Origin of the sequence: Pseudomonas sp. 58(2021) (genome assembly GCF_017491585.1) — a bacterium.
Classification (GTDB): Bacteria; Pseudomonadota; Gammaproteobacteria; order Pseudomonadales; family Pseudomonadaceae; genus Aquipseudomonas; species Aquipseudomonas fluorescens_BT.
This window is the reverse complement of record NZ_JAFGYZ010000005.1, coordinates 55,583-106,480: the sequence shown is the minus strand read 5'-3', so window position 1 is coordinate 106,480 and position 50,898 is coordinate 55,583. Positions and strand designations below refer to the sequence as shown.

The window sequence follows — 50,898 nt, the reverse complement described above, 5'->3', positions numbered from 1 at the left end:
GACTAACGCCCAGCAGCGCACCGCTGGCTTCAAGGATGCGATGGAGGCCGCACAGATCAAGGTGGTTTCCCTGCAGTCCGGTGATTGGGAAATCGACAAGGGCAACAAGGTCGCCGCGTCGATCCTCAGCGAATATCCGGACGTCAAGGCGCTGCTGGCCGGTAACGACAGCATGGCTGTAGGCGCTGTTTCCGCTGTGCGTGCTGCGGGCAAGGCCGGGCAGGTGCAAGTGGTCGGCTACGACAACATCAATGCGATCAAGCCAATGCTCAAGGACGGTCGCGTTCTGGCGACCGCCGACCAGTTCGCTGCCAAACAGGCCGTATTCGGTATCGAGACTGCGTTGAAGATTCTCAAGGGCGAGAAAGTCGACAGCGGTGCCAATGGTGTGATCGAAACGCCGGTCGAACTGGTTACCAAGTAGTCCTTCGGCGACACAATGGCGCTCGCCCGTCCGGGCGAGCGCACGGAGAGTTTTTATGTCAGTTTCCGCCCCGAACGCTGTCCTCTCGGTCAGCGGTATCGGCAAGACCTATGCGCAACCGGTACTCACCGGTATCGACCTGACGCTGATGCGCGGTGAAGTGCTGGCGCTGACCGGCGAGAACGGTGCCGGTAAAAGTACCCTGTCGAAGATCATTGGTGGCCTGGTAACACCGACCGCCGGGCAGATGCAGTTCCAGGGCAAGGAGTATCGCCCCGGCAGTCGTACCCAGGCAGAAGAGCTTGGCGTTCGTATGGTCATGCAAGAACTCAATCTGCTGCCGACCTTGTCGGTGGCGGAGAACCTGTTTCTCGACAACTTGCCAAGCAACGGCGGCTGGATCAGTCGCAAGCAACTGCGTAAGGCTGCCATCGAGGCCATGGCTCAAGTCGGTCTGGATGCCATCGATCCGGACACCCTGGTCGGCGAGCTGGGCATCGGTCACCAGCAAATGGTCGAAATCGCGCGTAACCTGATCGGCGATTGCCATGTGTTGATCCTCGACGAGCCGACCGCGATGCTCACCGCTCGCGAAGTCGAAATGCTCTTTGAGCAGATCACTCGGCTGCAGGCGCGCGGCGTTGCGATCATCTATATCTCTCATCGTCTCGAAGAGCTGGCCCGAGTCGCACAACGCATTGCCGTGTTGCGTGACGGTAATCTGGTGTGTGTCGAGCCGATGGCCAACTACAACAGCGAGCAACTGGTCACGCTGATGGTCGGTCGCGAGCTGGGCGAACACATGGACATGGGCCCGCGCAATATCGGTGCCCCTGCGCTGACGGTCAAAGGCCTCACTCGTTCCGACAAGGTCCGTGACGTGTCCTTCGAAGTGCGTGCCGGTGAGATTTTTGGTATTTCCGGTTTGATCGGGGCAGGGCGCACGGAACTGCTGCGCCTGATTTTCGGCGCCGATCTCGCCGACAGCGGCAGCGTTGCTCTCGGCTCGCCGGCGCAGGTGGTGAGTATTCGCTCGCCGGTCGACGCAGTGCGCAACGGTATCGCCCTGATCACGGAAGATCGAAAAGGTGAAGGCCTGCTGCTGAGTCAGTCGATCAGCGCCAATATTGCTCTGGGCAATATGCCGGAGATTTCCAGCGGTGGTTTCGTCAACAATGGCGATGAGATCTCTCTGGCCAAGCGGCAGATCGATGCCATGCGAATCCGCAGTTCCAGCCCGACTCAACTCGTATCCGAATTGTCCGGCGGCAACCAGCAAAAAGTCGTGATCGGCCGCTGGCTGGAGCGCGACTGTTCGGTGTTGCTGTTCGATGAGCCAACTCGCGGTATCGATGTCGGTGCCAAGTTTGACATTTATAACCTGCTCGGCGAACTGACCCGGCAGGGCAAGGCGCTGGTGGTGGTGTCCAGCGACCTGCGTGAGTTGATGTTGATTTGCGACCGTATCGGTGTGCTGTCGGCGGGGCGCCTGATCGATACCTTCGAGCGTGACAGCTGGACCCAGGATGACTTGCTTGCCGCGGCGTTCGCCGGCTACCAAAAACGTGATGCGTTGCTCAACGAAGCAGCGCCTAGGGATCTCCCATGAAAACTGCATCTTCTGCCGGCAAACGTAGTGGCAACTTCTATGGACTGGGTACCTATCTGGGCCTGGCCGGTGCCTTGCTGGCGATGGTCGCGCTGTTCTCGGTCATGAGCAGCCACTTTCTGTCGTACAACACCTTCAGTACTTTGGCCAATCAGATTCCCGACCTGATGGTGTTGGCGGTGGGCATGACCTTTGTCCTGATCATCGGTGGCATCGATCTTTCGGTGGGTTCTGTACTGGCGCTCGCGGCCTCCACCGTCAGCGTGGCAATCCTTGGCTGGGGCTGGAGTGTTTTGCCATCTGCACTGCTCGGCATGGCAGTGGCGGCTTTGGCAGGGACGGTTACCGGTTCGATCACGGTTGCCTGGAGAATTCCGTCATTTATCGTCTCGCTCGGCGTGCTCGAGATGGCCCGGGGGCTGGCCTATCAGATGACCGGTTCCCGCACGGCCTACATCGGCGATTCCTTCGCCTGGTTGTCGAACCCTATCGCTTTCGGTATCTCGCCCTCGTTCATCATTGCCTTGCTGGTGATTTTCATCGCTCAGGCAGTGTTGACCCGAACCGTGTTCGGTCGTTACCTGATCGGCATCGGTACCAATGAGGAAGCGGTGCGACTCGCGGGCATCAATCCCAAGCCCTATAAGGTCCTGGTGTTCAGTCTGATGGGTTTGCTGGCCGGCATCGCCGCGCTGTTCCAGATTTCCCGTCTGGAAGCGGCCGATCCAAACGCCGGTTCAGGCCTTGAGCTGCAGGTGATCGCTGCCGTGGTGATCGGTGGTACCAGCCTGATGGGCGGCCGGGGTTCGGTCATCAGCACTTTCTTCGGCGTGTTGATCATTTCGGTGCTGGCAGCCGGCCTTGCGCAGATTGGTGCAACGGAACCGACCAAGCGCATCATCACCGGCGCGGTAATCGTTATCGCTGTGGTGCTCGATACGTATCGCAGCCACCGCGCAAACCGGCGGGGCTGAAACATGGCAACGATCAAGGATGTGGCGGCACTTGCGGGTATTTCCTACACGACCGTCTCTCATGTTGTGAACAACACCCGGCCGGTGAGTCAGGAGGTGCGGCTGAAAGTCGAGGCGGCGATCAAGAGCCTCGACTATGTACCGAGCGCCGTCGCCCGATCGCTGAAGGCCAAGACCACTGCCACCATTGGTTTGCTGGTGCCCAACAGTCTCAACCCGTACTTCGCCGAACTGGCGCGGGGCATCGAGGATTATTGTGAGCGCAATGGCTACTGCGTGATTCTCTGCAACTCCGACGACAATCCGGAAAAACAGCGCAGTTATCTGCGAGTGTTGCTGGAGAAGCGTATCGATGGCTTGATCGTCGCCTCTGCTGGCGGTGACAGTGGTCTGGCGCAGGGGCTGGCCGGGGTCAAGACGCCGATGGTGATCGTTGACCGGGGGCTGGAAGGTGTGGACGCCGATCTCGTGCGCATCGACCATGAATATGGCGCCTATCTGGCGACAAGACACCTGATTGAACTTGGACATCGTGATATCGCCACGGTTGGCGGTCCTGCGAGCACCAGTGTTGCGCAAATGCGTCAGGCAGGTTTTTGCCGCGCCTTGAAAGAGGCGGGTATTGAAGTGCCGCCATCGCGGATGCTGGAAAGCGATTTCACCAGCACTGGCGGTTACAACGCGGCGGCGGTGTTGCTTGAGAGCAATCCTCCCAGTGCCATCTTCGCCGGCAACGACATGATCGGCATCGGTGTACTGCGAGCCGCCGCCGAACGCAATGTACGTGTGCCTGCCGAGTTGTCGGTGATCGGCTTCGACGATATCCAGATGAGCCGTTATGTGTATCCGGCGCTGACGACTGTGGGGCAGTCGATCCTGCAGTTGGGCGAAATGGCAGCGGAAGTGTTGCTGCGAAGAATTGCCACCCCGGATCTGGCCACTGATCAGCGGATCGTGACCCCGAGTATTGTCCTGCGAGAGTCGACCGCGCCACTGGCTGGCGTGTTTACCGAATATCGCTGAAACCGAATTGATGAGTAGTGATGTATGCCCGCAAATGTAGTGGTAATAGGCAGCCTGAACATGGACCTGGTCACCCGGGCGCCTCGCTTGCCTCGGGGTGGCGAAACACTGATCGGTCATTCGTTCGCCACTGTGTCAGGTGGCAAGGGTGCCAACCAGGCGGTGGCCGCCGCCCGGTTGGGGGCACAGGTGTCGATGGTGGGTTGTGTCGGCAATGACGACTACGGCGTGCAGTTGCGCGACGCATTGTTGGCCGAGCAGATCAATTGCCAGGCCGTCAGTGTGGTCGAGGATTCCAGTGGCGTAGCGCTGATTGTGGTCGATGACAACAGTCAGAACGCAATCGTCATTGTTGCCGGGGCCAACGGTTCGATGACGCCTGGGGTGGTCGACCGTTTCGACGCGGTGCTGCAGGCGGCGGATGTGATCATTTGTCAGCTGGAAATTCCCGATGCCACCGTCGGGCATGCGCTCAAGCGCGGTCGCGAACTGGGCAAAACAGTCATCTTGAACCCGGCTCCGGCCAGCCGTCCGTTGCCATCAGACTGGTTTGCCTCCATCGACTACCTGATTCCCAATGAAAGTGAAGCCGCCGCCCTCAGCGGTTTGCCGGTGGACTCGCTGGAGAGCGCTGAAAAAGCGGCTGCCCGGCTGATTTCGATGGGTGCCGGCAATGTGATCGTCACGCTGGGCGCTCAGGGGGCTTTGTTCTCCAATGGCGCGGGTTACCAGCATTTTCCTGCACCCAAAGTGAAGGCGGTTGATACCACGGCTGCCGGGGATACCTTCGTCGGCGGTTTTGCAGCGGCGCTGGCCGCTGGCAAAACCGAGGTCGAGGCCATTCGTTTTGGTCAGATAGCCGCGGCGCTGTCTGTTACTCGGCCGGGTGCCCAGCCGTCCATTCCCACTTTAACCGAAGTCCAGGCATTCAAACCCGTATGAAAAAGACTCCATTGCTCAACATCGCGCTGTCTCGGCTGATCGCCTCCCTTGGTCATGGCGACATGGTCGTGATCGGTGACGCCGGCTTGCCTGTACCGCCGGGCGTCGAGTTGATCGACCTTGCGCTGACGCACGGTGTTCCGGACTTCGTCAGCACTCTGAACGTCGTCCTCAGCGAAATGCAGGTCGAGAGTCATGTGCTCGCCCGGGAAGTCTTCGACAAACAACCCGGTGCGCTGGCTTCGCTGGACGCATTGAATGACGAAGGCGCACTGGGGCGGCGCGATCTGCTCACTCATGAGCAATTCAAGGTTCTCAGCCGACAGGCGCGAGCGATTGTCCGTACAGGCGAATGTCAGCCGTATTGCAACATCGTGCTGGTCGCCGGGGTGACGTTTTAACCGGGTTCAAACCCTTTCGATTTCATAAGCACAAGGAATGCGCCATGCACCGCTATGCTCAAAAACTGCACCAACTGATCCGGAGTCTGCTGCTTTTGTCCGTGATAACCGCGACCGGCGCTCAGGCGGCGGAAAAGATCGATCTGATCATCGACACCGATCCGGGGGCCGATGATGTGGTGGCCCTGTTGTTTGCTCTGGCATCGCCGGAGGAGCTGAATATTCGCGCGCTGACCACCGTGGCCGGCAACGTGCGTCTCGACAAGACTTCTCGCAATGCGCGACTGGCCCGTGAGTGGGCAGGGCGCGAAGAGGTTCCGGTCTATGCGGGCGCGCCAAAACCGTTGATGCGCACGCCGATCTACGCCGAGAACATCCATGGCAAGGAAGGCCTGTCGGGTGTCACTGTGCATGAGCCGAAAAAAGGTCTGGCCAAGGGCAACGCGGTCAACTACTTGATCGATACGCTGAAGAACGCCAAGCCGCACAGCATCACTATCGCCATGCTTGGCCCGCAAACCAACCTGGCGCTGGCGCTGATCCAGGAGCCGGAGATCGTTCAGGGCATCAAGGAAGTGGTCATCATGGGTGGCGCTCACTTCAACGGTGGCAACATCACGCCGGTGGCCGAATTCAACTTGTTTGCCGATCCGCAAGCGGCTGAGGTCGTTCTCAAGAGCGGGGTGAAACTGACTTACCTGCCGCTGGACGTGACCCACAAGGTGCTGACCAGCGATGCACGTCTGAAGCAGATCGCAGCGCTGAACAACAATGCGAGCAAAATTGTCGGCGACATCCTCAACGAGTACATCAAGGGTGACATGGAACACTACGGCATCCCGGGTGGCCCGGTGCATGACGCCACGGTTATCGCTTATCTGCTCAAGCCGGAGCTGTTTACCGGTCGTTCGGTGAACGTGGTGATCGACAGTCGCGAAGGTCCGACATTCGGGCAGACCATTGTCGACTGGTATGACGGTCTCAAGGCACCGAAAAATGCATTCTGGGTAGAAAACGGCGATGCTCAGGGCTTCTTCGATCTGTTGACCGAGCGTCTGAAACGTTTGAAGTAAGCGTGATGCCCGCAGGTGCCAGCCTGCGGGCTTTACTCATTCCCTGTATCCGGTGTGCCTTTGAAGTCGTCCGGATATTTCTCGAACAGCTGGGCGATGAATGATTGCGCAGCTTGTGTTCCCAGCGTCTTGACCAGCAGATCGATGCTGATCAGCGCCAACTCCTCAGGACTGCCCGGACTGTAGGAACTATGCCCTTGTGGCCAGTGGGCCTTGATGTCGGCGGAGATGCTTACGGTCGTCATGTCGGGGCTCGGGAGATCGCTGGGTCGGAGTTTCGAGTTAACCATGTTGTCCGGCGTTTGGCACTGCGACTTAGGCATGAACGCGGGGCTATGCGACACTTGGTCGTCTTCAAGAAACCAGGTACCGAGCCGTGCAGATCGATTTGAATTCTCCCGATGGCCTGACACTTGACGCTGTGCGCCGGTTGCTGGCCTCCGCCAGTGATGATGAGCACACCCAGTTGCGTGTGACCAAGGGCGGGATTGCCTATATTTCGGCGGGGGTCACTGGCGGTCAGGATATCGATGGGCTGTCGTTTCGTCTGGAAACCTGGGCAAAGGGATCTGGCTATGTGGGAAACGTCGCAGCCAATGATGAAGTCTGGGTCATGCAGATTTTCAATGCCCTCAAAGACAATTGGCCGAATCCGCCGCTCGACTACATCGACATCTACTGAGCTCGTTAATATTCGGTGACGATTGTATGGAGATGCATTGCGCGCGCTTCAGGCAGACTCAGCTTTTTTCCGGGTCGTGGGGCAGGGTGTCCACAGGTGTTGTGAAACCAAACGCCGGAATGGCGGTCGCACGATCTCAGCTTAACCATTAGAAAGAAGGAGGCTTCATGCCTTTGAAGTTCGCATCACTGGGTGCACTTATGGCCGCTGCCATGTTGGCCGGATGCAGCACGACCTCCAGCGAGTCGGCAAAGGATCCTGTGGCGTCCGATGCCGGTCATGGCCGCTGTGAAGCAAAGGCTGCGGAATTTGCCATCGGTAAAAGGGCTTCCCCGGAGCTGCTAGAGCAGGCTCGTGCCAAGTCTGGCGCGCAAAATGCCCGCTTCCTCAAACCTACGGACATGATCACCCTGGAATACCGCTCAGATCGCCTGAATCTGAACACCGACAACAATCTGGTGGTCATCCGCGCCAACTGTGGCTGATCCCGGGTCGTTTTTGTCACAGGCATAAAAAACCCCGTCACATGGACGGGGTTTTTTTAGTGCGCCGGGAAATTACTCTGGGCGAACTTGTGCAGCTTGCATACCCTTTTGGCCTTTCTCAGCCACGAAGGAAACGGTCTGGCCTTCTTTCAGGCTTTTGAAACCGTCGGATTCGATAGCTTTGAAGTGTACGAACAGGTCGTCACCGCCACCTTGAGGAGTGATGAAGCCGAAGCCTTTTTCATCGTTGAACCATTTAACGGTGCCGGTTTGGCGATTAGACATGGTGTATCTCCAAGAAACATATATTTTCAGTAGTACTGTGCTGCTCAGGCCAACTGGGCACACCCGGGTATCATAGTCGAAATGTTCGGTTTGGTAGCCCCCCGGACGTGCTGTTTGCTTTCATATTGCAGACGCTTCGACAGTTTGAATGTCTGTAACCCCCGGTTTCAGAGGCTTTCAGCCAATTCGAAGGGGTGTAAAAAAAGCTATAAAACCTGCATAAAATATCGAATTCAGGGGCATTTCGGCTGCTTTTCGCCTATCGAATGCCCACAAATCCGTTCATCGGGACTATTTTTGCACTCGGCAAACCGAGATTTCTTTCAGTGCGCGCTGACCCAATTCGCCACTCGGCGGGGTGTTCTTGTCCATCAGTTGAGCGATTTCCTGCGTGGTGAATTTCTTCTCCAGGACATCAGCGCCGCAGGTGCAGTGTTGTTTGGCTACAGTCGGGTTGACGCTTTGGCTGGCCGCCTTGGTGCAGTCATTCATGTATTGCTCTTTGACGCCTTTCGGCCAGGCGGCCTGCGCGCTCAGCGGCAACAGCAGAACTAAAGGGACGACTGCGGCAAATAGGGTGTTCAGACGCATGCGAAGATGCTCCTTGTGGGTCGATGTCTTGTTATCTGATGGCTGAGGGGCCGATCAAGTTCATCACTTTGGCATAAAACAGACGATTTGCCTGCCGGTAAAACCAGCGTGCGTGCGCGACCGTTCATCTGTGCTAGCATGGCCGACTCGAGCGTTTCGCAGGCACCGGATGACCTTCAGTCCCGGTAGCGGCGGCGTACGAATACTCTGATTTGAATCCCAGTCACTCTGGTTCGGTTTTCCGGTTGGCCGCAAGGCTCCTGCCGCTGTAAGGCAGGCGTTCGTCATTGAATGGCCTGGATCGGATCTTGTACTGGCTCATCCCAACCCACGTGACCTTTGGTAGGGGTCACCACTAGGAGAGGAGGCGCCATGCCAACTATTACTCTTCCCGACGGCAGTCAACGTTCATTCGATCACCCGGTTTCCGTAGCCGAGGTCGCCGCGTCCATTGGTGCAGGCCTGGCCAAGGCCACCCTGGCCGGCAAGGTGAACGGCAAGCTGGTCGACGCCAGCGACATCATCGACAGCGACGCAACGCTGCAAATCATCACGCCAAAGGATGAAGAGGGGCTGGAGATCATTCGCCACTCTTGCGCCCACCTGGTTGGCCACGCGGTCAAGCAGCTGTACCCGACGGCCAAAATGGTCATCGGTCCGGTCATTGACGAAGGCTTCTATTACGACATCGCCTTCGAGCGTCCTTTTACTCCGGACGACATGGCGGCCATCGAACAGCGCATGCAACAGCTGATCGATACCGAATACGACGTCATCAAGAAAGTCACTCCGCGTGCCGAAGTGATCGAAGTGTTCAAGGCCCGTGGCGAAGACTACAAGCTGCGTCTGGTCGAAGACATGCCGAACGAGCAGGCGATGGGCCTGTACTATCACGAAGAATACGTCGACATGTGCCGCGGTCCGCACGTGCCGAACACTCGCTTCCTGAAATCCTTCAAGTTGACCAAGCTGTCCGGCGCCTACTGGCGCGGTGATGCCAAGAACGAGCAATTGCAGCGCGTTTACGGCACCGCCTGGGCTGACAAGAAGCAGCTGGCTGCTTACATCCAGCGTATCGAAGAAGCTGAAAAGCGCGATCACCGCAAGATCGGCAAGCGTCTGGGCCTGTTTCACACCCAGGAAGAAGCGCCGGGCATGGTGTTCTGGCACCCGAATGGCTGGACGTTGTACCAGGTGCTCGAGCAGTACATGCGCAAGGTGCAGCGCGACAACGGCTATCTCGAAATCAAGACGCCGCAAGTCGTTGACCGCAGCCTGTGGGAGAAATCCGGGCACTGGGCCAACTACGCCGACAACATGTTCACCACTGAGTCGGAAAGCCGCGACTACGCCATCAAACCGATGAACTGCCCTTGCCACGTGCAGGTGTTCAACCAGGGCCTGAAGAGCTACCGCGAGCTGCCGATGCGCCTGGCGGAGTTCGGTGCCTGCCACCGTAACGAACCATCGGGTGCGCTGCACGGCATCATGCGTGTGCGTGCGTTCACTCAGGACGACGCCCACATCTTCTGCACTGAAGAGCAGATGCAGGCTGAATCCGCTGCGTTCATCAAGCTGACCATGGATGTTTACCGCGACTTCGGCTTCACCGACGTCGAGATGAAACTGTCCACTCGTCCGGAAAAACGCGTTGGCTCCGATGAGCTGTGGGATCGCGCCGAAGCGGCACTGGCTGCTGCCCTTGACAGTGCTGGCCTGCCGTACGATCTGCAGCCGGGTGAGGGAGCGTTCTACGGTCCGAAGATCGAATTCTCGCTGAAAGATTGCCTCGGCCGCGTGTGGCAGTGTGGTACCTTGCAGCTCGATTTCAACCTGCCTGTGCGTCTGGGAGCCGAATACGTCTCCGAAGACAACAGCCGCAAACATCCGGTGATGTTGCACCGTGCGATCCTCGGTTCGTTCGAGCGTTTCGTCGGGATTCTGATCGAACACTACGAAGGTGCATTCCCTGCGTGGCTGGCGCCAACCCAGGCAGTGATCATGAATATCACTGATAAACAGGCAGATTTTGTCGCCCAGGTGGAAAAAACTCTCAACGAAAGCGGGTTTCGTGCCAAGTCTGACTTGAGAAATGAAAAGATCGGCTTTAAAATCCGCGAGCATACTTTGCTCAAGGTTCCATATCTCTTGGTTATTGGGGATAAGGAAGTCGAGATGCAGACTGTCGCTGTGCGTACTCGTGAAGGTGCTGACCTGGGCTCGATGCCCGTCGCCCAGTTCGCTGAGTTTCTCGCGCAAGCGGTTTCCCGGCGTGGTCGCCCAGATTCGGAGTAATTATTATTAAGCGTGAAATGAGACAAGATAAACGAGCTGCACCGAAAGCCCCGATCAACGAGAATATCTCGGCACGCGAGGTTCGGTTAATTGGCGCTGATGGCGAGCAGATTGGCATCGTCTCGATTGATGAAGCGCTTCGTATTGCTGAAGAAGCAAAGCTTGATCTGGTAGAAATCTCTGCCGACGCAGTCCCACCGGTTTGCCGGGTGATGGACTACGGCAAATCGATCTTCGAAAAGAAGAAGCAGATTGCTGCGGCGAAGAAGAACCAGAAGCAGATTCAGGTAAAAGAAATCAAGTTTCGTCCAGGGACGGAGGAAGGGGATTACCAGGTAAAACTGCGCAACCTGGTACGTTTCCTGAGTGACGGGGACAGGGCCAAGGTATCCTTGCGATTCCGCGGCCGTGAGATGGCCCACCAGGAGCTGGGGATGGAACTCCTCAAGCGGGTTGAACAAGACCTGCTCGAGTACGGTTCGGTCGAACAGCATCCTAAGATGGAAGGACGCCAGCTGATCATGGTCATCGCCCCGAAAAAGAAGAAGTAATCAACAGGGCACGGCAGGCCTTCTGATTATGTTTATCAACTGAATGCGGAGTATCCGAACATGCCAAAGATGAAAACCAAAAGTGGTGCTGCTAAGCGGTTTCTGAAAACTGCTAACGGTATCAAGCACAAGCACGCTTTCAAGAGCCACATCCTGACCAAAATGTCGACCAAGCGTAAGCGTCAACTGCGCGGTAGCAGCTTGCTGCATCCGTCTGACGTGGCAAAAGTCGAGCGCATGCTGCGCCTTCGTTAATTTTTGGATCAAGAATAGAGGAAGTAACTCATGGCTCGTGTAAAGCGTGGCGTCATTGCCCGTAAACGTCACAAAAAAATTCTGAAACTTGCTAAAGGCTACTACGGTGCACGCTCCCGCGTATTCCGTGTTGCCAAGCAAGCGGTAATCAAGGCAGGCCAATACGCCTACCGTGACCGTCGTCAGAAAAAACGTCAGTTCCGCGCTCTGTGGATCGCTCGTATCAACGCTGGTGCTCGTGTTAACGGTCTGTCCTACAGCCGTTTCATTGCCGGCCTGAAAAAAGCGTCCATCGAGATCGACCGTAAGGTTCTGGCTGATCTGGCAGTGAACGAAAAAGCGGCGTTTGCTGCGATTGTCGAGAAAGCTAAAGCCACCTTGGCTTAAGTACCCCCGACAGTCACCCGGCCTCACCTTTGTGGGGTCTGGTGTTAAACGTCATAAATAGGGGAAGAGCCTTCAAGCTCTTCCCCTATTTTGTATCTGGAGTCTGTACATGGAAAACCTGGATGCGCTGGTCTCTCAAGCACTAGAGGCTGTGCAAAGCGCTGAAGATATCAATGCCCTGGAGCAAATCCGGGTTCAATACCTTGGCAAGAAGGGTGAATTGACTCAGGTGATGAAGACCCTGGGGAATTTGCCGGCAGAGGAGCGTCCGCAAGTCGGCGCCCTGATCAACGTTGCCAAGGAACGTGTAACAGGCGTTCTCAATGCGCGCATGGCTCTGTTTGAAGAGGCCGAACTGGCTGCCAAACTGTCTGCCGAATCCATTGACGTGACGTTGCCGGGCCGCGGTCAGACCTCCGGTGGTCTGCATCCGGTTACCCGGACTCTGGAACGAGTCGAACAGTTCTTCACCCGAATCGGCTACGGCATTGCCGAAGGTCCTGAGGTTGAAGACGACTATCACAACTTCGAGGCGCTCAACATCCCAGGCCATCACCCGGCCCGGTCGATGCATGACACCTTCTATTTCAATGCGAACATGTTGTTGCGCACCCATACCTCGCCGGTACAGGTCCGCACCATGGAATCGAAAAAGCCGCCGATCCGCATTGTCTGCCCAGGCCGTGTGTACCGTAGCGACTCCGATATCACCCACTCGCCGATGTTCCACCAGGTCGAAGGCCTGCTGGTTGATCGCGATATCAATTTTGCCGATCTCAAAGGCACGATCGAAGAGTTCCTGCGGGTGTTCTTCGAGAAAGAACTGGCCGTACGTTTCCGTCCTTCGTACTTCCCGTTCACCGAGCCATCCGCAGAAGTCGACATGGAATGCGTGATGTGCAGCGGTAAGGGCTGCCGTGTCTGCAAACAGACCGGCTGGCTGGAAGTGATGGGCTGCGGCATGGTTCATCCGAATGTGCTGCGCATGTCCGGCATCGATCCGGAAGAGTTCTCCGGCTTTGCTTTCGGCATGGGTGTCGAGCGTCTGGCCATGCTGCGTTACGGCGTGAACGACTTGCGTCTGTTCTTCGACAACGACTTGCGGTTCCTCGCGCAATTTCGCTAGTCGTAACGAATTCTTAGGAGAGCAGGATGAAATTCAGTGAACAATGGCTGCGTGGCTGGGTCAGCCCGCAGGTAGATCGCGACGCGCTGGTTGCTCGTCTGTCGATGGCCGGTCTTGAGGTCGATAGCGTTACGCCGGCCGCCGGTGTTTTCAGTGGCGTGGTGGTGGGCGAGGTGCTGAGCACCGAGCAGCACCCGGATGCCGACAAGTTGCGTGTTTGCCAGGTCAGCAATGGCGCGGAAACCTTCCAGGTCGTGTGCGGTGCGCCAAACGTGCGTCCGGGCCTGAAGATTCCGTTTGCGATGATCGGTGCCGAGCTGCCGGGTGACTTCAAGATCAAGAAGGCCAAGCTGCGTGGCGTCGAGTCCAACGGCATGCTGTGCTCGCAATCCGAGCTGCAGGTCGGTGAAGGCAATGACGGTCTGATGGAGCTGCCGGCCGATGCGCCGGTGGGCGAAGACTTCCGTGTTTATATGGACCTGGAAGACGCCAGCATCGAAGTCGATCTGACTCCGAACCGTGGCGACTGCCTGTCCCTGGCCGGTCTGGCCCGTGAAGTCGGCGCGCTGTACGACGTTCCGGTCACTCGCCCGGTGGTGATGACCGTTCCTGCGGTGCACGACGAAGTACGTTCGGTAGAAGTCCTGGCACCTGCTGCCTGCCCGCGTTACCTGGGCCGTGTCATCCGCAACGTTGATCTGTCCAAGCCGACGCCGCTGTGGATGGTTGAGCGCCTGCGTCGCGCAGAAGTCCGCAGCATCGACGCCGCCGTCGACATCACTAACTACGTGATGCTGGAGCTGGGTCAGCCGCTGCACGCTTTCGATCTCGCCGAAATCAATGGTGGCATCCGTGTGCGCATGGCGGAAGAGGGCGAGAAACTGGTATTGCTCGACGGTCAGGAAGTCAGCCTGCGTAGCGATACGCTGGTGATCGCCGACCACACTCGGGCTCTGGCGATTGCCGGCGTGATGGGTGGCGAACACAGCGGTGTATCCGCGACCACTCGCGACGTATTCCTTGAAAGTGCGTTCTTCGACCAGATCGCTGTGGCGGGCAAGGCTCGATCCTACGGTCTGCACACTGACGCTTCGCACCGCTACGAGCGTGGCGTGGACTGGCAACTGGCCCGTGAAGCCATGGAGCGCGCCACTGGCCTGCTGCTGGAAATCACCGGTGGCGAAGCCGGCCCGATCATCGAAACCGTCAGCGAGCAGCATCTGCCGTCGATCGCGCCAATCATCCTGCGTGCGCAGCGCATCACCCAGATGCTGGGCATGGAAATGGATTCGGCCGAAGTCGAGCGTCTGCTCAACGCTTTGGGTCTGAAAGTTTCCGACGACGGAGCAGGGCAATGGCGCGTAGAAGTGCCGAGCCATCGCTTCGATATCAGTCTGGAAGTCGATCTGATCGAAGAGTTGGCACGTCTGTACGGTTACAACCGCCTGCCGGTTCGTTACCCGCAAGCTCGTCTGGCGCCGCAGGCCAAAGCCGAAGCGCGCAGCGATCTGCCGGAACTGCGTCGTCTGCTGGTTGCTCGTGGTTATCAGGAAGCGATCACTTACAGCTTCATCGATCCGAAGCAGTTCGAACTGTTCAACCCGGGCGTCGAGCCACTGCTGCTGGCGAACCCGATTTCCAACGACATGGCTGCCATGCGTTCGTCGCTGTGGCCAGGTCTGGTCAAGGCGTTGCAGCACAACCTCAACCGTCAGCAGGATCGTGTTCGTCTGTTCGAGAGCGGTCTGCGCTTCGTTGGTCAACTGGATGGTCTGAAGCAAGAGCCGATGCTGGCCGGTGTTGTCTGCGGTAGCCGTCTGCCGGAAGGCTGGGCGCAAGGTCGCGACACCGTCGATTTCTTCGACGTCAAGGCTGACGTAGAAGCTGTGCTGGGTTTTGCCGGTGCGCTGGATTCGTTCACCTTCGTTCCGGGTAAACATCCGGCGCTGCACCCGGGTCAAACCGCGCGCATCGAGCGGGAAGGGCGTGAAGTCGGCTTTATCGGTGCGATTCACCCTGAGCTGTCGAAGTCACTCGGTCTCGACCGCCCGGTCTTCGTTTTCGAGCTGGTTCTGGCTGAAGTCGCTCTGGGTAAAATGCCGAAATTCCACGAGTTGTCGCGCTTTCCTGAAGTGCGTCGTGACCTGGCACTGATTGCGCACAAAGACGTTGCGGCCTCGGCTGTATTGAGCGTAATCCGTGAAAATGCAGGCGAATGGCTCACGGATCTCAGGCTGTTTGACGTGTATCAGGGTAAAGGTATTGATCCTGATAGAAAAAGCCTTGCAGTCGGCTTGACCTGGCAGCATCCATCGCGCACTCTTAATGACGATGAGGTGAATTCGACGACGCAAAATATCCTCACCTCGCTCGAACAAAGGTTGAACGCCACGTTAAGGAAGTGACGTATGGGGGCTTTGACGAAAGCTGAGATGGCGGAACGTCTGTATGAAGAGCTGGGCCTGAACAAGCGGGAAGCCAAGGAATTGGTCGAACTGTTTTTCGAGGAAATCAGGCACGCTCTTGAAGACAACGAGCAGGTCAAATTGTCGGGTTTCGGCAATTTCGACCTTCGGGACAAGCGCCAGCGGCCTGGCCGCAACCCGAAAACGGGGGAAGAAATCCCGATCACGGCTCGCCGTGTGGTCACCTTTCGTCCAGGGCAGAAGTTGAAAGCCCGAGTTGAGGCTTATGCTGGAACCAAGTCATAACGACGAGCTACCCGTCATCCCGGGAAAACGCTACTTCACCATCGGTGAAGTCAGCGAGCTGTGTGCGGTAAAACCACACGTGCTGCGCTACTGGGAGCAGGAGTTTCCTCAGCTCAACCCCGTCAAACGTCGCGGAAATCGCCGGTATTATCAGCGCCAGGATGTGCTGATGATCCGGCAGATTCGCGCGCTCCTTTACGATCAGGGGTTCACCATCGGCGGCGCGCGCCTGCGGCTGTCCGGTGATGAGGCCAAAGACGACACAACCCAATACAAGCAAATGATCCGGCAGATGATCGCTGAGCTTGAAGATGTTCTGGTGGTACTCAAGAAATAATTTCCTGCTTTTAAATACTTCCAGTTTTCAAAAGCTTGCGATATATTCTTGAGCGTTCTTCGAGATGGAGAACGAGTTTCAAACCTAGTCGGGGCGTAGCGCAGTCCGGTAGCGCACTAGCATGGGGTGCTAGGGGTCGAGTGTTCGAATCACTCCGTCCCGACCATAATTCCTGAGTAAAATCAGACACTTAAGCCGATCAGTCAGATCGGCTTTTTTGTGCCTGCGCAAAACCCGCGCAAAACCCGCGCAAAACTACCCCGTGATTTCGCTGATATTCAGGTCCGGAACTGCGTCTGACCAGACGATTTCCGCGTGGTCCTTCTGGTAGTTTTTGGTCATGCTCTCACTGGCATGGCCGGCGATTTTCTGCCCATCCTTTCCGGCTTTCTGATACAGGTGCAGCGACAATGCTCGCACCTCATGGAAGCCAGGCATTTCCTCTTCTTTCCATCCCTTGTAGCACCCAGCCGCCTCCCGAGCCTTTTTAAAAGCCCCGGTCAAATACCGTTCTTCGACCTTCGTCCAGTGATCCTTCGTCTCCGCCTGCTTCTGCTTTTTGCGATCTGGGCGGCGGTGGATTAGATAAGGCGAAACGATGTCATCCCGGCACCGGCTGATGACGGCCTGGAGTTCTTCGGTCACCTTGAACCGGATCCATGCCGCGTCACTGGCCTTGGCTGTCTTCTGCTGCACCACATACAGAAACCCTTCCCGAATCCCGTCGAATCGCATGTTGAGAATGTCTGTCCGACGCTGGGCGGTGATCAGTGCCAGGTCGATCGCGTTCTGCAGCCAGAACGGCGACTTCTCCCGGATGGCTTTCAGGCCTTCGATGGAGTGCCGCTTGCGCTGCTTCTTCTCAATGCGATTGATGGTGCTGGCCGCCGGGTTGTCCGGACACAGGCCTTTGGCCGCTGCATGGTTGAAAATGTCTATCAGCAAGGCTCGGCACTGGTTTGCAGTGCGCGGCGTGAGGGCGTCCAGCATTTCCGCGATCATGCGGATCGTAATCTGGTCGACCGCTTTGCCTTCGAACTGCTTTCGGAAACGGCGGAAGTGGACGGCGTAAAGCCCGAGCGTCCCCTTGGCCAGTTCGCGTGGCGGGAGCACGTCGCGTTCGTATGCGTCCAGGAAACCGGCGAACGATTCGGATGTGCTGCCCATTACGGCGCCGATCAGGTCAGCGCCGCGCATGAACTCCAGGTTCAGTTGCTTCGCGGCGTCAATCGCTTTGATTCGGTCGGTGCCGAACTGAAACCACTTACCGTCGGTGGGCCGCCGGTAGCGATAACTCGAACGCCGCGAATCGAAGTACAGGTTCTGCGGAAGGTTCTTGTTCGCCTTGTTGCGCGGCCGTGGGACCATCATGCAGCTCCTTTCAATACCATTGCGACCAGGTCGTTTCCGGCCGACTTGCTGAACGCCGTCCAGTCAACGTACCAGAGTTTTCCGATCTGCTCGCCGGGCACCTGGCCGTTCCGGATGTAGTTGCGGATCGCTTGGGGGCACGGAGGCGTGCCGTTCTCGCCCCAGCGACGGCGCTGGAACTCACTGATCTTGATCAGCTCTTTTTTCATGGGATTCTCCACGCCGCCGGCGGCGGCAGAAGGTTTTAATGAAGGGTCACGCTGTCCTGCCCTGGGGCGATGGCGCGAGCCTGTTGTTCGGTGCGGCGGCAGATGTGCTGAACCTTTCCGCCGCAGTCGGCGATGACCCACCAGAAGCCGCCGAAGCGGTGCGGGCCCTTGATGATCTTCGTGATGGTCATGGCGCACTTCCTTGCCCGGGTGGGCGGTGGTTTATGCTTTCAACAACCCTTTCGCCTCGGCTTCAGCCCGGCACTGCTCCCGGAACTGACGGGCCGACTCGATGGCTTCCTGTTTGGTGCTGGCCTTCCAGTTGGCGCCGGATTTGACGAACTCGCCGCGCAGCTTCCCGCACCAGTAGATGACGATTTTTCGGTTCTCGATCTGACGGATCGGGCCGGCCGTAGCTTTCGGCGCCGTGGCGTAGTGGACGAGCTTCTGGTCGTACGTCAATTCAGGCATGCGGAGATTCCTCGCCCGCCGTACACCGGCAGGCTGTTGAGTAGGGGGAGGGGTTACTGCTGGATGTGTTCGGCGGGAACCTTGACCGTGGCGCCGAGGCTGGCGAAGACCACGGCGCGGAACACGGCGATGGTCCGGGTTTCGCCGGTCTGGCGGTTGAACGGATCGTTCGTCGAGTCGGCCAGCCAGGGTGACTGGTGGCCACGCTCAACCCAGACGTCATACTTCGTGATCAGCTGCTCGGCGTCGGGCAGGGCGAATAAATTCAGCTGGCCCGTCACGGGCTGCTGATCACCCTCGATCGCGCCGATTGCCCAGTCCAGCGCCGGGCCGGCCAGTTCCTCGGTTCGGACGCTGACCAGGCGGCTCACCATGAACGCCCGTTTTCGCGATCGTCCAGTTCGCACTCGACAGCCAGTCTCAGCAGGTTGCGAGTTGTAGGCCTGAAGTTTCGGGTATCTGGGTAGCCTTCCGATTGGTGCCCGTCTGGGTGCGCTTCGAACGGCCCGTACCAGCACCAATTCATTTTCCAATCAGCCCACACGGTGTAGGCATCCATTCCTTCGCCCCAGTAGTCCGTCCCGCCACCAACGCTCAGACAGTGCCTGACGCTTGATCGCTGGTCGTAAGCCAGCTCAGACAATTCATCGTCGCGCCACGCTTTGCGATACAGCGCTGGGTGCAGTTGGACGAGACGCTTGCTGAGCTTCTTCTCGATTCGAGCTTTCATCGCCACGGCCCCTTGTAGATGAGGTAGGCCATGTAGAGCGGGGCGAAGATCATGGCGTCACCTCTGTCATTGCTGCTCTCCATCGCGCTGCATCATGTAGGCGAGTTGTTCGCTGGTGATCGGGCGTGAGCCCATGCGACGGCGGTAATCTGAGCGCTGATGCTGGCTGCAAAACAGCGTGCCGCGCACCCTTGGCAAACGGCACTCGTGGTCGCCTGACTTAGCGGCGCAGATTGTTGATTTTTTTGATCTGTCGCTCATCCGATCACCGCCTTTATGGTCAGGGCCAATGGAAGCCAGAAGAAGAGGGTGCAGCCGGCTATTGAAGTCAGGAGCATTGCGGCACCAGTTCGTTAGGGAATTCGAAGAAGCCGAGTTGCCCCTTGTACGGTGTGAATGGCAGGGCATTGGCAGATTCAAGAGCGAAGCCGTAGTCCCCGAAGAACCAAGGCGAATCGCTGCTGCCAACGCAGTCGTTCAGAGTGACGGCCCCGATGATCCCGCCTCGTTCGAGGTCTTCAAAATCTGGGATAGTCACACCGAGGCCTTCGGCAAAATCGCGGGTGTCGGCGTATTCTTGGCAGGTCATTCCTTTTGATGCGTGGACAAGGAACCTGCCGCGGAAACGGGTCGGCCAATCGCGATTCTCTATGTCCTTACCGCCGTGAACGATCAGCCAGGCCCAAGGCTGGCGAATTGAAAGAGCTTTCATCGGCAACACTTTTCCTTGCCGCTATAGCGGCTGACTTTGAAGGGGGAGGGAGTTACGGATATTTGGTGCTGATGCGCTTGGCGATTGCTTCGAGCCTTTCTGCCATTGCCCACATGTCGTTATTGTCGCGGCGGGAAACGACCGGTGCACGGTGCACGTTGCGGTCGATCAGGATCTTCGCAGCCAGCAGGATCAGCCAGGCCTCGGCCTTGCGGCGGATGAATAGCCTCATGCCTGCGGTGCCCGGTGCGTTGCGTTCCAGCGCTCGAAGGCTTCTTGCGTGGTGGCTGCTTCGATTTTCTCGTCGCACTGGTTGCACGCTGCCACACCACCCGAGGCACCGACATCGCGGTGTCCTTGCTTGCACGGGTTCATGTGCCAGTCGGCATCCTGTTCCTGTTCAGCCATCTCAGCCACCAAGTGCTTACCGCAGGAATGGCAGAAGTGCATGCCGTTTTCTTCCGGCCCATCCTCGTGGAACGACCAGGTCTCACCGCAGCCACTGTGCCAGATGCCGCTGTCGTCTTCGCGGTGCCATTCGCATTCACCACCGGCGAAGTCATCAATCCGCTGATCCACTGCGTTCAGGCGCTGCTGCAGGGCGTCACGCTCGGCGGTGACCCGGTCAAAGTCTGAAGCTCTGACGCAGAAAATGTTGGATGCCTCATGGCTCCAGAAACGCTGTACGTCGCTCATCCTGCAATCTCCATCGATACCAGATCATGGGCATTCACGACCTTCATGCCGAGTTCCTTGCCGATGTGCACTTCAAGGCTGGCGCCGCGGGAATCCTGCCAGCCGGGCAGGGTGGCCACAGTGTCGCATTCCATCAGGGCTTTGATGTCGCGGCGCATGCATTCGCTCCAGGTGCCTGGGTCAGGGTTGAGCTCTGCGGGGTTGATGACGCTGTGCCCGGCGGCGCGCAGGCTGGCGGCCGTGGAATGGAACAGCGGGAAGTTCAGGTCCAGCATGTTGCTCATTGGCCCGCTGAGGTAGATGCGCTTCATGCTGCGCGCTCCTTCTGATAGAAGTCCCATGCGGCCTTGTCACCCTGAGCCACGTACCAGGTCAGGGTGCCGTCGCCGTCGTGATCACTCACCGACCCGCCATACTGCGAGCCCGGGAACTGGAACTTGGCAGACATCGAAATCTGTGGCCACCCGATGCTCCACTCGGTGAAGGTCAGATCGGGCCGCTCTGCCAGCACCTTTGCCTTGAAGGCCTCGCCCTTGGCATTTGCATCAGCGATCTCCCTGTCCCGCGCGTCTTTGCAGCCCTGATCGCAGTAGGCGTGCCTGCCGTCGTAGACGATCTGAAGCGGGTTACCTTCATCGTCTTCCTCGTCCTCGTAGAGCTGGTTCTCGCAGTTGTTGCAGTACATCCACCAACCCTGCTCGTGGTAGGCCTTGGCCGGGATGAAGCGCTGACCTGCGAACTGATCGGCCCATGGCGCGCGCCGGCAGAAATCCACCTCTTCGAAGGTCAGGTTCAGCTCGTTGCCGCCCTCGCGGCGCGCCGTAGCGCTGTTGGTGGCGAACGTGATCACGTGTTCACCTTCGGAGCCTTCACCGACGTGATAGGCCTTCATCTTTTCTGTGGGCATGGGGCGTCCTATGCCGGGGCATGCCCGGGCGGTGGAGGGTGTGAAGGTCAAGCGCTTGCGGAAAGGGCGAGGGTTTCATCGCCGCCGCGCGCAATGCCGGCGTGCAGATCCACCCTGCGGCCGGCAAGCATTCCCGCGATTTGCGCGTTCAGGTCGATGTCGATATCACGAGCTTTGCGGGCTTTGCCTACGCCTTTGTTTGCGAGGTACTCGGTGATCAGCGCCTTGTCTTGAGCTTCGACGGCGATGATGTCGCGCCCGTCGCTTGCTGCTGGGAAATCGTCTTCGCCTTTTGGAACAAGGGCACTCAGCTTTCCGTAAACCTCATTGACCCATGCCAGGGCGAAGTGGTCGCCTGCTGTTTCGGCTGAGTACGAGCTTCGATGCACGCCTGCACGCACCGAAGCGACGTATTGCTTTCGGGCAAATTTCAGCTTTGTCAGCAGCGACTCAAACGCATACAGCGCGATTTGCTGGGCAGGCGTCACCCCTACGAATGACACGCGGGCGATGATTCGATCCTTTTCCTTGCAGTACTGCCGACCATACAGTGATGTGCACCCGAAAACGTGTGCAACTGCTCCGCTCAGGTTCCGCTCCCACGCAGGCAGGCGTTCGGCCCGGGAGAATTGCGACTCGACTTCACCAACGTCGCTCAGCTTCACATCCATTTCAGTCAAGCGGTACTCGCGCATCAGTGCCTGTGCCTGACGCAACGCCGTGGCGGCTTCGTTCTCGTTGGCGCTCTGGGCCAGCGCCAGGCAGTGTTTGATCTTGCGGATTGCGCGCTCGAGTTTCTTTTCGTCGATCTGTTGTGCGGACATAGGGGATCCTCGCCGGCTGGCGTGATTAGTAGACGATGAGCGCTCCAGACAGGCGGAGCATGGTTTCGCTTTGCATGACCTACTCTTGAGGAGCAGTTCCAATATCCAAGGAGGTCAAAATGTCTAAAGGTGGCGGCAGTAAAGGCGCGGGCGGGGCTGGTGGGTCGGGTAAAGGAGGAGGTGGCTCATCTCGAGGCCCCTCAAGTCATCCCGGACCAGGCGGTAATTGGCCAAGCACCACGGGTGGAGTGTCTGGAGGCAATAGAGGGAATGCTCCGTCAGCACCTGGAAAGAAAGGCTGACTTTTAAGCGTAAGGTTTTGTCCTGCCCTCAGCGCAATTGGTGAGGGCAGGTCATGCGGCCAGCTCTTGCTGCTCAACAGGCTTCGGTGGCCACTCGGAAAAACCAACCTTCGGCACCTTGGTTTTCGGATTGAGGATTGGCTTTCCCTTGGCGTCAGTCAGTACCGCCTTTGCCCTGATCTTCAGATCACGACAGCGCAAAGTCTTGCGAGCCAGCTCCACGAACTGCTCGGCGTATTGCGGCGCGTCGAACAATGGCGAGAGCTGACGCACTGTAGCCCCCCCCATGATCTTCTCAGCACGCTTGCGAACCATCTCAAGCCACTCAGGCTCCGGTATTGGCTCGACGCCGCCTGGAGCCTTAAGGTTCTTGCGGGTACCGCTTGTTTTCTTGCGCGCCTCGGCGGTGGCGACTTCAATGGTCATTCCAAACACAGCGAAGGTGCTCATAAGTATTCTCCAGGCATACGCCTGCCTCGCCGGCTGGCGTGATTCGTAGAAGTGGGGTATTTGTGTTCGGCCCGGCATGGGGCCGGATCGAGGAACTGAAATGTCATATTTCGCTGATGTGAAAACCGCGACGCTCCATTACGACAGCCTTACCCGGGTCGATTTTTGTTTTGAGTGCGGAAAACAAATCCAGAACGGCGTCGTTCTTTACGATGGATATGTCGAGCGTCACTCGGCGAAGACTATTTCTCTTCACCCCGCGTGCGCGGCGGTGCTTGGCCAGCGACTCATTGCAGATGGATATGTGAATCGCTACAAAAACTGATCTATGCAATTGCGGTAGATGGGACTCGACAGGCGCGCCGCACTTTGAAGTGAAGCATCGCCTTGATGCTGTGGCAGTAATCCTGAAGCCGCTCGTAGGCCTTGTATTTGGCCTGGCCTCGAGTGGCAGCCCAGACCCTGACCAAGTCTTCGCGGGCCTCCCGGTTCCAGTCGAGATCATCCCAATCGTGTTTGAACGGTAGGACCAACCACTCTTTGAGTGGCAGCGTTTCCGCCATCTCGCCGTACTGCATTTCATGGGTGGGATGGTAATTGCTGATCCGCTTCTTCGGATCTTCGTCCAGCACCACGCCGATGTAGTGGCCACGATCCGCCAGGATTACACCGGGCTTCCCGTAGGCGATGACGCGGCGGCCGACTTCGGCGGGCACCTGATAGTGCTGCCGGACATATTCGCAGTTGTGGCTCATGGGTTTCTCCATTCAGGCGCCGCCCTCCGGTTACCGGATTCAGCGAGTAGGGTGGGGGTATACAAGAAGACGAGAAAACCGATTAAGGTCTGATCTTTCCTCGTAAAGCAGGTGAGGCGATGAACGATATAGTCAGCAGCGAGACTCGCGACTTTAAATTCAACGATCACGAAATACGCGTTGTGGTCCATTTTCCGTCCGAGAAAACCGCAGAAAAATTCACGGTTCAATACCGGGTATTGAAAGATGGTTTACCCGAGACCGAGCTTCTTGTATCTCATGAGCCGCAAGCCACCTGCGATGAGGCTTTCGAGCATGGCTACTCAATGGGACGTAGATACATTGAAACGCTAAACGCGTGAATCGTTCGGCTCTATTATCTCGTCGCCCGGGTCTTTCTGGATGGAGAGCAAGCTTTTGTTGCGAAATTCCCGCGCCACGTTTTGAGATATCTCGATTTCGTGGCGCGGCGGATTCAGTAGAGGCTGGCACTTCGCGGCGCCCATCGCATGCAGGTGATGAATCATCAGTGTCATCGCCTCGCCCTGCTCAGTAATGCCTGACCACTCCATTAGGTCGGCCAGTGCCTGGCGCGTGCCGGGGCGAACCCTGAGCCTCAATTCCTCTTCGGCATTCGCCACACGCTTCCTGGCAGCTTTTGCCGATCGCTCCTGCACAGTCTTTGCCATGGCCTACCTCTTCAATTCCGCTGGCCGGCAAGTCCGGCCAGGTCTGTCGGCGGCGCGTGGCCGCCCGGTTGGTGGTTCGTTTCATCAGTCGTTGAATTTGAAGTTGTTTTCTTTGGCGATGAGCAGGGCGCGCTTGTGGCCGATGTCCAGCTCTTTGCAGGCTTGGTAGAGGTTGTAACCGCTGTCGGCCAGCCGCTTGAGATCGGGCGCGATCTTGTCGCGTTTGGCACGGAGCTTGTCGCCGTAGGCGGTGCCGAAGGTCAGCTCGCGCTTTCCACTCGCCCCCGGTTTGACGTGTTGAACGCTCTTGCCGGCGCCGAAGTATTCTTCCAGCGCCCGGTTCAGGTGGTCGGTGATCTGCTCGCGCGGATCTGGCATTGGAACGCCGATCATTGCCGATCACCCGAGAGCGTAACTTTGACGCCGTCCGCGCGCGCTTCCAGCGCCTGGGCGAAGTTCATCGCTTCCTTGTAGGTGAACCGAAACCCCTTCACCTTGCCGGTCGACACCTCGGTGATGTGGAAGGCGTTGGTGCCTTTGGCGATGACCTGGTAGCGAATCTTTTGCACGGGAGGTTCCTTGCCGATCAGGGAGTAGAACTCGGCGGTGGCGATAACGTTGCGCAGACGAAGTGCTTTGAGCCCGTCGACGCGCTGTTGCAAGGATGGGTGCATGGCTGATCCCTCGGTGGTGGGGTTGCGTTCATTCGTCAGCACTCGGCGCCGCCTGCTGGTTGCCGTTGGGCGCAGGGGAGAGTGCTGACGGATAAACGCGGGCAATAAAAAAGGCCCAACTGGACGGAAAGGCCTTTTTTTGTAGCAACAGATGCAGTGATTGCAGGTTGCGAGGTTTTTGGCGGGATCGGTCAGCGCCAGAACGCGTCGACCCCGGCGGTACATCGCCAGTACCTGTGGTGAACGCACAGCGGATCGGCTGGCAGCGCGATAGAGCAGGGCGATTCTGGCCGCACATGCGCAAGCGCTGCGCCGATCAAGATGATGTGGAGCATTGTTCATCTCCCGTAGGGATTGAATGCAGGTGGGCGGTTATAGGCCGCAGTTTCGTCCGCATCGGGGTGCGATCTGGCCGGAGCTCAACCGGCATTCGGCGGATGGGGTAGCCCTGTAGGCGACCGGTTGGCACATCCGCTGCCCGAGACTTAGCCTCAGATCACACCCCGATGCGCTCTCATAGAGAGGGTCGGGAATACAGAGCCCAAGTTAAGGGGCTTGAGGTGGGCGGGGTGGTGCTACATCAATTCAGCCATTTGCTGCGTGGCCTTTTTCCGGCTGACCTTCTTCCCATCACGATAGAAATGGGTGCTGCTACCGTGCGCGTAGCACTTGAATTCAACCCCTTCGACTACCCGCGTTGCAGTTCCTTGATGCGCCGGGCTTTTTGCTCGCAAAGCATGAGCCTCTTTGTACATTTCGAAGGCCAGGACATCGGCGTTGTTCATCTCGTCTTGCTCCGTTGTTCGGTTGATTTCCCGTCTGGCCCTGTCGCCAAGGCCAGCCAGTGAAGTCTTCCCTTCGTTTAAGCGATAAAAACACCATCGTTCGATTCCCCAACTGGACCTTGAGGATTCGGACCGTCTGCCTGTCCTACGATTATTTCCCGCCGCATAGCCTCGGCAACCGCCGCCGACTGGCGCTGAACGCCCAGCTTGAACATGGCGTTGGAGATCCGCTTCGCGACCGTTCCGGGCTCAACGTCGTGCGAGCGGGCGATCTGTTTGGCGGTAAGGCCCTGGGCGACTAAAAGCAAAAACTGAAGTTCTCTGCGAGCAAGCCCACGGCCGAGATGGCCGATCCATGTGCCGCTCTTGATGATTGATTCCATGCTGTGTGCCTCTCGGTTGATTTCCCAATGCGCCCGGCGGGCCAGGCGCATCAGTGAAAAACACCGTGTCCCTTCGGCGCTGCTGGCGCGGTACGGGCTCATTCAAGTTGTTCTTCCGACCGCGACACCGTCCGCCGGATAACTGGATGTGGCGCTTTACGCTGCACGCCCGGGTCAGTTGCCAACCCTCTGAACCGTTCAGGCCGGTTCATCGCTGCCTTCCATCTGGCCGGTTGTTATCCGGCGATGGACGAACATTACCTGCGGGTAACAATATTGGTCAATACCTGTAGGTAATTATTTTTTCTTCGGGCGAAAAAAAACCCGCTACTAAGCGGGCTTCTTTCGCGACTTCCTCGCCTCTACAGGAGGACTGAGTACCAGAAGACTTTCCCTATCACGATAATGTCTTTTTGCAGCATTTCTTCAGCGGTGTACACCTCGTCTGGGTGCTCGTCTATGTTGTAGCTTCGCATCCTGATGCCGCCACCTGGTGCGCGATAGAGGGTTTTCACACGGAGTTGACCGCCATGATTTAGGGCGTACATCTTCCCATCTGTGACAGTCGTGCAGCCTTGATCGACCCCCACAGTGCTGCCGTGGGGGAGCACTGGCTCCATGCTGTTTCCGCTGACGCTAACGCATACCGCCTCGCTAGGCTGAACGTTTTGCCGACGCAGCGTCATTTTGCCGAACCGCAATTTCTGCTTGTTCGAGGGCTCTACAACGGTCTTTCCATTGCCAGCGGACAGCTCTACTTCCTTGAGAAATGGCACGTACACCTCGTCATCGTCCAGCGGCGTGTCATCGTCCCAAACCGAAAATTCGCCCAAATATTCCGCGTTGCTTTCGACCTTCACCACCAGCTGCATGTCTTTTTGATCGAGCTGATAGCGCTCCAGGCCAAGCTTCTGCTCGATCTCGCGCGCGAAGTCTTCCCCAATGTTCTTGCTGCCCGCGGATGACTGGGTGGTCGATAGGCAGCGTGAAATGTAATTGGCGCTCTTACCTAAAGCATCGGCCAATCTGGCCTGCTTCCCATCAAAGCGCTGCTTCATAAGTGCCCGCAAGTTTTCGCGGCGAATATCTGAAATTTCCATCCGCAGATCATCCTTCACTGTTACCGACAGGTAAATTCCCTATGGGTATTGCTTTGCGATTACCTGCGGGTAATAATCCGAGGCATCTAAAGGGAGGCCCGCCATGCGGACAAAAAATCCTCAACTTCTTGAGTGGTTGAAAACAGCAACCGACGCATCTGTGGCGAAGACAGGTACCACTCGCGCGTATCTGCGAATGATTGCCTACGGGCACAAGACCGCTTCGGCGGAAATTGCTGCACGAACTGAATCGGTCACAGATGGAAAAGTCACTCGTCAGGCACTGCGGCCGGATGACTGGAAACAGATTTGGCCGGAGCTCTCGGTTGCTTAAAAGCGCGTTCCATTGAGCAAATTATCCAGCAGAAGCGGCGGCCTCGGCAGTCCATCGGAAATGCTGGGGATTCATACAGTAAACGGATGGGGTTCTACATGATTGCAAGCAGCGTTTTGGTCGCCTGTGGAGCATTTGGATTTTCTGCATTCTGCTTCGCAGCTGGCTATGCATCCTGTCGCTGCAAGCGTGAAGTCGCAATTACTTTTCCTGCGAATCACGTCAGTTTTGAACCATCCACAAGCGACGTAGACCGTTTGAGACTGTTAGACGAAGCCCGCGCCGCCGTTTTGGATGGTCGCTTAAGCCAATCCCAGAAATTTCAGAATGACGGCTCCACAAATCAGGCCTGCAAGCCAGGGGAGCAGCTTCATGATTGAAGCCTTGTGCTTTTCCCAGAAGGCCCGAAGCGGCGGCCGATCAAATCCCAAAATCGCATACATCGGACCTTCATCGAGGTATGGCTTGAGATCCCAATGTTTTTCTTTCAGACGTTCGAAAATTTTCTTGAACCGCTTCATGTCCGGTCTCCGTGACCTTTTCGTGTGGAAGCAAAAAGCTAGCAAGGATGCGTCGGACACCCATAACGCCTGAATTTCAGGCAAAAAAAAGCCGGTGGCTAGACCGGCTTCTTCAAACAACAAACTTGAGGGGCCAGTATGAACACCAACGCCGCTCCCGGCAATACCTCTGCCAGTGTCGCGACACAATTTGGCAGCACAGAAAACGTGTCGCGCATTGTTTCAACTATCACGCTCCGTGAAATGATCAACGAGGCACGTCACCAGGCCGGAGAACCAAAGGTTCGCAACGATCACTTTCTGGCCCGGGTAGAAGATGAGCTGGGGGATGATCTGGAGGGGGTGCAAAAGTATTACACCCCTCTGTATGGCAACCAGGTCGCGACTTACGGCCTGACTCTAGACCAGTGCATGCTCGTCGGCATGCGGGAATCGAAAGCGGTTCGCCGATCTGTTCTCAAAAAGCTGAAGGAGCTTGAAGGGCCGCGCGTTATCGCTGCGCTTCCCGACTTCTCAAATCCCGCCGCAGCGGCTCGCGCCTGGGCTGAGCAATTCGAACTCCAGCAGGCCGCTACACGGGCCCTGGCAGCCGCGGCGCCCAAAGCCGCGTTTGTCGATCAGTACGTGCAGGCCGGTGGCTCCATGAGTTTTCGCCAAGTGGCCAAGCTTCTGAATGCCAATGAGCGCCATTTTCGGCAGTTGCTGCTGGACAAGGGCGTCATGTACTACCTCGGCGGCGTGCTGAGCCCATATCAACATCATCAAGTGGCCGGTCGCTTCGAAGTGAAGACCGGGACCAGCGAATCAAACGGACATGCCTTCAGCCAGGCTCGGTTTACGCCAAAAGGCGTCGAGTGGGTTGCTGGGTTGTGGGCGCAGCATCAACTAAAGGGGCGCGTGTAATGGCCGGCGATTGGATCAAATTCGAACTCACCACCCTTGATAAGCCAGAGGTCTGCCAGATCGCAGACTTCGCCAATATCGATCCGGACGCGGTAGTCGGAAAACTGATGCGCGTCTGGGGCTGGTTCGACCAACAAACCGAAAACGGTAACGCTCCGAGCGTTAGCAAAAAGTTACTCGACCGTTTGGTAGGCGTTACCGGTTTCTGTGATCACATGAAATTGGTCGGTTGGATGATTGAGGCCGATGGCGTGATCAGCCTTCCTCATTTCGAGCGTCACAACGGGAAGACCGCTAAAAACAGGCTTCTTACCGCAAAGCGTGTTGCAAATCACAAGTCTGCTAACGCCAAAGGTAACGCTGCGAACGTTAGCGGTGCGTTACCTAAAGAAGATTTAGAGAAGAATAAAGAACCTCTCTCTGCGCGTGAGTCGGTTGACCCTCGCATGCCTAGCGAAATGACCCTCGGCTGGAAGCCAGACGCGAAGATCCTGAAAACCTATGCGCTGCACCAGGCTGTCCCGTTGGAGCTGTTCACCGACGAGGTGTTGAAAGCGTTCACGGGTTACTACGAGCCGAAGGGCCAGATCAACACCGAGGCCGAATGGGTCAGCATGCTGGTCAAGTGGGTACGCAATGATCTGAGCAGATCATCCAACGTCAAGCCGTTCGCGCCGCGCCAAGCGTCTCAAGAGTTCGACGATGACGACACTGGCTGGAATGAGCAGGGGGCGGCCCAATGAAGAACGTTGCAGTCGTTACGACCGGTCTTTGGGCGAAGGTCCAGTCGGGTCAGTACATCGCCAAGGAACAGGCCCTGCCTCAACAGATTCAGGCAGAGATCAATCGCGAAACCGCCATCGTGATCAACGGGTTGTTTCGTCAGTTGCGAGCGATCTTCCCAGCTTGGAAGCAGGCATGGCCGGACATGGCGGCCTACAAGGCGGCAAAAAAGGAGTGGCTGCAGGCCTTTCTGGAGGCAGGACTGCGCAGCCTTGATCAGCTGCAGTTCGGTCTGATGGGCGCTCGTCAGTCAGGTCGTGATTTTATCCCGGCGCCTGGGGTGTTCATCGGCTGGTGCACACCAACTGCGGAGATGCTTGGCCTGCCAACACTCGCTGCCGCACATCGCGAAGCATGCCGCAACGCTCATCCCTGCATGGCTGGCCGGGCACGGTGGAGCCACGACGCGGTTTGGCACGCGGCGAAAGAGTGTGGTTTTGAAAGCCTCAACAAGCTCGAAGAATCGCTCAGCCTCAAGCTGTTCGAGCGCAATTACACCATCACTGTTCGCCGACTGATTGAGGGTCTGCCATTGCAGAAAATGCCACTGGCTCTGCCTGAGCGAGTTGAAGGGCGCCGTACGCCTGAAGTCGGAAACAGGGCATTGGCCGAGCTGCGCGCCATGCGTTCGAGTGGGGTTCGTCATGCCTGATCGCCGCCTCGCTGTCCCTGAGATCGAAACCTACCGTTGGGCGGTGTTCTGCTGCTCTTTCAAGGTCGACCTGAGCTCGCCACCTGATCACGCACTGGCGCTGTTCGCCGACCAGGCCATGGCCAAACGCTACGGATCGTGGATGTGGCCGGGCACCTTTGAGGTGGTCGACGTGGTCACGGGGAAGCCGGCATGCGAGTGAGTTCGAAGAAGCTCCGCGCTTCCGCCAATGGCCAGGACTGCACCGTCCGTATACCGGGCACCTGCAATCACAGCCCGGAAACCACTGTCCTCGCGCATCTGCCATGCGGACAAAAGGGCATGGGCATGAAGGGCTTCGACACCGTCGCGGTGTACGCATGCAGCTCCTGTCACGACGTCATCGATGGCCGCGCCGCCGGCGAGGTCGATTGGTCCGACATGCCGCGCGCCATCGCCGAAACACACGAAGGCCTGATCCGGGCTGGAATTCTTACCGTGAAGGGGGCTGCATGATCGACCTAACGCTGCCGTGGCCGCCAAAGGAGTTGAGTCCAAACGCGCGCGTGCATTGGAAGCAAAAGCACAAGCACGCAAAGGCATACCGCCGCACCTGCGGTCTGATCGCGCTGGCGCTGGATGCGCCGCGCCTCAGCGGCAAAAAGTACTTCTGGGTGACGTTCTGTCCGCCGAATCGCCGGGCCTATGACGATGACAACCTGCTGGCGCGTTTCAAAGCCGGCCGTGATGGTGTTGCCGATGGCCTGGGCATCGACGACAAGAACTTCGTCACCACGATCAACATCGGCGAGCCGGTGCCGGGTGGCGCTGTGCGTGTGCACATCCGGGACTACCCGATCGACCCGGAGCCGAACACACCATGAGCCAGAGCCTGCTGATCACCTTTTCAGACGCCGAGATCCGCCGGCAATCGGCTAACGTCGGCATCCGAGACATGCGCGACGCACGGTTCCCGGGCGTTTACTTTCGCTTCCACAAGAACCGGGAGCGCGGTACGTGGTACCTGGTGTCCGGCAAGGAATGGGAAAAGATCGCCAGATTCCCGGATCTGCCGGTGAAGGGTTTGATCAACGCACTGCCGAAGATCCGTGAGCGCCTGGCCACCGATCCGAAGGCCTCGGCATCGGCCGGCACCCTGCAGACCGTTGGCCAGTTGCTGGATTGGTTTTCCGCACGGCAGGCCGTTGACCGCAGCCTTTCAGACAAACGCCGCTCCACCAACACCTCCATCATCAGCCTCCATCTGAAGCCACGCCTCGGCGAGCTGCTGGTGGACGACCTCGACCGGTTCACCCTGGACAAGCAGCTGATGTGGCCGATGCAGGCTGATTTCTCGCTGTCATACGTCCGACTGGTGTGGGGCGTGCTGGTGGTGGCCATGCGGCAGGCTGAGAAGCTGCGCCTGATCAGCACCAACCCAATCGCCGGCTTCAAGTTCACCGACTTCACCAAGGCCCGGATCCTGCCGAAACCATCGCGCCTGCGCGCCGTGCAGCTCGAGGACGTGATCGAACAGCTGGCCGATGGCTTCGACCGGGCTCCGCAGGACTGCATGCTGGCTCTGATGATGCTCTGCCACGGTACGCGGGTCGGCGAAACCCGGATGGCTCGATGGCAGCACCTGACTCTGGGCGAGCAGGGCGAGTGGTTCATCCCGGCTGAGAACACCAAGACCCGTTGCGAGCATCGGCTACCGCTGACTCGGCAGGTCTGCGCGCTGCTGGAGCGCTACCGGGACTGGCAGGCAGGGAAGGGCTACAAGGGCGCGTTCGTGTTCCCGGCGCGGTTGGGTGGGTGCCTGAGTGATGGTCAGGCCTGCGCCGTGTTCACGCGGCTGGGCAAGGGTGAGTGGACAAGCCACGACCTGCGCAAGGTGGCCCGGACCGGCTGGACTGACCTCGGCGTGGACTTCCTCATCGGCGAGATGCTGGTGAACCACACGATGACCCGCAACGTGCAGACCTACATCCACACGTCTGCCGAACTGCTCAAGCGCGAAGCCCTGAACAAGTGGCACGAATGGTTAGACGGGAAAGGCTTCAACCTGATTCACCGCTTGACCATGACTAGAAACGGAAATTCGCATAATGCCGCCGAGGCCTTGAATGGCGCGGCTTCTAGCCAAATCACGAAACAATAAAAGGCGAGGTTTAAAAATGGAAAAAAGAACACATGGCCCCGCCTTTGTGCGCCGCCAGATCCCGCTCACCGACTGCCCGTCCTGTGCCGGGGAAGGGTTGATCAAGGGCGTGTTTCATCAGCTCGACTGCATCGGTTGCCACGCTTCCGGCCTGGTGCACGCCGAAACGCTGGAGCCGCTGCCAGTGGACGATCTGATCGTTCAGCTCGGCATGCTGATCCGCCAGGGCGGCCGCCCTGCGATTCTTCCGCCTGGTGCGACGAAGTCCACCGCTGAGCTGTATCAGCAGACCAATACTCGCGGGCCGGGTGGCTCGTCTTACAAGGGGGATTGATCCATGATTTACAACAGCGTTCTTGGTGGTGTGGTTTCTGCTCTCGCCGCCGAAGCAATCGACAACACCAGCAAACAAGCCTGGCAAAAGCTGTACAGCCCGCATGAGGAAGAGCAACGCGACCTTCGCTCACTTTTTCGCTGTGCGCCCGGGGAGCGCATCGACCGTGCGCAGGCAGATTGCTGGGTTGCGGCTCGACTTCATCACGGACTCGAAAAAAAGCACATGAGCGCCCTGGTGGCGAAGTTCAGCACGGACAAGGCGAAGAAGGTTCAGGCAATCACCGAGCTGCGTCAGCTGATAAGTTCCCCGGCGCCACAACTATTCATCTTCAAGGCCGTCACCGCGTGGGCGGTCCCAAAGCTGAAAGGCGCCGATCCGAAGGCGGCCAATACTGTCACGGTGACAGTTCCTGTTGATGCGCCGGATTGGCGGCGTGACTCAATGATTGCCTCGGCCGTGGCGGCCGAGAGGTCCGCGAAAAAGCGCAACGAATCCCGGACTGCATCAATGATCGTTCTGCCTAAGAGCTTTTACGACATGAGCACCTGGGACATGGAAGGCCGTCCTGAGTCGACTCGCCGTGAATGGCGCCGGAACATCTACAGTGCGCTGAACACCCTGGTTGATGAGGCTCTGTGCGTGGCCGGAGAGATCTTCGATATCGAAGGGCTGATTATTTCCGCCGATGCTGCGTAAAGGCCTGTTGACATCAATCCATCGTTCCATCAATATTTATCCCATCCTGTCATTCCTGCGCGTGTAGAGGACTGATAACAGAGCCCGGCCAGAGAGCCGGGTTTTTCATTGATAGAATTTGTGTCTGGTTATTCCTGTAGCGCTGCTAACAGGTTTATCGTTTAGCAAGGATGTTGATGAACAACAAAACTATTCGATGGATAACCAATCTACTGTTATGCATTGGCACTGGGTTTATGGTCACAGGTGCAGCTACACTGGTAATTGGCGACGTAATCGATGCTGATACTGTCCGGACTGGCGCTACGATGTCTGCTATTAGCTTCTTCGTAATCGTTGCCTCTTACGTAGTCGCCATGCTTGAGGAGGAGTCATGACCGTTCTGATCCTGTCCTTATGGGCATCGGGAGTCTTGTTGCTCATCGCTTTTGCGGTTTACCGAGGAAGACGTACGTCCCCTACGTCACTCGCCAGCCCATCAGCCGAAATGAGCGACTTTGAAATAACAGAGCTGGCAAACAGGGTCAGAGTCGCCACAGCAACTGACCTGAAACAGCAAATTCTTCGCGACCCTAAAACGGGTCGGTATAGCGTTGTGATATCCAGGCATTCAGGTATCTGGACACCGGTCACGGGTGATGGAAAACCTATTAAGACTGGACTGAAGGCCGTTCACGCGCGAATGCCAAATCCTGGAAAGTCTGTTCTTTAGCTTTTGCTTGAAACCTACTGAAGCCCCGCCTTGTGCGGGGCTTTTTCGTTTTCGGCCCCACCACACCCATCGCTCTGAGCTGGGAGTGCTGCTGGAGCCGGATCTAATGCACTCCCACAAAGGGAGGAATCGAGATGCCAAACATGCCTGAGAAGGATCCCGGACTGTGGGCCGCAATGATTGCCTGGCTGCTGCTGCATCAGCCGCAGCTCTACGCCGCCGGCCTGTCGGTCGGTATCGCTGTTCTGCGCGTGATGTACGGCGGCGGTACTCGCCGTCAGATGTATCTGGAAGGCGCGCTGTGTGGCCTGGTCACGCTGTCGTTGGTGCCACTCCTTGAATGGATGGGCCTACCGCAGAGCATGGCCACTTTCGCCGGCGGCGCCGTTGGCTTTCTTGGTGTCGAGAAGGTGCGCGGTTACTACGATCGAGCGGCAGCTCGGAAGGTTGAAGGCTGATGGCCGGCCATAAAGGCAGACAGTCACCACCAACGCCGCCACCACTTCGCAACCCTAACGCATCGGTGACACCGAGCCTGGGTTCAATGTTGGTCGTGCTGGTGTTCATGGCTGGTGTGGCGGTAGGCGCCAAGATGGCAGGAGGTTGGTGATGGCCTGCTCTGGATGCGCTGCCCGCCGAGCGCGAGCAGTCAAATGGTTGAGCATCGCCCGAGAGCGTGCTGCATCGTTGATCTCACCGAAGCCGAATGCTGGAGCGCTACCTGATGGGAAGGCTGAAGACGTTAGGAAGCAGGGTTAAGACCCAGACTGACCGACTGGCATCCATCAACACGAACTCATGGCGCGCCACGAAGGAAACGTCAGCCCAGCGTGGCTATGGGTACAAGTGGCAGAAGGCCCGCGAGGTCTGGCTGCTTGACCATCCTCTCTGCGTCTACTGCGAGCGGGCTGGTCGAGTCGCTGCTGGATCCGTCGTCGACCACAAGGTCGCGCATCGCGGCGACATGGCGCTGTTCTGGGATCGATCCAACTGGCAGACCCTGTGCAAGCCCTGCCACGACTCGGTCAAACAGGCTGAGGAGGCTGGCCAGGCTTGAGACAGGCAGGCGATCCAGACTACCGGTAGATAATGAGACTAATTCTCAATTGAAACGCACCGAAATGGTGCGATAGAAAGCGGCTATGGAGGGGGGGGTCTAAATATAGGGGGTTAATACGCTCCAGACCGCGCCCGATCCCATTCGTACTTTTTTTCCCGACCCTAAGGTTTTTTGTTAATGGTGTTAACAGACAAACAGCGACAGTTTGTTGACGCAAAAGCCAGGGGCGCGTCAAACAAAGAGGCGGCGGAAGCCGCAGGATGTAAGGCTTCAACGGCTTCAGCCGCTGGTTCCCGGTGGGCCAATGACCCAAAGATTGCAAGTGCAATCCTTGCTCGCCGGGCTGAGCTCAGTGTTAACCCTGAGAAGTCGCGCAAACGCCGAGAGCAACCATCCGACCAGGCGCCCGAGACGGAAGAAGCCGGCGGCGAATTCCTTGATTGCCTTCCTACTACCGAAGACCCGTTGGTCTGGCTGTTGGCGCTCATGAACGAGCCCAGGGCCAAGGTTTTTGATCGACGCAACGCCGCCCAGACCGCTGTGCCTTATGTGCATGGCAAGAAGGGTGACGCCGGCAAGAAGGAGCTGAAAGAGCAGGCCGCCAAGGAGGCGGGGAAGGGCAAATACTCCGCCGGCAAGCCACCGCTCACTGTCGTAAGGAAGTAGCCAATGCTTTGGACAACTGCCTGCCCTGACTGGTGGCAGCGTCTCTCTGTGGGCGAATCAATCATTCCGCCGCCACTGTTTCCCGCCGAAGCTGAGGAAGGGCTGGAGGTTTTCCGTTCGCTGAAGATCGTGGACGCGCCGGGCTGCCCGACCATCGAAACGGCGTGCGCACCCTGGGTTCTTGATTTCGCCGGCGCGATCTTCGGCAGCTACAACAGCGAAACAGGCCATCGCCTGATCAGCGAGTACTTCCTCTGCATTCCGAAGAAGAACTCCAAGTCGACGATCGCGGCGGCGATCATGCTGACCGCGCTGATTCGCAACTGGAGGCTGGAAGCCGAGTTCATCATCCTGGCACCGACCAAAGAGATTGCCGACAACGCATTCAAGCCGTGTGCGGCCATGGTCAAGCACGACGAAGAGCTGAGCGATCTGCTCCACGTTCAGCCGCATCTCAAGCTGATCACGCACCGCGAGACGGGCGCAACGCTGAAGGTCGTGGCGGCAGATAGTGACGTAGTCGGTGGCAAAAAGGCCGTTGGCGTCCTGATCGACGAGGCCTGGCTGTTCGGCAAGAACGTCAAGGCGCCGGACATGATTCGGGAGGCCACGGGCGGCCTGCTATCCCGGCCTGAAGGCTTCATCATCTGGCTGACGACTCAGTCAAACGAGCCGCCGGCCGGGATATTCAAGTCGAAACTCAGCTACGCGCGCGGCGTGCGCGAGGGCCGAATTGAAGATCCGCGCTTCCTGCCGGTGATCTACGAGTTTCCGCCGGAGATGATTGAGAGCGGCGAGGCTCGCCGACCCGAGAATTTCCACCTGGTGAATCCCAACATGGGGTACTCGGTGGACAGGCCGACCCTCGAGCGGCTGTTTATGCAGGCCGAACTCGACGGTGAGGCCGAGGTACGAGGGTTTCTGGCCAAGTTCCTCAACATTGAGATTGGCCTGGCGCTGATGTCAGACAGCTGGGTCGGCGCCGACTTCTGGGAGCCGCAAGCAGAGAAGGGCCTGACGCTGGATTCGCTCATTGAGCGCTGCGAGGTGATCGTGGTGGGCGTCGACGGTGGTGGTCTCGATGACTTGCTGGGACTGGCGGTCATGGGGCGGGTTAGAGAGTCGCGCACCTGGCTGCACTGGGCTCATGCATATGCTCACCCATCAGTGCTGACCAGGCGGAAGACCGAAGCGCCGCGCTTGATGGACTTGGCGGCGGTAGGCGACCTGACGCTGGTTCAAAAGATCGGCGATGACGTCGCGCATCTTGCGGCGACTGTCGCTCGGATCAATGAGGCCGGGTTGCTCGACAAGGTCGGGCTCGACCCGGCTGGCATCGGCGCGGTGCTCGATGCGCTGGCCGACGCCGGTATCGAAGAAGACCAAGTAATTGGTATTTCGCAAGGCTGGAAGCTGACCGGAGCTATCAAAACCACTGAGCGAAAGCTCGCCGAGGGTGCGCTGCTGCATTGCGGTCAACCTCTGATGGCCTGGGCTTGCGGCAACGCCAAGGGCGTTCCGTCCGCGAATGCCTTTTTGATCACAAAACAGGCTTCGGGCACCGCGAAAATCGACCCACTCATGGCCACGTTCAACGCCGTTTCACTGCTTGCCCTGAACCCGGAGGCGCGCGGCGGCATGGACGATTACCTCAATAACGGCTTTTTCGGATTAGTAGGCTGACCATGACATTTCGTTGGTACAACCCCCGTACCTGGGGATTCTTTGGCTACACCGATCCGACCACTGGTGATTACGTCGAAGTGGACATGGAAATCGGAGGAAAGCGTACGAAGTCCGGTGTCCGCGTCACCACCAAGACTGCGCTTTCCATCAGCATGGTGTGGTCGTGCATCAAGATCCTCTCCGAGTCGCTGAGCGGACTTCCGCTCAAGCTGTATCAAGACGCTGAGGTTGGTCGGAAAGTAGTCCCGGGGACGGATAGAGCGCTCAAGCTTTTGCGCAAGCCAAACCCCTACATGACCTTGCTGAACTTTCTGAAGTTCGTAGTGGTGAACATGGCGCTGCGAGGCAACGCGTTTGCCCTTATCGAGCGCAACCGGAACGGTGAGCCCATCGGTTTTGTGCCGCTGAAGTTCGACACCGTTACGATCGACACGGAAGACGAACTGCTTTATTGGGTGACGCCACCGCAGGGTGATCGGTTTCCGGTTTCGTCGGAGAACATGCTGCACTTCAAGCTCTTCAGCTTGGATGGCATCGTTGGCCTATCGCCGATCGAGTACCAGGCGGAAACGATGGGGCTGGCAAAGGCTGGTCAGCAGTGGTCGTCTCGCTTCATGCGTAAGGGCGGCTTCACCGGCGGATATGTCATCTACGAACAATTCCTGACCAAGGCCCAACAAGCCCAGGTGATGGAAAAGTTTCCGGATGTTCGCCAAGGCGATGTCGACGACATCGGCAAGATGGCCATCCTGCAGGGCAACCCAAAGATTGTTCCCGCTGGGCTGAGCCAGAAAGATGCCCAGTTCATCGAGTCCCAGCAGTTTCAGGAAGAGGCACTAGCCGGTATCTACGGGGTACCGCTCTGGCTAGCCAATCGGGCCGGAAAGACTTCCATCATGGGGTCGAACCTCGAGCAGCAGCTCACCGGCTTTATCACCTTTGGTCTGAAGCCCTACATCGACGCCGTCGAAGACGAGCTCAACGACAAGGTTTATCGCAAATCATCGCGCTTCGTCGAGTTCACGGTCGAGGGGCTTCTTCGTGCCGACAGCGCAGGGCGAGCAGCTTATTACCAGGCTGCGCTGGGTGGATCTGGCGGGTCTGGATGGATGTTTATCAACGAGGTTCGCGAGAAAGAGAACCTGCCGCCACTGGCTGGCGACGAATACAACAAGGTCACCCGCTGGGAGATGCAGACCAATGTCAACAATTGAAGTCCCGTTCGAACTGAAAGCCGTGGATGACGCCGGCAATTTCGAGGGCTATGCCGCGGTGTTCAACAACATCGACCTCGGCGATGACGTCATCCTTCCCGGTGCTTTTACCAAAGTCAAAACAACCCGCAGTGGCAAGTTAAAGCTCGCGCTTTATCACGATCTGACACGTCTAGTCGGCTTGGCTGACTTTACGCAGGACGACCACGGCCTTCTGGTGAAAGGGAAGGTAAACCAAGCTGTGAGTTACGCGAAAGACGCATATGAGCTGATGAAAGCCGGGATCCTCGACAGCATGTCGATCGGCTTCAACACCCTCAAAGCCGACTTCGAAGAGCGCGCTGGTCGAACGATCCGCGTCATCAAAGAGGCCGAATTGTGGGAAGCATCATTCGTTCCATTCGGAATGAACCCGGCGGCTCAGGTTCTCACCGTCAAATCCGACATCAGGCTTTTTGAGAGCGCCCTTCGCGAACGCATGGGTCTCTCGCAGAAGGAAGCGGCAGCCGTCGCTTCGCTCGGCTATCCCGCGCTACGCCGTGACGGCGGCAGCGAGGCCACGGCGATCGTGGAAGAGCTGAAAGACATTTCCACCATCTTTGCCAATCATTTTGGAGTATCGCCATGAGCGAAGTGAAAGAACTGAAAGAAACCCTTGAACTGCAACTGAAGAGTGGCTTCGAAGGACTGCAAAAGAAATACGATGCAGCCATGGACGAGGTTCAGAAGGGCAACCAGGTAACTGGTGGCCTGAAGAAGCAGATCGAAGACCAAAAGGGCGAGCTGCAGAAGGTCATCGACCAAGTCCAAGACCTGGAGCAGAAAGGCGTCAAGCTGCGCGGTATCCCGGGCGAGGGCAAGTCTTTCGTCGATATGATCAAGGGCGACGATAGCTACAAAGCCCTGTCTTCGAACTCGTCTAACCGCGCCGAGATCGAAGTCACCAAGTCCGATCTGGCCGCAATGAAAGAAGTAAAAGTCACCAGTGCTGGTGTAGTCGCGCCAGTGTACGACACGGTCATTCAGCCAGGCATTCGACAAGAGCTGCGCATTCGCGACCTGCTCACCGCCATCCCGGTCACCGGCCAGAACTACACCTACTTCCGTGAGCTGCTGCATACGCGCGGCGCTGCTCCGGTAGCAGAAGGTGGCACCAAGCCGACGAGCGACGTGACCTTCCAATCGGCAACCGATCGGGTCAAAAAGATCGCGGTATGGATGCCGGTAACCGAAGAGGCGTTGGCCGACGTTCCTCAAATGCAAGGTTACATCCAGGAGCTGTTGCGCTACGACCTGAAGCTCGAAGAAGAAAACCAGATCCTTAAAGGTGATGGTACTGGTGAAAACCTGAACGGGCTTATGACCCAAGCCACCGTCTACGACGCCAATCTGACCAAGGCTGGCGATACGTCCATCGATATCGTGCGCCGCGGTATCTACCAGGTTCGCAAGCAGTCCAAGCTTTCCGCTGATGGTGTTGTGATGAGCGAACTGGACTGGATGAACATTGAGCTGCAGAAAGACGGTGAAAACCGCTATTTGTTCGCGAACCTGCAAGGCCTGGTTACTCCGATCCTGTGGGGTCGTCCGGTAATCACTTCCGACAGCATGGACGAAGGCGACGCGGATACTGGTGGCGAATTCCTCATCGCTAACTTCGCTCGCGCCGCGATCCTCTTCGACCGGATGACCTATTTGTTCAAGATGGGTCTGATCAACGACATGTTCATCAAGAACATGGTTGCGTTGCTGGCTGAAGAGCGCCTGGGCTTGGGCGTTCGACGTAAGGAAGCGCTGGTCAAGGGCCAGTTCACCGTCGCGCCGTAACCCAACACCACCGCTCAAGGCCGGCCATTTGCCGGCCTTTTCTGTTTCTGGAGGTAACATGAAAATCAAAGCTCTGTGGGGTTTTGTAGGTAACGCCGAACTGTTGGGCGCCGTCTCGGCGCAAGTAAAGAGTGGGCAGGAGTTCGAAAACGTCGATGACGAGTACGCGCATGTGCTGCTCGGCAAAGGCTTGGTCGTTGAACTCGATGCCAACGGAAAGCCGAAAGCTGCGAAGCCGAAGAACACCAAACCCGCTGCTCCAAACGAGGACAAGGCTGCTGCTGATAAGGCCGCAGCTGAAAAGGCCGCCGCCGAGAAAGCAGCGGCGGACAAGGCTGCTGCTGATAATGCCGACAAAGAGGCCAAGTAAATGCTCGACATGACCACCGTGAAGTTGCATCTGCGAGTCGATAGCGACGAAGAAGACGCGTTGATCGGTGGCTACCTCGAAGCGGCCAAAGCCCACGTAGAGCAGCACTGTGATCGGAAACTGGTCGAAACGGATCCGGTTGAGCCTGGCGAAATGGGCCTCACCCGGGACGTTGAGCAGGCAATTTTGCTGATGGTGGGGCACTGGTACGCGAACCGCGAAGCTGTGGTAGTCGGCGGTGCGGCATCGGCCGTCCCTCTCGCAGTCGAAAGGCTGCTTTGGTACAGGAAGCGTTTCTAATGCAGGCCGGCAAACTCAAGCATCGGGTTCAGATCCAGCACAGGATCACGACCCAGGATCCCCAAACCGGTGAGCAACTGACCCCGCAGTGGGTTGAGTTCGCCACCGTCTACGCGTCTGTTGAGGATCTGAGCGCTCGCGACTTCATCGCTGCCCAAGCTGGTCAGTCCGAAGCAAAAACCCGGATTGTCATTCGCTATCGGAAGGGCATTACAGCTGCGATGCGTGTTCTGCTGGATGACGGCACAATTTGCGGAATCGTCGGGCCTCCACTGGCTGACGCGAAGTCTCGCAGGGAGTATCTGACGCTTCTGGTCACCTCGGGGGTGAACGATGGGTGACATTGTCCGGTTCAATCTCAAGGGCGCCGACGAGTTGTCCGCCAGGTTCAAAGGATTGACCGAGGAAATGCGCCGCAAGGTGGTGCTGCCGGCGGCCAAGGACGCCATGGACATCGTTCTGCTCGATGCCAAGGACCGTGCAGCGCGCATCGACGATCCGGAAACAGCGAATTTCATCCCGGCCAACCTGGCCATGATCGAGCGCAAGGCGATCGGTGAGGAAGTAGGTGCCGTGGTCATTTCCGTGGGCGTGCGCATGCGCAAGCGCGGCCAGAAGGGCGGGAACACGTTCTACTGGTGGTGGGTTGAGCTGGGCACCGAGAAGAACCGGGCAAAACCATTCCTCCGACCGGCCCTGGCCAACAACCGCGAGGCGCTGTTCAAAGAATTTCTCAGCTCGGCGAAGTACCAGCTGATCAAGTTGGGGGTGAACTGATGACTGCACCCATTTTCACGGTGTGCGCCGCCGCGCCGGCGGTCACTGCGCTGCTCGGCACCAATCCGACGCGGCTTTATCCTCACGGCGAAGCACCGGAGGGAACAGCCAAACCCTACGCGGTCTGGCAGGTAGTCAGCGGATCGCCGATCAACTACGTCAACGGCGTCCCGGACACGGATCGGTATGGCCTGCAGGTGGACGTATACGCTGAGACGGCATCATGCGCTGAGGCCGTAGTGAAAGCGCTGCGCGGCGCGATCGCCAAGCGTGCATACGTGACCGGCTTCGGCATTGATGCACGTGACAAGGACACGTACAGCTACAGAAAAGGTTTCGACGTCGCCTGGCTTGTTAGCCAGTAGATCGCACCAGAAAGAACGACCCGCTCCGGCGGGTTTTTTTATGCCCGTCAAACAGTGATTTCACAGGAAATCGGGGAGTACCAAATTGACCATTAACACCCAAGGCACGGAGCTTTTCGCGCTGGATCCGGCTAACAACACCGTCATCGACGTCGGTTGCTTCACCTCGCTTGACGGGATTGACACTGCGATCGCGCAGATGGATGTGACCTGCACCAAATCCAAGGCGCGTGAGTACGAAGCAGGTTTGGCTGAGCCGGGATCTGCATCGTTTGGCCTGAATATCGATCCGAAAAACCCTGCCCATTTGCGGCTGCACCAGCTGAAAAAAGCAGGCACCAAACTCAAGTGGGTCGTGGGTTGGTCGGACGGTTATAACTTCGACACCGAAACCGGTATTCAGCCTTTGGTGGGTGCTGAAGGCTCGTTGGCCGGCATTGTGCTGAACTCGGCAGGTACGGGTTACACCACCGCCCCAACGGTTGCAATCACCGGCGGTGGGGGTACTGGTGCGACTGCCACGGCGCAAATTGCCGACGGCAAAGTCACTGGTTTCACCATCACCAACCCGGGCGCTGGTTACACCGCCGTGCCTACGGTTGCCCTCACCGGCGGCTCTGGCACCGGGGCATCGGCTCGCGCCCTGGTCAACGACAGCGTCGATTTCGATCTCCCGAATACCCGTACCTGGCTCACCTTCGAGGGCTACATGAACGCGTTCCCGTTCACGTTCGGGCTCGGTGATGTCGTGAAATCCAACGTCGGTATTCAGGTATCCGGCGAGATCGAGCTGATCGCCAAAACCTCTGTTTAAGGAATCCCCATGGATCTGAGTATCGCAGCGCTGGCCGCCGCCGGCGCATTCGCCGCGCCGTCGGTGAAGAAGGAAATCCAATGGCACTCGGGCGGTGTCCTTCAGAAGGCCACCGTCTACGTGGCTCATGAATCGTACATCTCTGTCACCGAACGCTGGGAGGCGCAGGACCGCGGCGCGGATATCACCGCGCAGCGCATTGCGTCTTGCATCGTCGACAAAGATGGCAAGCCAGTCTTCACCGTTGCGGACGTTATTGGCGGGCCTGAGACTGGGCACGGTCCACTGTGTGCTGAGCTGGCAATTGTGCTGCTCTCGGCGATTGGCGAGGTCAATCAGGTCAAGGAGGGCGCGTTAGAAAAAAAATCGACCCCGAGGAAGAGTTCTGGCACGAGCTCGTCCTCGCGGGGATCGGCGGCCGCACGATCGCCGAGGCAAAGCAAAACCTGACCTACGTCGAGGCAATGAACTGGATGCGATACGCCCGTAAGGCCGGTTCGCTGAATCTGGGCATCCGCCTCGAACATGGTTTCGCAATGCTGGCGACGCTGCTCAACAACGTGCACGGCGGGAAGGCAACCTTTGATGACTTCCTTCCCGATCGGGGTCAAAAGCCCAAGCCAAAAGATGCTACGCCGCAGGATCTATTGGCGCTGCTGCAGTCGGTCAAGAGGTGATTTATGGCGGTTGATTCACTTGGCCAACTGACGGTCGATCTGGTGGCCAACACCGGAGGCTTTGAAAAGGGCATGGACCGTGCCCAGCGGGCGCTGAAATCGGCCACCAAGGAAGCGGCCTATCAGGCCGGCCAGCTCGACAAGCTGGTCGGCCAGATTGACCCGGTGATCGGGGCCTACGGCCGCCTCGACAAAATGGAAGAACAGCTTCGCAAACACCGTGCGGCTGGTCGGCTCGACAATGCCGACTTCACCATGTACCTCAATAAGCTGAAGGAACAGCGGGACGCAGTCGAGAAGGTCGACCGCGTCATGGCCAAGAACGGCCAGACCGCCAAGCAGTACGCTGCCAACCTGCGCGGAGTGCCGGCGCAGTTCACTGATATCGCGGTGTCCTTGCAGGCCGGACAGAACCCGATGACGGTGTTCCTGCAGCAGGGCGGTCAGCTCAAGGATATGTTCGGCGGTGTTGGGCCGGCTGCCAAAGCACTGGGCGGCTACGTGCTGGGTCTGGTCAATCCGTTCACCCTTGCCGCAGCGGCGGCTGCTGTATTGGCGCTGGCGTACAAGCAGGGTTCGGACGAGGGGACCGCGTTCACCACCTCGCTGGCGATGACTGGGAACACTGCCGGTACCACGGCCAGCAGCTTAGCAACCATGGCTCGCCAAGTGTCGAGCACTGGCGGTACCGTCGGCAAAGCGTCAGAAGTGCTGGCTCAACTGGCAGCGTCCACCAAAATTCCGGTGGCGGCGTTTGAGTCGATTTCTGAAGCGGCTATCAAGTTCGAATCGGCGACCGGAGTTGCGGCCAGCAAAACGGTCGAGAACTTCGAAAAAATCGCCAAGGATCCCGCTGGCGAAATTCTGAAACTCAACGAGTCGATGAATTTCCTGACGGCCACCACCTACGAACACATCCGGTCGTTGCAGGAGCAGGGTAAAACTCAGGAAGCGGCGACGGCGGCCACCGCGGCGTATGAGGACGGTTTGAACCGTACCTCAACGTCCATCAAGCAAAACCTCGGTATCCTTGAGGCCAGTTGGGGCGCGGTGAAGAGCGCCGCCAAGGGTGCTTGGGATGCAGCGCTGAACGTCGGGCGTGAGGAAACGCTTGATCAGCAGATCGCCAAGCTGGATGAACAGCTCAATGCGATCGCCGACAGTGCCGCACTACGCAACAAGCGCAACCCGAAAGGCAGACCGGCTGACCCGTTCAGCAATCTGACGCCTGATGACAGCTACCGCACGGAGGCGCTTGAGCGTGAGAAAACCGAAAAGCTGGTGCTCAAGGCTGAGCAGGATCGGCGCGCCGCATCGAAGGGGTACCAGCAGCAGCAACAGCAACAGGCACTGGAGGACCAGGTGCGGCTGGACAAGCTGCGCAAGGAGACCGAGAGCAATTCGGTAAAGCGTGAGCGCGAGCTGGCGGATTATCGTCTGCTGGTAGAGCGCCGGGTCACTCAGGCCAAGGCAAAAGGCGACAACTCCCTGCTGATCTCCGCTGAGCAGCAGGCGAAAGACATCGCCGCCATCAACGACAAATACAAGGATCCGAAGGCAGCCAAGACGCCGAAGTATCAGGAAGACGCCGGCATCAAGGCGCTTGACCAGGCGAAGCAGCAGTATGCGGTTCTTCAGCAGCAAAGCGCCCTGATCGGCGACCAGTCGGCCGCAAGTCAGACGCTGGGTGCCAATGCGAAAAAGCTGGTCGAGTGGGAGCAGCAACTTGCCGACATTAAGGGCAAGAAAACCCTCACCGCCGAACAGCAGTCGTTGCTGGCCAACCAGGAACTGATCACCGCCCAGCTCAAGAGCAATGCTGCGCTCGAAACCGAGAACACACTGCGCGAAAAGGGGCTGGAAACCCGCCGCAAGCTCGCGGCGTTTGATGAGAACCTGAAGAGCCAGCTTTCCAGCGCTCAGCAAGGTCTCGATAACAATCTGGCCGGCATCGGCTTGGGTGATGAGCAGCGCAAGCGCCTGCAGGAGCAGCGCAATATTCAGCAGTCCTACCAGTCGCAGATGGACAAGCTGACCTCGGACTACAACAAGAGCAACAAGGACCAGTTCAGCACCGAGCTGTACGACAAGGAAACGCAGTCGCTTAAATCGGCGCTCGACCAGCGTCTGGCGATGCAGACGAAGTACTACGAGGACGAAGACGCTGCGCGCAGCGACTGGCAGCTGGGCGCCTCATCCGCGTTCGACAATTACCTCAACCAGGCTCGGGATGTTGCTGGCCAGGCGAGGTCTGCATTCACGTCGCTGTACGACGGATTGACCGATGCCGCCGTAGATTGGGCGTTTGGTGCTGATAAAACCTTCGGCGATGTCGCAACCAGTTTCGCCAAGATGGTGGCCAAGATGGCCTTCCAGTCAGCTGCGTCCAACGTATTCACCAGCATCGCCGGTAGCGCTGCTGGAGCTGCCATAAGTGGCGCTTTTGGAGGTGGCGCTGCGCCCGCGTCTCTTGGTAGCACCGCCGCGGGCTACACCGCGCAATATGGTTTTGATGATGGCGGCTACACCGGCCCAGGCGGCAAGTACGAGCCTGCCGGCATCGTGCATGGCGGCGAGGTTGTGATCCGCAAAGAAGTGGTTGATCAGCCTGGAATGAAGGACTACCTGGTCCGGCTGAACAAGCGCGGTTATGCGGACGGCGGTTATGTCGGGTTGTCTGGCGGGGTATCAGCTGCGCCGGCAGCCAGCGGACAAGTCGTTATCAATCAGTCGTTTCAGGTCGAGAGTGCTGGGGGTGGAGCGTCGCAGCAAGATTCTCAGGCCCTTGGCCAAGCCTATGCGGATGTCGCGCGGCGTGGTGCCCAGCAGGAAATCGCCAAGGAAACCCAACCCGGCGGACAAATCTGGAGGCTTGTGAATGGCCGTTGAAACGTTTGACTGGTGTCCGATGATCGAGTCCACCAGCACGCCGGAATACCGAAATCGATCATCGAAGTTCGGCAATGGTTACGAACAGGTGGTGGGGGACGGCCCGAATAATCGGGTCGATTCCTGGCCGCTGACGTTTGTCGTTCGGGAGGCTGTCGCGCTGGACATCAAGGCGTTTCTTGATCGTCACGCCGGGAACAAGTCGTTCTTTTGGACGCCGCCGCTGGGGGAGCTTTCCTTCTATCGCGGTACTGCACCGTCGATTACGCCGAAAGGCGCTGGCTGGTACACCCTGACCACTACATTCACCCAATCCTTTCTTCCATAAGGGGCAATCATGCCGCTGATCAGTGACATCCAGGTGCTTGAGCCTGGCAGCGAAGTGCTGCTCTTTGAATTGGACGGCACGGACTACGGCGCGGATGTTCTGCGCTTCCACGGGCATTCAATCCCGTACACGGCGGCTGAGTTGATCGCCGCCGGCGCCAATGCCGATCAGCTCCCCGCGAAGGCGATCTACTGGCAGGGCAACGAGTACGGCGCCTGGCCAATGCAGATCGACGGCATTGAGGCGAACGGGGACGGTACGGCCGTTCGGCCCACGCTGTCGGTCGGAAACGTCAACGGCCGCATCACGGCGCTCTGCCTGGCGTTCGAGGATCTGCTCGAGTTCAAGCTGACCATGCGTCACACGCTGGGTACGTACCTGGACGCGGTGAACTTTCCGGCCGGCAACCCAACGGCGGATCCGACCCAGGAGACGATCGAGGTCTGGTACATCGACCAGAAAACGAACGAGGACGGGGAGAATGTCAGTTGGGAGTTGGCCAGCCCGGGCGACGTCGGTAACGAGTCAATCGGCCGGCAGGCTACGACGCTGTGCCACTGGTGCCTTACCGGCGGCTACCGAGGACCGAACTGCGGCTACACCGGCCCGTACGTGACCAAGGATGGCGTCGTTACGGACAACCCTGAACTGGACGAGTGTGATGCCACGCTGGGCAAGGGCTGCATCCCGCGCTTCGGCGAGGGCAACCCCTTGCCGTTCGGTGGCTTCCCGGCCGTTTCGCTGATCGCACGGAGCTGACATGCGCAAACACATTCTCAACGCGATCCAGGCGCACGCGGCCGCCGAGTACCCGAAGGAGTGCTGCGGCCTGCTGCTGAGCATCGGTCGAAAACAGCAGTACTACCCGTGCCGCAACGTCTCTACCGAGCCGAACGAGGAATTTCGAATCGACCCGGAGGAATACGCGGCTGCGGAAGGCGTAGGCGAGGTGATCGGCGTGGTGCATTCGCATCCGGACGCCACCAGCCGGCCTTCACCGCGCGACCTGGCCATGTGCGAGGCGACGGCCATGCCGTGGCACATCATCAGTTGGCCGGAGGGCGACCTGCGTACCGTCATGCCTTCCGGTGAAGTGCCGCTGCTCAAACGGCCATTTGTGCACGGCGCCTGGGACTGCTGGCAGGTCTGCGCTGATTGGTATAAGCGCGAGTGGGGGCTGGAGTTCGAAGCCTTCAAGCGCGCCGACGGCTGGTGGGAGAGCAAGGAAAACACCAGCCTGTATGAGGCGAACTACGAGGCCGCCGGGTTCTACCGTGTCGACCAGCCGCAGCGCGGCGACATGATAGTGATGGAAGTGGGGCGGACGGTTTACCCGAACCACGCAGGGATCTTTCTCGGCGCCGATCCGGTGTTGCCTGGTGAGGATGCAGCAACCTTCGGCCCTGGCCCTTTCCTGCTGCACCACCTCTATGGCCGGCCGTCAGAGGTCATCGTTTTCGGTGGTCCTTGGCTCGACCGCACGCGTTTGGTGCTGCGCCACAAGGATGCACGGTGATATCGTGGGGCATTTCCACAGGAGTGACCTGCATGAAATTGATCGTAGGGGCGCTGGCGTTAGCGCTGTTGGCGGGATGTTCATCGCCATCGGACCTCATGTCTGAAGCGCCGGCAATTACTGTTTCTTCTGCAAAAACACCGAAAGCCTTCGCACTCTGTGTTTTCCCTGCGTGGCAAGAGCACAACTCAAATGCCAGTATGAGTGAAACGACTTCCGGTTACCGCCTGGTCAGCGGCTTTGCACAGCAGACAGATGATGTGCTGGACATCAGCCGTGCGAAAGCTGGGAGCGTGGCGAAACTCTATCAGCGGGTCGCATGGTCGCAATTTGGACGCGGATCCTTGCGAGACTCAATTCAGAAGTGCAGATGAATACAAGACCGCCGAAAGGCGGTTTTTTTATGGAAGGAGAACAATTGTGGCCGCCATTACCGGCATGACAACCATCAAGCTCTCAGGCTCTCTTGCTCAGAAGTTTGGCAGATCTCACGCCAAGAAAATCGATTCGGGCACATCCCGCGAAGTCTTCAAGGCTATGAGCTGCACTGTCGAAGGCTTCGAGGCGGAGATAAAAAGACTTGCCGCTCTGGGTATGCGTTTCGCAGTTTTTCGAAATCGGGTAAATGTTGGTGAAGCTGAATTGGACCTTGGTGGAACCAGAGAGATTCGAATCGTACCCGTCATCGAAGGGAGCAAGCGCGCTGGCGTGCTACAAACTGTCGTTGGTGTTGTGCTATTAGCGATTTCCTACGCGCTTCCCTTTACTGCACCATATTTGACACCTGCCGGTATTGGCCTTATCGCGGGCGGCGTAATTCAAATGCTCAGCCCCCAAGCCTCAGGCCTGAAGCAAAGCGCATCCCCCGAAAACTCCCCGTCGTATGCCTTCGGCAGCGCCAAGAACACCACGGCCAGCGGCAACCCGGTGCCGATCTGCATCGGCAGGCGTCGGTGGGGCGGGATGATCATCTCTGCATCGATCTACGCCGAAGACAAAACGTAAGTAAGACAGCAGCACACCAACCGCCCGTGAGGCGGTTTTTTATTGCCTGGAGGAAAGCATGGGCGCAGTGGAACAGATCGAGATTTACGGCGAGAAGGGCGGCAGCAGTAAGCCGAAGTCGCCGGTCGAAGCCAGCGACAGCCTGCGCTCGACCAACCTGGCAAAACTGCTGATCGCGGTGGGCGAGGGCGAGTTCGATGGCGTCCCGACTGATTACGACATCTACCTGGACAACACGCCAATCCGCGATGCCAGCGGCAACTACAACTTCCCGAACGTGAAATGGGACTGGCGCTCAGGTTCAGTTGATCAGACCTACATCCCGGGTATTCCGGCCGTAGAGAACGAGACGTCGCTGAACGTTGAATTGCGCAGCGATGCGCCGTTGGTGCGCTCGATCACCAACACCCAATTGTCGGCCGTACGCATGCGATTCGCGTGGCCAGCGCTGCAGCGAGTTGACGATGAAGGGAATGTGGGCGGCTACCGCATCGATTACGCGATCGACTTGGCCACTGACGGTGGCGCCTATCAACAGGTTTATCCAGATGCGGTTGACGGCAAAACCACCACTCGCTACGAGCGATCACGTCGCATCGACCTGCCTACCGCGACTTCTGGCTGGCAGATCCGCGTGCGCCGCCTGACGCCGAACCAGAACAGCAACAAGATCGCTGACACCATGCTGATCGCCGGCATCACTGAGATCATCGACGCCAAGCTGCGCTACCCGAACACCGCGCTGCTCTATATCGAGTTCGATGCTGAGCAGTTCACCAACATCCCGGCCGTGACCGTGGAGTGCAATGCCCGGCGCTGGATGGTGCCGAGCAACTACGACCCGATTCTGCGCACTTACACCGGGACGTGGGATGGCTCGATGAAGTCGGCCTGGACCAATAACCCGGCGTGGATCACTTACGGGATCTGCACCGAAGATCGTTTCGGCCTGGGCAAGCGTATCAAGCCGTTCATGGTCGATAAGTGGGAGCTGTACCGGATCGCCCAGTATTGTGACCAACTGGTGCCGAACGGGCTCGGCGGTCAGGAACCGCGTTTCCTCTGCGACATGAACCTGCAGGGCAAGGCCGATGCCTGGTCACTGCTGCGTGACATC

At 58.1% G+C, this 50,898-nt stretch carries 75 protein-coding genes, 1 tRNA gene and 1 pseudogene (2 of these 77 only partly in view); 52 read left to right on the top strand and 25 right to left on the bottom strand.

Annotated features, from left to right (window positions below; all coding sequences use genetic code 11):
- The 7 genes in view from J5M72_RS07650 to J5M72_RS07620 are tightly spaced (at most 55 nt apart) and all read left to right on the top strand, a layout consistent with a single transcriptional unit that may run on beyond the window.
- Positions 1–424, top strand: the 3' end of a protein-coding gene (locus tag J5M72_RS07650; RefSeq protein ID WP_169429672.1) for a sugar ABC transporter substrate-binding protein. The gene continues 533 nt to the left of window position 1, outside the view; the window shows 424 of its 957 coding nt (coding positions 534–957); the start codon falls outside the window, past its left edge; its stop codon occupies positions 422–424.
- 55 nt (positions 425–479) lie between these two features.
- Positions 480–2,033 (top strand): sugar ABC transporter ATP-binding protein, encoded by a 1,554-nt coding sequence (locus J5M72_RS07645; protein WP_207864979.1) that lies wholly within the window; start codon positions 480–482, stop codon positions 2,031–2,033.
- Positions 2,030–3,007 carry an ABC transporter permease gene (locus J5M72_RS07640; protein ID WP_169429674.1) on the top strand — a complete coding sequence of 326 codons (978 nt, stop codon included), beginning with the start codon at positions 2,030–2,032 and terminating at the stop codon, positions 3,005–3,007. Before J5M72_RS07645 ends, J5M72_RS07640 begins: the two co-directional genes overlap by 4 nt.
- A 3-nt stretch (positions 3,008–3,010) precedes the next feature.
- Positions 3,011–4,030: a LacI family DNA-binding transcriptional regulator gene (locus tag J5M72_RS07635; RefSeq protein ID WP_169429675.1), complete on the top strand. Its 1,020-nt coding sequence runs from the start codon at positions 3,011–3,013 to the stop codon at positions 4,028–4,030.
- A gap of 24 nt (positions 4,031–4,054) precedes the next feature.
- The gene (gene rbsK / locus J5M72_RS07630; RefSeq protein WP_207864977.1) at positions 4,055–4,972 is read left to right on the top strand and encodes a ribokinase; all 918 of its coding nucleotides are present in this window, start codon (positions 4,055–4,057) and stop codon (positions 4,970–4,972) included.
- Complete coding sequence (rbsD, locus tag J5M72_RS07625) at positions 4,969–5,373, top strand: D-ribose pyranase (RefSeq protein ID WP_169429677.1); 405 nt, start codon at positions 4,969–4,971, stop codon at positions 5,371–5,373. The genes rbsK and rbsD overlap by 4 nt, the downstream gene beginning before the upstream one ends.
- Before the next feature lie 44 nt (positions 5,374–5,417).
- Positions 5,418–6,446 (top strand): nucleoside hydrolase, encoded by a 1,029-nt coding sequence (locus tag J5M72_RS07620; protein ID WP_169429678.1) that lies wholly within the window; start codon positions 5,418–5,420, stop codon positions 6,444–6,446.
- 32 nt (positions 6,447–6,478) lie between these two features.
- Here the strand turns inward: J5M72_RS07620 and J5M72_RS07615 are convergent, their stop codons facing one another.
- On the bottom strand, positions 6,479–6,691 hold the full coding sequence (locus J5M72_RS07615; RefSeq protein ID WP_207864975.1) for a hypothetical protein: 213 nt from the start codon (positions 6,689–6,691) through the stop codon (positions 6,479–6,481).
- Between the two features lie 131 nt (positions 6,692–6,822).
- Between J5M72_RS07615 and J5M72_RS07610 the strand changes: the two genes are divergently transcribed.
- A complete protein-coding gene (locus J5M72_RS07610) occupies positions 6,823–7,128 on the top strand; it encodes a hypothetical protein (protein ID WP_207864973.1) in 306 nt (101 codons plus the stop codon).
- 167 nt (positions 7,129–7,295) lie between these two features.
- A complete protein-coding gene (locus J5M72_RS07605) occupies positions 7,296–7,613 on the top strand; it encodes an I78 family peptidase inhibitor (RefSeq protein WP_169429681.1) in 318 nt (105 codons plus the stop codon).
- Positions 7,614–7,685: 72 nt separating this feature from the next.
- On the opposite strand, the gene J5M72_RS07600 is transcribed toward J5M72_RS07605, so the two are convergent.
- Both J5M72_RS07600 and J5M72_RS07595 read right to left on the bottom strand, forming a co-directional pair.
- On the bottom strand, positions 7,686–7,898 hold the full coding sequence (locus J5M72_RS07600) for a cold-shock protein (protein WP_003179963.1): 213 nt from the start codon (positions 7,896–7,898) through the stop codon (positions 7,686–7,688).
- Positions 7,899–8,189: 291 nt separating this feature from the next.
- Positions 8,190–8,489, bottom strand: a complete 300-nt coding sequence (locus J5M72_RS07595) for a hypothetical protein (protein ID WP_169429682.1) — start codon at positions 8,487–8,489, stop codon at positions 8,190–8,192.
- Positions 8,490–8,861: 372 nt separating this feature from the next.
- On the opposite strand from J5M72_RS07595, the gene thrS reads away from it, so the two are divergent.
- From thrS to J5M72_RS07550, 9 genes are all read left to right on the top strand, one after another.
- A complete protein-coding gene (thrS, locus tag J5M72_RS07590) occupies positions 8,862–10,784 on the top strand; it encodes a threonine--tRNA ligase (RefSeq protein WP_039771550.1) in 1,923 nt (640 codons plus the stop codon).
- The gene (gene infC, locus J5M72_RS07585; RefSeq protein WP_169432615.1) at positions 10,784–11,335 is read left to right on the top strand and encodes a translation initiation factor IF-3; all 552 of its coding nucleotides are present in this window, start codon (positions 10,784–10,786) and stop codon (positions 11,333–11,335) included. The genes thrS and infC overlap by 1 nt, the downstream gene beginning before the upstream one ends.
- Positions 11,336–11,395: 60 nt before the next feature.
- Positions 11,396–11,590, top strand: coding sequence for a 50S ribosomal protein L35 (rpmI, locus tag J5M72_RS07580; RefSeq protein WP_002553160.1), 195 nt, complete (start codon positions 11,396–11,398; stop codon positions 11,588–11,590).
- Positions 11,591–11,620: 30 nt separating this feature from the next.
- Positions 11,621–11,977 carry a 50S ribosomal protein L20 gene (gene rplT, locus J5M72_RS07575; protein WP_002553161.1) on the top strand — a complete coding sequence of 119 codons (357 nt, stop codon included), beginning with the start codon at positions 11,621–11,623 and terminating at the stop codon, positions 11,975–11,977.
- 109 nt (positions 11,978–12,086) lie between these two features.
- Positions 12,087–13,103 carry a phenylalanine--tRNA ligase subunit alpha gene (gene pheS / locus J5M72_RS07570; protein WP_065261418.1) on the top strand — a complete coding sequence of 339 codons (1,017 nt, stop codon included), beginning with the start codon at positions 12,087–12,089 and terminating at the stop codon, positions 13,101–13,103.
- Positions 13,104–13,129: 26 nt separating this feature from the next.
- Positions 13,130–15,508: a phenylalanine--tRNA ligase subunit beta gene (gene pheT, locus J5M72_RS07565; protein WP_207864972.1), complete on the top strand. Its 2,379-nt coding sequence runs from the start codon at positions 13,130–13,132 to the stop codon at positions 15,506–15,508.
- Positions 15,509–15,511: 3 nt separating this feature from the next.
- Positions 15,512–15,814, top strand: coding sequence for an integration host factor subunit alpha (gene ihfA / locus J5M72_RS07560; RefSeq protein ID WP_002553164.1), 303 nt, complete (start codon positions 15,512–15,514; stop codon positions 15,812–15,814).
- Positions 15,795–16,151 carry a MerR family transcriptional regulator gene (locus J5M72_RS07555; RefSeq protein ID WP_003179985.1) on the top strand — a complete coding sequence of 119 codons (357 nt, stop codon included), beginning with the start codon at positions 15,795–15,797 and terminating at the stop codon, positions 16,149–16,151. The genes ihfA and J5M72_RS07555 overlap by 20 nt, the downstream gene beginning before the upstream one ends.
- An 89-nt stretch (positions 16,152–16,240) precedes the next feature.
- Positions 16,241–16,317, top strand: a tRNA-Pro gene (locus J5M72_RS07550).
- 89 nt (positions 16,318–16,406) lie between these two features.
- Here J5M72_RS07550 and J5M72_RS07545 read toward each other — a convergent pair.
- From J5M72_RS07545 to J5M72_RS07480, 14 genes are all read right to left on the bottom strand, one after another.
- Positions 16,407–17,519, bottom strand: a complete 1,113-nt coding sequence (locus tag J5M72_RS07545) for a tyrosine-type recombinase/integrase (protein ID WP_207865138.1) — start codon at positions 17,517–17,519, stop codon at positions 16,407–16,409.
- On the bottom strand, positions 17,519–17,731 hold the full coding sequence (locus tag J5M72_RS07540; protein WP_197869543.1) for a hypothetical protein: 213 nt from the start codon (positions 17,729–17,731) through the stop codon (positions 17,519–17,521). Before J5M72_RS07540 ends, J5M72_RS07545 begins: the two co-directional genes overlap by 1 nt.
- A 35-nt stretch (positions 17,732–17,766) precedes the next feature.
- The gene (locus J5M72_RS07535) at positions 17,767–17,922 is read right to left on the bottom strand and encodes a hypothetical protein (protein ID WP_207864970.1); all 156 of its coding nucleotides are present in this window, start codon (positions 17,920–17,922) and stop codon (positions 17,767–17,769) included.
- 31 nt (positions 17,923–17,953) lie between these two features.
- The gene (locus tag J5M72_RS07530; RefSeq protein ID WP_207864967.1) at positions 17,954–18,202 is read right to left on the bottom strand and encodes a hypothetical protein; all 249 of its coding nucleotides are present in this window, start codon (positions 18,200–18,202) and stop codon (positions 17,954–17,956) included.
- Between the two features lie 53 nt (positions 18,203–18,255).
- Positions 18,256–18,576, bottom strand: coding sequence for a hypothetical protein (locus tag J5M72_RS07525; protein ID WP_243433245.1), 321 nt, complete (start codon positions 18,574–18,576; stop codon positions 18,256–18,258).
- Positions 18,570–18,932, bottom strand: a complete 363-nt coding sequence (locus tag J5M72_RS07520) for a hypothetical protein (protein WP_207864965.1) — start codon at positions 18,930–18,932, stop codon at positions 18,570–18,572. Before J5M72_RS07520 ends, J5M72_RS07525 begins: the two co-directional genes overlap by 7 nt.
- A 66-nt stretch (positions 18,933–18,998) precedes the next feature.
- Positions 18,999–19,193 (bottom strand): hypothetical protein, encoded by a 195-nt coding sequence (locus J5M72_RS07515; RefSeq protein WP_207864964.1) that lies wholly within the window; start codon positions 19,191–19,193, stop codon positions 18,999–19,001.
- 67 nt (positions 19,194–19,260) lie between these two features.
- Complete coding sequence (locus tag J5M72_RS07510; RefSeq protein ID WP_207864962.1) at positions 19,261–19,644, bottom strand: ASCH domain-containing protein; 384 nt, start codon at positions 19,642–19,644, stop codon at positions 19,261–19,263.
- A 52-nt stretch (positions 19,645–19,696) separates the two neighbouring features.
- Complete coding sequence (locus tag J5M72_RS07505) at positions 19,697–19,876, bottom strand: hypothetical protein (RefSeq protein ID WP_207864960.1); 180 nt, start codon at positions 19,874–19,876, stop codon at positions 19,697–19,699.
- Positions 19,873–20,340: a hypothetical protein gene (locus J5M72_RS07500; protein ID WP_207864958.1), complete on the bottom strand. Its 468-nt coding sequence runs from the start codon at positions 20,338–20,340 to the stop codon at positions 19,873–19,875. The genes J5M72_RS07505 and J5M72_RS07500 overlap by 4 nt, the downstream gene beginning before the upstream one ends.
- Entirely contained in the window at positions 20,337–20,651 is a 315-nt protein-coding gene (locus J5M72_RS07495; protein ID WP_207864955.1) for a DUF4406 domain-containing protein, read from the bottom strand. Before J5M72_RS07495 ends, J5M72_RS07500 begins: the two co-directional genes overlap by 4 nt.
- Positions 20,648–21,247, bottom strand: a complete 600-nt coding sequence (locus tag J5M72_RS07490) for a hypothetical protein (RefSeq protein WP_207864953.1) — start codon at positions 21,245–21,247, stop codon at positions 20,648–20,650. The genes J5M72_RS07495 and J5M72_RS07490 overlap by 4 nt, the downstream gene beginning before the upstream one ends.
- A 47-nt stretch (positions 21,248–21,294) precedes the next feature.
- Positions 21,295–22,071 (bottom strand): DUF2786 domain-containing protein, encoded by a 777-nt coding sequence (locus J5M72_RS07485; protein WP_207864951.1) that lies wholly within the window; start codon positions 22,069–22,071, stop codon positions 21,295–21,297.
- Between the two features lie 353 nt (positions 22,072–22,424).
- Entirely contained in the window at positions 22,425–22,823 is a 399-nt protein-coding gene (locus tag J5M72_RS07480; protein WP_207864950.1) for a hypothetical protein, read from the bottom strand.
- A 100-nt stretch (positions 22,824–22,923) separates the two neighbouring features.
- Here J5M72_RS07480 and J5M72_RS07475 point away from each other — a divergent pair, with 100 nt between their 5' ends.
- Positions 22,924–23,148, top strand: a complete 225-nt coding sequence (locus J5M72_RS07475; RefSeq protein WP_207864948.1) for a hypothetical protein — start codon at positions 22,924–22,926, stop codon at positions 23,146–23,148.
- A gap of 1 nt (position 23,149) precedes the next feature.
- On the opposite strand, the gene J5M72_RS07470 is transcribed toward J5M72_RS07475, so the two are convergent.
- On the bottom strand, positions 23,150–23,578 hold the full coding sequence (locus tag J5M72_RS07470; RefSeq protein WP_207864946.1) for a hypothetical protein: 429 nt from the start codon (positions 23,576–23,578) through the stop codon (positions 23,150–23,152).
- 119 nt (positions 23,579–23,697) lie between these two features.
- On the opposite strand from J5M72_RS07470, the gene J5M72_RS07465 reads away from it, so the two are divergent.
- Positions 23,698–23,940, top strand: coding sequence for a hypothetical protein (locus J5M72_RS07465; RefSeq protein WP_207864944.1), 243 nt, complete (start codon positions 23,698–23,700; stop codon positions 23,938–23,940).
- On the opposite strand, the gene J5M72_RS07460 is transcribed toward J5M72_RS07465, so the two are convergent.
- The 6 genes and pseudogenes from J5M72_RS07460 to J5M72_RS07435 all read right to left on the bottom strand — a co-directional run bounded on the left by J5M72_RS07460 (position 23,929) and on the right by J5M72_RS07435 (position 27,209).
- Entirely contained in the window at positions 23,929–24,267 is a 339-nt protein-coding gene (locus tag J5M72_RS07460) for a hypothetical protein (RefSeq protein WP_207864942.1), read from the bottom strand. The two genes, J5M72_RS07465 and J5M72_RS07460, sit on opposite strands and share 12 nt — an antisense overlap.
- Before the next feature lie 84 nt (positions 24,268–24,351).
- Positions 24,352–24,660, bottom strand: coding sequence for a hypothetical protein (locus J5M72_RS07455; RefSeq protein ID WP_207864940.1), 309 nt, complete (start codon positions 24,658–24,660; stop codon positions 24,352–24,354).
- Positions 24,657–24,941, bottom strand: a complete 285-nt coding sequence (locus J5M72_RS07450; protein WP_207864938.1) for a hypothetical protein — start codon at positions 24,939–24,941, stop codon at positions 24,657–24,659. Before J5M72_RS07450 ends, J5M72_RS07455 begins: the two co-directional genes overlap by 4 nt.
- 575 nt (positions 24,942–25,516) lie before the next feature.
- The gene (locus tag J5M72_RS07445; protein ID WP_207864936.1) at positions 25,517–25,726 is read right to left on the bottom strand and encodes a hypothetical protein; all 210 of its coding nucleotides are present in this window, start codon (positions 25,724–25,726) and stop codon (positions 25,517–25,519) included.
- A gap of 149 nt (positions 25,727–25,875) precedes the next feature.
- Positions 25,876–26,109, bottom strand: a pseudogene (locus J5M72_RS07440) (helix-turn-helix transcriptional regulator); the annotation flags it as partial.
- Positions 26,110–26,471: 362 nt separating this feature from the next.
- Positions 26,472–27,209, bottom strand: a complete 738-nt coding sequence (locus J5M72_RS07435; RefSeq protein WP_279382160.1) for a helix-turn-helix transcriptional regulator — start codon at positions 27,207–27,209, stop codon at positions 26,472–26,474.
- A 103-nt stretch (positions 27,210–27,312) separates the two neighbouring features.
- Between J5M72_RS07435 and J5M72_RS07430 the strand changes: the two genes are divergently transcribed.
- On the top strand, positions 27,313–27,543 hold the full coding sequence (locus J5M72_RS07430; RefSeq protein ID WP_207864934.1) for a YdaS family helix-turn-helix protein: 231 nt from the start codon (positions 27,313–27,315) through the stop codon (positions 27,541–27,543).
- A 302-nt stretch (positions 27,544–27,845) separates the two neighbouring features.
- On the opposite strand, the gene J5M72_RS07425 is transcribed toward J5M72_RS07430, so the two are convergent.
- Positions 27,846–28,064, bottom strand: coding sequence for a hypothetical protein (locus tag J5M72_RS07425; RefSeq protein ID WP_207864932.1), 219 nt, complete (start codon positions 28,062–28,064; stop codon positions 27,846–27,848).
- 138 nt (positions 28,065–28,202) lie between these two features.
- On the opposite strand from J5M72_RS07425, the gene J5M72_RS07420 reads away from it, so the two are divergent.
- From J5M72_RS07420 to J5M72_RS07270, 31 genes are all read left to right on the top strand, one after another.
- Positions 28,203–28,967 (top strand): phage antirepressor KilAC domain-containing protein, encoded by a 765-nt coding sequence (locus tag J5M72_RS07420; RefSeq protein WP_243433244.1) that lies wholly within the window; start codon positions 28,203–28,205, stop codon positions 28,965–28,967.
- Complete coding sequence (locus tag J5M72_RS07415; protein WP_207864929.1) at positions 28,967–29,710, top strand: DnaT-like ssDNA-binding domain-containing protein; 744 nt, start codon at positions 28,967–28,969, stop codon at positions 29,708–29,710. The genes J5M72_RS07420 and J5M72_RS07415 overlap by 1 nt, the downstream gene beginning before the upstream one ends.
- On the top strand, positions 29,707–30,402 hold the full coding sequence (locus J5M72_RS07410; protein WP_207864927.1) for a replication protein P: 696 nt from the start codon (positions 29,707–29,709) through the stop codon (positions 30,400–30,402). The genes J5M72_RS07415 and J5M72_RS07410 overlap by 4 nt, the downstream gene beginning before the upstream one ends.
- Entirely contained in the window at positions 30,395–30,604 is a 210-nt protein-coding gene (locus J5M72_RS07405) for a hypothetical protein (RefSeq protein ID WP_207864925.1), read from the top strand. Before J5M72_RS07410 ends, J5M72_RS07405 begins: the two co-directional genes overlap by 8 nt.
- Positions 30,595–30,897, top strand: a complete 303-nt coding sequence (locus J5M72_RS07400) for a nuclease domain-containing protein (protein WP_207864924.1) — start codon at positions 30,595–30,597, stop codon at positions 30,895–30,897. The genes J5M72_RS07405 and J5M72_RS07400 overlap by 10 nt, the downstream gene beginning before the upstream one ends.
- Positions 30,894–31,265: an endodeoxyribonuclease RusA gene (locus tag J5M72_RS07395; RefSeq protein WP_207864922.1), complete on the top strand. Its 372-nt coding sequence runs from the start codon at positions 30,894–30,896 to the stop codon at positions 31,263–31,265. The genes J5M72_RS07400 and J5M72_RS07395 overlap by 4 nt, the downstream gene beginning before the upstream one ends.
- Positions 31,262–32,542, top strand: a complete 1,281-nt coding sequence (locus J5M72_RS07390; protein ID WP_207864920.1) for a tyrosine-type recombinase/integrase — start codon at positions 31,262–31,264, stop codon at positions 32,540–32,542. Before J5M72_RS07395 ends, J5M72_RS07390 begins: the two co-directional genes overlap by 4 nt.
- A 16-nt stretch (positions 32,543–32,558) precedes the next feature.
- Entirely contained in the window at positions 32,559–32,876 is a 318-nt protein-coding gene (locus J5M72_RS07385; protein WP_207864918.1) for a hypothetical protein, read from the top strand.
- 3 nt (positions 32,877–32,879) lie between these two features.
- Positions 32,880–33,575: a hypothetical protein gene (locus tag J5M72_RS07380; protein WP_207864916.1), complete on the top strand. Its 696-nt coding sequence runs from the start codon at positions 32,880–32,882 to the stop codon at positions 33,573–33,575.
- 846 nt (positions 33,576–34,421) lie between these two features.
- Positions 34,422–34,745: a phage holin, lambda family gene (locus tag J5M72_RS07375; protein WP_134786841.1), complete on the top strand. Its 324-nt coding sequence runs from the start codon at positions 34,422–34,424 to the stop codon at positions 34,743–34,745.
- 266 nt (positions 34,746–35,011) lie between these two features.
- Positions 35,012–35,344: an HNH endonuclease gene (locus J5M72_RS07370; protein WP_207865128.1), complete on the top strand. Its 333-nt coding sequence runs from the start codon at positions 35,012–35,014 to the stop codon at positions 35,342–35,344.
- Between the two features lie 180 nt (positions 35,345–35,524).
- On the top strand, positions 35,525–36,013 hold the full coding sequence (locus J5M72_RS07365) for a terminase small subunit (protein WP_207864914.1): 489 nt from the start codon (positions 35,525–35,527) through the stop codon (positions 36,011–36,013).
- A gap of 3 nt (positions 36,014–36,016) precedes the next feature.
- Positions 36,017–37,696, top strand: coding sequence for a terminase large subunit (locus J5M72_RS07360; RefSeq protein WP_207864912.1), 1,680 nt, complete (start codon positions 36,017–36,019; stop codon positions 37,694–37,696).
- Positions 37,697–37,698: 2 nt separating this feature from the next.
- The gene (locus J5M72_RS07355; RefSeq protein WP_207864910.1) at positions 37,699–38,913 is read left to right on the top strand and encodes a phage portal protein; all 1,215 of its coding nucleotides are present in this window, start codon (positions 37,699–37,701) and stop codon (positions 38,911–38,913) included.
- The gene (locus J5M72_RS07350; RefSeq protein WP_207864908.1) at positions 38,900–39,541 is read left to right on the top strand and encodes an HK97 family phage prohead protease; all 642 of its coding nucleotides are present in this window, start codon (positions 38,900–38,902) and stop codon (positions 39,539–39,541) included. The genes J5M72_RS07355 and J5M72_RS07350 overlap by 14 nt, the downstream gene beginning before the upstream one ends.
- Positions 39,538–40,740: a phage major capsid protein gene (locus tag J5M72_RS07345; protein ID WP_207864906.1), complete on the top strand. Its 1,203-nt coding sequence runs from the start codon at positions 39,538–39,540 to the stop codon at positions 40,738–40,740. The genes J5M72_RS07350 and J5M72_RS07345 overlap by 4 nt, the downstream gene beginning before the upstream one ends.
- A gap of 58 nt (positions 40,741–40,798) precedes the next feature.
- A complete protein-coding gene (locus J5M72_RS07340) occupies positions 40,799–41,110 on the top strand; it encodes a hypothetical protein (RefSeq protein WP_207864904.1) in 312 nt (103 codons plus the stop codon).
- Complete coding sequence (locus tag J5M72_RS07335; protein ID WP_207864902.1) at positions 41,111–41,410, top strand: head-tail connector protein; 300 nt, start codon at positions 41,111–41,113, stop codon at positions 41,408–41,410. It abuts the gene before it with no gap.
- A complete protein-coding gene (locus tag J5M72_RS07330; protein WP_207864900.1) occupies positions 41,410–41,751 on the top strand; it encodes a phage head closure protein in 342 nt (113 codons plus the stop codon). Before J5M72_RS07335 ends, J5M72_RS07330 begins: the two co-directional genes overlap by 1 nt.
- Complete coding sequence (locus tag J5M72_RS07325) at positions 41,744–42,187, top strand: HK97-gp10 family putative phage morphogenesis protein (RefSeq protein WP_207864898.1); 444 nt, start codon at positions 41,744–41,746, stop codon at positions 42,185–42,187. Before J5M72_RS07330 ends, J5M72_RS07325 begins: the two co-directional genes overlap by 8 nt.
- Positions 42,187–42,552 carry a DUF3168 domain-containing protein gene (locus J5M72_RS07320; protein WP_207864896.1) on the top strand — a complete coding sequence of 122 codons (366 nt, stop codon included), beginning with the start codon at positions 42,187–42,189 and terminating at the stop codon, positions 42,550–42,552. Before J5M72_RS07325 ends, J5M72_RS07320 begins: the two co-directional genes overlap by 1 nt.
- 85 nt (positions 42,553–42,637) lie before the next feature.
- The gene (locus tag J5M72_RS07315; protein WP_207864894.1) at positions 42,638–43,366 is read left to right on the top strand and encodes a phage tail tube protein; all 729 of its coding nucleotides are present in this window, start codon (positions 42,638–42,640) and stop codon (positions 43,364–43,366) included.
- 9 nt (positions 43,367–43,375) lie between these two features.
- On the top strand, positions 43,376–43,816 hold the full coding sequence (locus tag J5M72_RS07310; RefSeq protein WP_207864892.1) for a phage tail assembly chaperone family protein, TAC: 441 nt from the start codon (positions 43,376–43,378) through the stop codon (positions 43,814–43,816).
- 14 nt (positions 43,817–43,830) lie between these two features.
- On the top strand, positions 43,831–44,043 hold the full coding sequence (locus J5M72_RS07305; protein WP_243433243.1) for a hypothetical protein: 213 nt from the start codon (positions 43,831–43,833) through the stop codon (positions 44,041–44,043).
- A 3-nt stretch (positions 44,044–44,046) separates the two neighbouring features.
- Positions 44,047–46,932: a phage tail tape measure protein gene (locus J5M72_RS07300; protein WP_207864890.1), complete on the top strand. Its 2,886-nt coding sequence runs from the start codon at positions 44,047–44,049 to the stop codon at positions 46,930–46,932.
- On the top strand, positions 46,922–47,260 hold the full coding sequence (locus J5M72_RS07295; protein ID WP_207864888.1) for a phage tail protein: 339 nt from the start codon (positions 46,922–46,924) through the stop codon (positions 47,258–47,260). Before J5M72_RS07300 ends, J5M72_RS07295 begins: the two co-directional genes overlap by 11 nt.
- Positions 47,261–47,269: 9 nt before the next feature.
- On the top strand, positions 47,270–48,019 hold the full coding sequence (locus J5M72_RS07290; RefSeq protein WP_207864886.1) for a phage minor tail protein L: 750 nt from the start codon (positions 47,270–47,272) through the stop codon (positions 48,017–48,019).
- A 1-nt stretch (position 48,020) separates the two neighbouring features.
- The gene (locus tag J5M72_RS07285; protein WP_207864884.1) at positions 48,021–48,776 is read left to right on the top strand and encodes a C40 family peptidase; all 756 of its coding nucleotides are present in this window, start codon (positions 48,021–48,023) and stop codon (positions 48,774–48,776) included.
- Positions 48,777–48,808: 32 nt separating this feature from the next.
- Complete coding sequence (locus J5M72_RS07280) at positions 48,809–49,150, top strand: hypothetical protein (protein WP_207864882.1); 342 nt, start codon at positions 48,809–48,811, stop codon at positions 49,148–49,150.
- Positions 49,151–49,196: 46 nt separating this feature from the next.
- The gene (locus J5M72_RS07275; protein ID WP_207864880.1) at positions 49,197–49,781 is read left to right on the top strand and encodes a tail assembly protein; all 585 of its coding nucleotides are present in this window, start codon (positions 49,197–49,199) and stop codon (positions 49,779–49,781) included.
- Between the two features lie 58 nt (positions 49,782–49,839).
- Positions 49,840–50,898 carry the 5' portion of a phage tail protein gene (locus J5M72_RS07270; RefSeq protein WP_207864878.1) on the top strand. Its footprint extends 2,505 nt past the window's final position, so only the first 1,059 of its 3,564 coding nucleotides appear in the window; its start codon is at positions 49,840–49,842; its stop codon lies beyond the right edge, outside the window.

What these genes read in the sequence shown, in the direction of transcription:
- J5M72_RS07645 (WP_207864979.1), top strand. Translation starts at nt 480, where the DNA reads ATGTCAGTTTCCGCCCCGAACGCTGTCCTCTCGGTCAGCGGTATCGGC.
- J5M72_RS07640 (WP_169429674.1), top strand. Translation starts at nt 2,030, where the DNA reads ATGAAAACTGCATCTTCTGCCGGCAAACGTAGTGGCAACTTCTATGGA.
- J5M72_RS07635 (WP_169429675.1), top strand. Translation starts at nt 3,011, where the DNA reads ATGGCAACGATCAAGGATGTGGCGGCACTTGCGGGTATTTCCTACACG.
- rbsK (WP_207864977.1), top strand. Translation starts at nt 4,055, where the DNA reads ATGCCCGCAAATGTAGTGGTAATAGGCAGCCTGAACATGGACCTGGTC.
- rbsD (WP_169429677.1), top strand. Translation starts at nt 4,969, where the DNA reads ATGAAAAAGACTCCATTGCTCAACATCGCGCTGTCTCGGCTGATCGCC.
- J5M72_RS07620 (WP_169429678.1), top strand. Translation starts at nt 5,418, where the DNA reads ATGCACCGCTATGCTCAAAAACTGCACCAACTGATCCGGAGTCTGCTG.
- J5M72_RS07615 (WP_207864975.1), bottom strand. Translation starts at nt 6,691, where the DNA reads ATGACGACCGTAAGCATCTCCGCCGACATCAAGGCCCACTGGCCACAA.
- J5M72_RS07605 (WP_169429681.1), top strand. Translation starts at nt 7,296, where the DNA reads ATGCCTTTGAAGTTCGCATCACTGGGTGCACTTATGGCCGCTGCCATG.
- J5M72_RS07600 (WP_003179963.1), bottom strand. Translation starts at nt 7,898, where the DNA reads ATGTCTAATCGCCAAACCGGCACCGTTAAATGGTTCAACGATGAAAAA.
- J5M72_RS07595 (WP_169429682.1), bottom strand. Translation starts at nt 8,489, where the DNA reads ATGCGTCTGAACACCCTATTTGCCGCAGTCGTCCCTTTAGTTCTGCTG.
- thrS (WP_039771550.1), top strand. Translation starts at nt 8,862, where the DNA reads ATGCCAACTATTACTCTTCCCGACGGCAGTCAACGTTCATTCGATCAC.
- rpmI (WP_002553160.1), top strand. Translation starts at nt 11,396, where the DNA reads ATGCCAAAGATGAAAACCAAAAGTGGTGCTGCTAAGCGGTTTCTGAAA.
- rplT (WP_002553161.1), top strand. Translation starts at nt 11,621, where the DNA reads ATGGCTCGTGTAAAGCGTGGCGTCATTGCCCGTAAACGTCACAAAAAA.
- pheS (WP_065261418.1), top strand. Translation starts at nt 12,087, where the DNA reads ATGGAAAACCTGGATGCGCTGGTCTCTCAAGCACTAGAGGCTGTGCAA.
- pheT (WP_207864972.1), top strand. Translation starts at nt 13,130, where the DNA reads ATGAAATTCAGTGAACAATGGCTGCGTGGCTGGGTCAGCCCGCAGGTA.
- ihfA (WP_002553164.1), top strand. Translation starts at nt 15,512, where the DNA reads ATGGGGGCTTTGACGAAAGCTGAGATGGCGGAACGTCTGTATGAAGAG.
- J5M72_RS07555 (WP_003179985.1), top strand. Translation starts at nt 15,795, where the DNA reads ATGCTGGAACCAAGTCATAACGACGAGCTACCCGTCATCCCGGGAAAA.
- J5M72_RS07545 (WP_207865138.1), bottom strand. Translation starts at nt 17,519, where the DNA reads ATGGTCCCACGGCCGCGCAACAAGGCGAACAAGAACCTTCCGCAGAAC.
- J5M72_RS07540 (WP_197869543.1), bottom strand. Translation starts at nt 17,731, where the DNA reads ATGAAAAAAGAGCTGATCAAGATCAGTGAGTTCCAGCGCCGTCGCTGG.
- J5M72_RS07535 (WP_207864970.1), bottom strand. Translation starts at nt 17,922, where the DNA reads ATGACCATCACGAAGATCATCAAGGGCCCGCACCGCTTCGGCGGCTTC.
- J5M72_RS07530 (WP_207864967.1), bottom strand. Translation starts at nt 18,202, where the DNA reads ATGCCTGAATTGACGTACGACCAGAAGCTCGTCCACTACGCCACGGCG.
- J5M72_RS07525 (WP_243433245.1), bottom strand. Translation starts at nt 18,576, where the DNA reads ATGGTGAGCCGCCTGGTCAGCGTCCGAACCGAGGAACTGGCCGGCCCG.
- J5M72_RS07520 (WP_207864965.1), bottom strand. Translation starts at nt 18,932, where the DNA reads ATGAAAGCTCGAATCGAGAAGAAGCTCAGCAAGCGTCTCGTCCAACTG.
- J5M72_RS07515 (WP_207864964.1), bottom strand. Translation starts at nt 19,193, where the DNA reads ATGAGCGACAGATCAAAAAAATCAACAATCTGCGCCGCTAAGTCAGGC.
- J5M72_RS07510 (WP_207864962.1), bottom strand. Translation starts at nt 19,644, where the DNA reads ATGAAAGCTCTTTCAATTCGCCAGCCTTGGGCCTGGCTGATCGTTCAC.
- J5M72_RS07505 (WP_207864960.1), bottom strand. Translation starts at nt 19,876, where the DNA reads ATGAGGCTATTCATCCGCCGCAAGGCCGAGGCCTGGCTGATCCTGCTG.
- J5M72_RS07500 (WP_207864958.1), bottom strand. Translation starts at nt 20,340, where the DNA reads ATGAGCGACGTACAGCGTTTCTGGAGCCATGAGGCATCCAACATTTTC.
- J5M72_RS07495 (WP_207864955.1), bottom strand. Translation starts at nt 20,651, where the DNA reads ATGAAGCGCATCTACCTCAGCGGGCCAATGAGCAACATGCTGGACCTG.
- J5M72_RS07490 (WP_207864953.1), bottom strand. Translation starts at nt 21,247, where the DNA reads ATGCCCACAGAAAAGATGAAGGCCTATCACGTCGGTGAAGGCTCCGAA.
- J5M72_RS07485 (WP_207864951.1), bottom strand. Translation starts at nt 22,071, where the DNA reads ATGTCCGCACAACAGATCGACGAAAAGAAACTCGAGCGCGCAATCCGC.
- J5M72_RS07480 (WP_207864950.1), bottom strand. Translation starts at nt 22,823, where the DNA reads ATGAGCACCTTCGCTGTGTTTGGAATGACCATTGAAGTCGCCACCGCC.
- J5M72_RS07475 (WP_207864948.1), top strand. Translation starts at nt 22,924, where the DNA reads ATGTCATATTTCGCTGATGTGAAAACCGCGACGCTCCATTACGACAGC.
- J5M72_RS07470 (WP_207864946.1), bottom strand. Translation starts at nt 23,578, where the DNA reads ATGAGCCACAACTGCGAATATGTCCGGCAGCACTATCAGGTGCCCGCC.
- J5M72_RS07465 (WP_207864944.1), top strand. Translation starts at nt 23,698, where the DNA reads ATGAACGATATAGTCAGCAGCGAGACTCGCGACTTTAAATTCAACGAT.
- J5M72_RS07460 (WP_207864942.1), bottom strand. Translation starts at nt 24,267, where the DNA reads ATGGCAAAGACTGTGCAGGAGCGATCGGCAAAAGCTGCCAGGAAGCGT.
- J5M72_RS07455 (WP_207864940.1), bottom strand. Translation starts at nt 24,660, where the DNA reads ATGATCGGCGTTCCAATGCCAGATCCGCGCGAGCAGATCACCGACCAC.
- J5M72_RS07450 (WP_207864938.1), bottom strand. Translation starts at nt 24,941, where the DNA reads ATGCACCCATCCTTGCAACAGCGCGTCGACGGGCTCAAAGCACTTCGT.
- J5M72_RS07445 (WP_207864936.1), bottom strand. Translation starts at nt 25,726, where the DNA reads ATGAACAACGCCGATGTCCTGGCCTTCGAAATGTACAAAGAGGCTCAT.
- J5M72_RS07435 (WP_279382160.1), bottom strand. Translation starts at nt 27,209, where the DNA reads ATGGAAATTTCAGATATTCGCCGCGAAAACTTGCGGGCACTTATGAAG.
- J5M72_RS07430 (WP_207864934.1), top strand. Translation starts at nt 27,313, where the DNA reads ATGCGGACAAAAAATCCTCAACTTCTTGAGTGGTTGAAAACAGCAACC.
- J5M72_RS07425 (WP_207864932.1), bottom strand. Translation starts at nt 28,064, where the DNA reads ATGAAGCGGTTCAAGAAAATTTTCGAACGTCTGAAAGAAAAACATTGG.
- J5M72_RS07420 (WP_243433244.1), top strand. Translation starts at nt 28,203, where the DNA reads ATGAACACCAACGCCGCTCCCGGCAATACCTCTGCCAGTGTCGCGACA.
- J5M72_RS07415 (WP_207864929.1), top strand. Translation starts at nt 28,967, where the DNA reads ATGGCCGGCGATTGGATCAAATTCGAACTCACCACCCTTGATAAGCCA.
- J5M72_RS07410 (WP_207864927.1), top strand. Translation starts at nt 29,707, where the DNA reads ATGAAGAACGTTGCAGTCGTTACGACCGGTCTTTGGGCGAAGGTCCAG.
- J5M72_RS07405 (WP_207864925.1), top strand. Translation starts at nt 30,395, where the DNA reads ATGCCTGATCGCCGCCTCGCTGTCCCTGAGATCGAAACCTACCGTTGG.
- J5M72_RS07400 (WP_207864924.1), top strand. Translation starts at nt 30,595, where the DNA reads ATGCGAGTGAGTTCGAAGAAGCTCCGCGCTTCCGCCAATGGCCAGGAC.
- J5M72_RS07395 (WP_207864922.1), top strand. Translation starts at nt 30,894, where the DNA reads ATGATCGACCTAACGCTGCCGTGGCCGCCAAAGGAGTTGAGTCCAAAC.
- J5M72_RS07390 (WP_207864920.1), top strand. Translation starts at nt 31,262, where the DNA reads ATGAGCCAGAGCCTGCTGATCACCTTTTCAGACGCCGAGATCCGCCGG.
- J5M72_RS07385 (WP_207864918.1), top strand. Translation starts at nt 32,559, where the DNA reads ATGGAAAAAAGAACACATGGCCCCGCCTTTGTGCGCCGCCAGATCCCG.
- J5M72_RS07380 (WP_207864916.1), top strand. Translation starts at nt 32,880, where the DNA reads ATGATTTACAACAGCGTTCTTGGTGGTGTGGTTTCTGCTCTCGCCGCC.
- J5M72_RS07375 (WP_134786841.1), top strand. Translation starts at nt 34,422, where the DNA reads ATGCCAAACATGCCTGAGAAGGATCCCGGACTGTGGGCCGCAATGATT.
- J5M72_RS07370 (WP_207865128.1), top strand. Translation starts at nt 35,012, where the DNA reads ATGGGAAGGCTGAAGACGTTAGGAAGCAGGGTTAAGACCCAGACTGAC.
- J5M72_RS07365 (WP_207864914.1), top strand. Translation starts at nt 35,525, where the DNA reads ATGGTGTTAACAGACAAACAGCGACAGTTTGTTGACGCAAAAGCCAGG.
- J5M72_RS07360 (WP_207864912.1), top strand. Translation starts at nt 36,017, where the DNA reads ATGCTTTGGACAACTGCCTGCCCTGACTGGTGGCAGCGTCTCTCTGTG.
- J5M72_RS07355 (WP_207864910.1), top strand. Translation starts at nt 37,699, where the DNA reads ATGACATTTCGTTGGTACAACCCCCGTACCTGGGGATTCTTTGGCTAC.
- J5M72_RS07350 (WP_207864908.1), top strand. Translation starts at nt 38,900, where the DNA reads ATGTCAACAATTGAAGTCCCGTTCGAACTGAAAGCCGTGGATGACGCC.
- J5M72_RS07345 (WP_207864906.1), top strand. Translation starts at nt 39,538, where the DNA reads ATGAGCGAAGTGAAAGAACTGAAAGAAACCCTTGAACTGCAACTGAAG.
- J5M72_RS07340 (WP_207864904.1), top strand. Translation starts at nt 40,799, where the DNA reads ATGAAAATCAAAGCTCTGTGGGGTTTTGTAGGTAACGCCGAACTGTTG.
- J5M72_RS07335 (WP_207864902.1), top strand. Translation starts at nt 41,111, where the DNA reads ATGCTCGACATGACCACCGTGAAGTTGCATCTGCGAGTCGATAGCGAC.
- J5M72_RS07330 (WP_207864900.1), top strand. Translation starts at nt 41,410, where the DNA reads ATGCAGGCCGGCAAACTCAAGCATCGGGTTCAGATCCAGCACAGGATC.
- J5M72_RS07325 (WP_207864898.1), top strand. Translation starts at nt 41,744, where the DNA reads ATGGGTGACATTGTCCGGTTCAATCTCAAGGGCGCCGACGAGTTGTCC.
- J5M72_RS07320 (WP_207864896.1), top strand. Translation starts at nt 42,187, where the DNA reads ATGACTGCACCCATTTTCACGGTGTGCGCCGCCGCGCCGGCGGTCACT.
- J5M72_RS07310 (WP_207864892.1), top strand. Translation starts at nt 43,376, where the DNA reads ATGGATCTGAGTATCGCAGCGCTGGCCGCCGCCGGCGCATTCGCCGCG.
- J5M72_RS07305 (WP_243433243.1), top strand. Translation starts at nt 43,831, where the DNA reads ATGAACTGGATGCGATACGCCCGTAAGGCCGGTTCGCTGAATCTGGGC.
- J5M72_RS07300 (WP_207864890.1), top strand. Translation starts at nt 44,047, where the DNA reads ATGGCGGTTGATTCACTTGGCCAACTGACGGTCGATCTGGTGGCCAAC.
- J5M72_RS07295 (WP_207864888.1), top strand. Translation starts at nt 46,922, where the DNA reads ATGGCCGTTGAAACGTTTGACTGGTGTCCGATGATCGAGTCCACCAGC.
- J5M72_RS07290 (WP_207864886.1), top strand. Translation starts at nt 47,270, where the DNA reads ATGCCGCTGATCAGTGACATCCAGGTGCTTGAGCCTGGCAGCGAAGTG.
- J5M72_RS07285 (WP_207864884.1), top strand. Translation starts at nt 48,021, where the DNA reads ATGCGCAAACACATTCTCAACGCGATCCAGGCGCACGCGGCCGCCGAG.
- J5M72_RS07280 (WP_207864882.1), top strand. Translation starts at nt 48,809, where the DNA reads ATGAAATTGATCGTAGGGGCGCTGGCGTTAGCGCTGTTGGCGGGATGT.